This window comes from Levilactobacillus tongjiangensis (assembly GCF_003946345.1).
In the GTDB taxonomy this organism is placed as follows: Bacteria; Bacillota; Bacilli; order Lactobacillales; family Lactobacillaceae; genus Levilactobacillus; species Levilactobacillus tongjiangensis.
Genome location: NZ_RHNY01000005.1, coordinates 115344 through 168496 on the forward strand (window position 1 = coordinate 115344; position 53153 = coordinate 168496).

The 53153-nt window shown below is 47.7% G+C and carries 57 protein-coding genes, 8 tRNA genes and 1 riboswitch (1 of these 66 only partly in view); of the genes, 7 read left to right on the forward strand and 58 right to left on the reverse strand.

The genetic code is table 11. The annotated features are described in order from the left end of the window. From secY to rpsL, 26 genes are all read right to left on the reverse strand, one after another. Positions 1 to 693: the 5' portion of a preprotein translocase subunit SecY gene (gene secY / locus EKM75_RS04100; RefSeq protein WP_125682792.1), read on the reverse strand. Its footprint begins 618 nt before the window's first position; 693 of the gene's 1311 nt are visible here — the first part of the coding sequence; the start codon lies at positions 691 to 693; its stop codon lies beyond the left edge, outside the window. After that, positions 693 to 1127, reverse strand: coding sequence for a 50S ribosomal protein L15 (gene rplO, locus EKM75_RS04105; protein WP_125692371.1), 435 nt, complete (start codon positions 1125 to 1127; stop codon positions 693 to 695). The genes secY and rplO overlap by 1 nt, the downstream gene beginning before the upstream one ends. Before the next feature lie 35 nt (positions 1128 to 1162). Beyond that, a complete protein-coding gene (gene rpmD, locus EKM75_RS04110; protein WP_125682796.1) occupies positions 1163 to 1345 on the reverse strand; it encodes a 50S ribosomal protein L30 in 183 nt (60 codons plus the stop codon). A gap of 14 nt (positions 1346 to 1359) precedes the next feature. Next, positions 1360 to 1863, reverse strand: a complete 504-nt coding sequence (rpsE, locus tag EKM75_RS04115) for a 30S ribosomal protein S5 (RefSeq protein ID WP_125682798.1) — start codon at positions 1861 to 1863, stop codon at positions 1360 to 1362. A 22-nt stretch (positions 1864 to 1885) separates the two neighbouring features. Further along, positions 1886 to 2251 (reverse strand): 50S ribosomal protein L18, encoded by a 366-nt coding sequence (gene rplR / locus EKM75_RS04120; RefSeq protein ID WP_318530966.1) that lies wholly within the window; start codon positions 2249 to 2251, stop codon positions 1886 to 1888. Between the two features lie 32 nt (positions 2252 to 2283). Then, positions 2284 to 2820, reverse strand: a complete 537-nt coding sequence (rplF, locus tag EKM75_RS04125; RefSeq protein ID WP_125692373.1) for a 50S ribosomal protein L6 — start codon at positions 2818 to 2820, stop codon at positions 2284 to 2286. A gap of 30 nt (positions 2821 to 2850) precedes the next feature. Further along, positions 2851 to 3249, reverse strand: a complete 399-nt coding sequence (rpsH, locus tag EKM75_RS04130; protein ID WP_011668485.1) for a 30S ribosomal protein S8 — start codon at positions 3247 to 3249, stop codon at positions 2851 to 2853. A 34-nt stretch (positions 3250 to 3283) separates the two neighbouring features. Further along, positions 3284 to 3469, reverse strand: coding sequence for a type Z 30S ribosomal protein S14 (locus EKM75_RS04135; RefSeq protein ID WP_082153261.1), 186 nt, complete (start codon positions 3467 to 3469; stop codon positions 3284 to 3286). A 20-nt stretch (positions 3470 to 3489) separates the two neighbouring features. Further along, positions 3490 to 4032, reverse strand: coding sequence for a 50S ribosomal protein L5 (gene rplE / locus EKM75_RS04140; RefSeq protein ID WP_125682804.1), 543 nt, complete (start codon positions 4030 to 4032; stop codon positions 3490 to 3492). Positions 4033 to 4057: 25 nt separating this feature from the next. Next, a complete protein-coding gene (gene rplX, locus EKM75_RS04145; RefSeq protein WP_057734519.1) occupies positions 4058 to 4369 on the reverse strand; it encodes a 50S ribosomal protein L24 in 312 nt (103 codons plus the stop codon). 36 nt (positions 4370 to 4405) lie between these two features. After that, positions 4406 to 4774, reverse strand: coding sequence for a 50S ribosomal protein L14 (gene rplN, locus EKM75_RS04150; RefSeq protein ID WP_125682806.1), 369 nt, complete (start codon positions 4772 to 4774; stop codon positions 4406 to 4408). A gap of 50 nt (positions 4775 to 4824) precedes the next feature. Further along, entirely contained in the window at positions 4825 to 5091 is a 267-nt protein-coding gene (rpsQ, locus tag EKM75_RS04155) for a 30S ribosomal protein S17 (RefSeq protein ID WP_048735510.1), read from the reverse strand. A 28-nt stretch (positions 5092 to 5119) separates the two neighbouring features. Continuing rightward, the gene (gene rpmC / locus EKM75_RS04160) at positions 5120 to 5314 is read right to left on the reverse strand and encodes a 50S ribosomal protein L29 (RefSeq protein ID WP_020090139.1); all 195 of its coding nucleotides are present in this window, start codon (positions 5312 to 5314) and stop codon (positions 5120 to 5122) included. Beyond that, positions 5304 to 5738, reverse strand: a complete 435-nt coding sequence (gene rplP, locus EKM75_RS04165; protein WP_125682808.1) for a 50S ribosomal protein L16 — start codon at positions 5736 to 5738, stop codon at positions 5304 to 5306. Before rplP ends, rpmC begins: the two co-directional genes overlap by 11 nt. A gap of 2 nt (positions 5739 to 5740) precedes the next feature. Continuing rightward, complete coding sequence (gene rpsC / locus EKM75_RS04170; RefSeq protein ID WP_125682810.1) at positions 5741 to 6400, reverse strand: 30S ribosomal protein S3; 660 nt, start codon at positions 6398 to 6400, stop codon at positions 5741 to 5743. 3 nt (positions 6401 to 6403) lie between these two features. Beyond that, positions 6404 to 6760, reverse strand: coding sequence for a 50S ribosomal protein L22 (gene rplV, locus EKM75_RS04175; RefSeq protein WP_125682812.1), 357 nt, complete (start codon positions 6758 to 6760; stop codon positions 6404 to 6406). A gap of 16 nt (positions 6761 to 6776) precedes the next feature. Next, complete coding sequence (rpsS, locus tag EKM75_RS04180) at positions 6777 to 7052, reverse strand: 30S ribosomal protein S19 (protein WP_125692375.1); 276 nt, start codon at positions 7050 to 7052, stop codon at positions 6777 to 6779. A gap of 78 nt (positions 7053 to 7130) precedes the next feature. Next, the gene (gene rplB / locus EKM75_RS04185) at positions 7131 to 7979 is read right to left on the reverse strand and encodes a 50S ribosomal protein L2 (protein ID WP_125692377.1); all 849 of its coding nucleotides are present in this window, start codon (positions 7977 to 7979) and stop codon (positions 7131 to 7133) included. A gap of 26 nt (positions 7980 to 8005) precedes the next feature. Then, the gene (rplW, locus tag EKM75_RS04190; protein WP_125682818.1) at positions 8006 to 8293 is read right to left on the reverse strand and encodes a 50S ribosomal protein L23; all 288 of its coding nucleotides are present in this window, start codon (positions 8291 to 8293) and stop codon (positions 8006 to 8008) included. Continuing rightward, the gene (rplD, locus tag EKM75_RS04195) at positions 8293 to 8916 is read right to left on the reverse strand and encodes a 50S ribosomal protein L4 (protein ID WP_125682821.1); all 624 of its coding nucleotides are present in this window, start codon (positions 8914 to 8916) and stop codon (positions 8293 to 8295) included. The genes rplW and rplD overlap by 1 nt, the downstream gene beginning before the upstream one ends. A 21-nt stretch (positions 8917 to 8937) precedes the next feature. Beyond that, positions 8938 to 9588, reverse strand: coding sequence for a 50S ribosomal protein L3 (gene rplC, locus EKM75_RS04200; protein WP_125682823.1), 651 nt, complete (start codon positions 9586 to 9588; stop codon positions 8938 to 8940). 44 nt (positions 9589 to 9632) lie between these two features. Continuing rightward, positions 9633 to 9941, reverse strand: a complete 309-nt coding sequence (rpsJ, locus tag EKM75_RS04205; RefSeq protein WP_057879268.1) for a 30S ribosomal protein S10 — start codon at positions 9939 to 9941, stop codon at positions 9633 to 9635. A gap of 526 nt (positions 9942 to 10467) precedes the next feature. Then, positions 10468 to 11799 carry an MATE family efflux transporter gene (locus EKM75_RS04210; RefSeq protein ID WP_125692380.1) on the reverse strand — a complete coding sequence of 444 codons (1332 nt, stop codon included), beginning with the start codon at positions 11797 to 11799 and terminating at the stop codon, positions 10468 to 10470. A gap of 156 nt (positions 11800 to 11955) precedes the next feature. After that, the gene (fusA, locus tag EKM75_RS04215) at positions 11956 to 14055 is read right to left on the reverse strand and encodes an elongation factor G (protein WP_125692382.1); all 2100 of its coding nucleotides are present in this window, start codon (positions 14053 to 14055) and stop codon (positions 11956 to 11958) included. 189 nt (positions 14056 to 14244) lie between these two features. After that, positions 14245 to 14715: a 30S ribosomal protein S7 gene (gene rpsG, locus EKM75_RS04220; RefSeq protein ID WP_125682830.1), complete on the reverse strand. Its 471-nt coding sequence runs from the start codon at positions 14713 to 14715 to the stop codon at positions 14245 to 14247. A 78-nt stretch (positions 14716 to 14793) separates the two neighbouring features. After that, positions 14794 to 15207, reverse strand: coding sequence for a 30S ribosomal protein S12 (gene rpsL, locus EKM75_RS04225; protein ID WP_125682831.1), 414 nt, complete (start codon positions 15205 to 15207; stop codon positions 14794 to 14796). A 278-nt stretch (positions 15208 to 15485) separates the two neighbouring features. Between rpsL and EKM75_RS04230 the strand changes: the two genes are divergently transcribed. Next, on the forward strand, positions 15486 to 16130 hold the full coding sequence (locus EKM75_RS04230) for a prepilin peptidase (protein WP_125692384.1): 645 nt from the start codon (positions 15486 to 15488) through the stop codon (positions 16128 to 16130). A gap of 76 nt (positions 16131 to 16206) precedes the next feature. Here EKM75_RS04230 and rpoC read toward each other — a convergent pair whose 3' ends face one another. The 17 genes from rpoC to EKM75_RS04315 all read right to left on the reverse strand — a co-directional run bounded on the left by rpoC (position 16207) and on the right by EKM75_RS04315 (position 34625). Further along, a complete protein-coding gene (gene rpoC, locus EKM75_RS04235; protein ID WP_125692386.1) occupies positions 16207 to 19854 on the reverse strand; it encodes a DNA-directed RNA polymerase subunit beta' in 3648 nt (1215 codons plus the stop codon). A gap of 21 nt (positions 19855 to 19875) precedes the next feature. Further along, on the reverse strand, positions 19876 to 23490 hold the full coding sequence (gene rpoB / locus EKM75_RS04240) for a DNA-directed RNA polymerase subunit beta (RefSeq protein ID WP_125692388.1): 3615 nt from the start codon (positions 23488 to 23490) through the stop codon (positions 19876 to 19878). Positions 23491 to 23728: 238 nt separating this feature from the next. Beyond that, the gene (locus EKM75_RS04245) at positions 23729 to 24334 is read right to left on the reverse strand and encodes a TetR/AcrR family transcriptional regulator (RefSeq protein WP_125692390.1); all 606 of its coding nucleotides are present in this window, start codon (positions 24332 to 24334) and stop codon (positions 23729 to 23731) included. 407 nt (positions 24335 to 24741) lie between these two features. Further along, entirely contained in the window at positions 24742 to 27240 is a 2499-nt protein-coding gene (locus EKM75_RS04250) for an ATP-dependent Clp protease ATP-binding subunit (protein WP_125692392.1), read from the reverse strand. A gap of 17 nt (positions 27241 to 27257) precedes the next feature. Further along, on the reverse strand, positions 27258 to 27725 hold the full coding sequence (locus tag EKM75_RS04255) for a CtsR family transcriptional regulator (protein WP_125682842.1): 468 nt from the start codon (positions 27723 to 27725) through the stop codon (positions 27258 to 27260). 201 nt (positions 27726 to 27926) lie between these two features. Next, positions 27927 to 28000, reverse strand: a tRNA-Pro gene (locus EKM75_RS04260). Positions 28001 to 28029: 29 nt separating this feature from the next. Then, positions 28030 to 28103, reverse strand: a tRNA-Pro gene (locus tag EKM75_RS04265). A 37-nt stretch (positions 28104 to 28140) separates the two neighbouring features. Then, positions 28141 to 28214 (reverse strand) — tRNA-Arg (locus tag EKM75_RS04270). A 20-nt stretch (positions 28215 to 28234) separates the two neighbouring features. Next, positions 28235 to 28320, reverse strand: a tRNA-Leu gene (locus EKM75_RS04275). A gap of 11 nt (positions 28321 to 28331) precedes the next feature. Then, positions 28332 to 28403: transfer RNA gene (locus EKM75_RS04280), tRNA-Gly, on the reverse strand. Positions 28404 to 28428: 25 nt separating this feature from the next. Further along, a tRNA-Thr gene (locus tag EKM75_RS04285) sits at positions 28429 to 28501 on the reverse strand. A 37-nt stretch (positions 28502 to 28538) separates the two neighbouring features. Continuing rightward, positions 28539 to 28620, reverse strand: a tRNA-Leu gene (locus EKM75_RS04290). A 39-nt stretch (positions 28621 to 28659) separates the two neighbouring features. Next, positions 28660 to 28732 (reverse strand) — tRNA-Val (locus EKM75_RS04295). A 1064-nt stretch (positions 28733 to 29796) separates the two neighbouring features. Continuing rightward, positions 29797 to 31068, reverse strand: a complete 1272-nt coding sequence (serS, locus tag EKM75_RS04300) for a serine--tRNA ligase (protein WP_125692394.1) — start codon at positions 31066 to 31068, stop codon at positions 29797 to 29799. A gap of 285 nt (positions 31069 to 31353) precedes the next feature. Further along, positions 31354 to 31986, reverse strand: a complete 633-nt coding sequence (locus EKM75_RS04305; protein WP_125692397.1) for a deoxynucleoside kinase — start codon at positions 31984 to 31986, stop codon at positions 31354 to 31356. Positions 31987 to 32218: 232 nt separating this feature from the next. After that, positions 32219 to 33730, reverse strand: coding sequence for an amino acid permease (locus tag EKM75_RS04310; protein ID WP_191988790.1), 1512 nt, complete (start codon positions 33728 to 33730; stop codon positions 32219 to 32221). Positions 33731 to 33849: 119 nt separating this feature from the next. Next, positions 33850 to 34031: riboswitch (Lysine riboswitch) on the reverse strand. Between the two features lie 60 nt (positions 34032 to 34091). Beyond that, entirely contained in the window at positions 34092 to 34625 is a 534-nt protein-coding gene (locus tag EKM75_RS04315) for a GNAT family N-acetyltransferase (protein ID WP_125692399.1), read from the reverse strand. A gap of 113 nt (positions 34626 to 34738) precedes the next feature. Here EKM75_RS04315 and EKM75_RS04320 point away from each other — a divergent pair, with 113 nt between their 5' ends. After that, positions 34739 to 35533, forward strand: coding sequence for an alpha/beta hydrolase (locus EKM75_RS04320; protein ID WP_125692401.1), 795 nt, complete (start codon positions 34739 to 34741; stop codon positions 35531 to 35533). A 637-nt stretch (positions 35534 to 36170) separates the two neighbouring features. On the opposite strand, the gene EKM75_RS04325 is transcribed toward EKM75_RS04320, so the two are convergent. The 5 genes from EKM75_RS04325 to EKM75_RS04345 all read right to left on the reverse strand — a co-directional run bounded on the left by EKM75_RS04325 (position 36171) and on the right by EKM75_RS04345 (position 40761). Next, the gene (locus EKM75_RS04325; protein ID WP_125692403.1) at positions 36171 to 36839 is read right to left on the reverse strand and encodes a phosphatase PAP2 family protein; all 669 of its coding nucleotides are present in this window, start codon (positions 36837 to 36839) and stop codon (positions 36171 to 36173) included. A gap of 177 nt (positions 36840 to 37016) precedes the next feature. Continuing rightward, positions 37017 to 37664 carry a metal-dependent transcriptional regulator gene (locus EKM75_RS04330; RefSeq protein ID WP_125682853.1) on the reverse strand — a complete coding sequence of 216 codons (648 nt, stop codon included), beginning with the start codon at positions 37662 to 37664 and terminating at the stop codon, positions 37017 to 37019. Positions 37665 to 37731: 67 nt separating this feature from the next. Then, positions 37732 to 38631 carry a cation diffusion facilitator family transporter gene (locus EKM75_RS04335; protein ID WP_125692405.1) on the reverse strand — a complete coding sequence of 300 codons (900 nt, stop codon included), beginning with the start codon at positions 38629 to 38631 and terminating at the stop codon, positions 37732 to 37734. A gap of 538 nt (positions 38632 to 39169) precedes the next feature. Further along, on the reverse strand, positions 39170 to 39733 hold the full coding sequence (locus EKM75_RS04340) for a GNAT family N-acetyltransferase (protein WP_125692407.1): 564 nt from the start codon (positions 39731 to 39733) through the stop codon (positions 39170 to 39172). Between the two features lie 587 nt (positions 39734 to 40320). Further along, positions 40321 to 40761 carry a MerR family transcriptional regulator gene (locus EKM75_RS04345; protein WP_125692410.1) on the reverse strand — a complete coding sequence of 147 codons (441 nt, stop codon included), beginning with the start codon at positions 40759 to 40761 and terminating at the stop codon, positions 40321 to 40323. A 223-nt stretch (positions 40762 to 40984) separates the two neighbouring features. Here EKM75_RS04345 and EKM75_RS04350 point away from each other — a divergent pair, with 223 nt between their 5' ends. Together EKM75_RS04350 and EKM75_RS04355 are read left to right on the forward strand one after the other, a co-directional pair. Next, positions 40985 to 42496, forward strand: coding sequence for an MDR family MFS transporter (locus EKM75_RS04350; protein ID WP_125692412.1), 1512 nt, complete (start codon positions 40985 to 40987; stop codon positions 42494 to 42496). Beyond that, entirely contained in the window at positions 42496 to 43218 is a 723-nt protein-coding gene (locus EKM75_RS04355; RefSeq protein WP_125692414.1) for a DUF4811 domain-containing protein, read from the forward strand. Before EKM75_RS04350 ends, EKM75_RS04355 begins: the two co-directional genes overlap by 1 nt. Before the next feature lie 137 nt (positions 43219 to 43355). Here the strand turns inward: EKM75_RS04355 and EKM75_RS04360 are convergent, their stop codons facing one another. Continuing rightward, on the reverse strand, positions 43356 to 43595 hold the full coding sequence (locus tag EKM75_RS04360) for a MerR family transcriptional regulator (protein WP_125682865.1): 240 nt from the start codon (positions 43593 to 43595) through the stop codon (positions 43356 to 43358). Positions 43596 to 43782: 187 nt separating this feature from the next. Between EKM75_RS04360 and EKM75_RS04365 the strand changes: the two genes are divergently transcribed. Together EKM75_RS04365 and EKM75_RS04370 are read left to right on the forward strand one after the other, a co-directional pair. Next, a complete protein-coding gene (locus EKM75_RS04365; protein ID WP_125692416.1) occupies positions 43783 to 44487 on the forward strand; it encodes an AzlC family ABC transporter permease in 705 nt (234 codons plus the stop codon). Continuing rightward, positions 44478 to 44813 (forward strand): AzlD domain-containing protein, encoded by a 336-nt coding sequence (locus EKM75_RS04370; protein ID WP_125692418.1) that lies wholly within the window; start codon positions 44478 to 44480, stop codon positions 44811 to 44813. The genes EKM75_RS04365 and EKM75_RS04370 overlap by 10 nt, the downstream gene beginning before the upstream one ends. A 673-nt stretch (positions 44814 to 45486) precedes the next feature. On the opposite strand, the gene EKM75_RS04375 is transcribed toward EKM75_RS04370, so the two are convergent. The 9 genes from EKM75_RS04375 to EKM75_RS04415 form a co-directional block, all read right to left on the reverse strand. Next, positions 45487 to 46764 (reverse strand): uracil-xanthine permease family protein, encoded by a 1278-nt coding sequence (locus tag EKM75_RS04375; protein ID WP_125692420.1) that lies wholly within the window; start codon positions 46762 to 46764, stop codon positions 45487 to 45489. Positions 46765 to 46968: 204 nt separating this feature from the next. Continuing rightward, the gene (locus EKM75_RS04380) at positions 46969 to 48165 is read right to left on the reverse strand and encodes an MFS transporter (protein ID WP_125692422.1); all 1197 of its coding nucleotides are present in this window, start codon (positions 48163 to 48165) and stop codon (positions 46969 to 46971) included. Positions 48166 to 48196: 31 nt separating this feature from the next. Next, positions 48197 to 48604, reverse strand: coding sequence for a hypothetical protein (locus EKM75_RS04385; protein ID WP_125692424.1), 408 nt, complete (start codon positions 48602 to 48604; stop codon positions 48197 to 48199). Positions 48605 to 48688: 84 nt separating this feature from the next. Next, positions 48689 to 49252, reverse strand: a complete 564-nt coding sequence (locus EKM75_RS04390; protein ID WP_225426655.1) for a GNAT family N-acetyltransferase — start codon at positions 49250 to 49252, stop codon at positions 48689 to 48691. Further along, entirely contained in the window at positions 49221 to 49673 is a 453-nt protein-coding gene (locus EKM75_RS04395) for a MarR family winged helix-turn-helix transcriptional regulator (RefSeq protein ID WP_125692428.1), read from the reverse strand. Before EKM75_RS04395 ends, EKM75_RS04390 begins: the two co-directional genes overlap by 32 nt. A 113-nt stretch (positions 49674 to 49786) precedes the next feature. After that, entirely contained in the window at positions 49787 to 50323 is a 537-nt protein-coding gene (locus EKM75_RS04400; RefSeq protein ID WP_164508727.1) for a GNAT family N-acetyltransferase, read from the reverse strand. Between the two features lie 196 nt (positions 50324 to 50519). Then, positions 50520 to 51290, reverse strand: coding sequence for a DUF1003 domain-containing protein (locus EKM75_RS04405; RefSeq protein ID WP_125692432.1), 771 nt, complete (start codon positions 51288 to 51290; stop codon positions 50520 to 50522). Between the two features lie 5 nt (positions 51291 to 51295). Beyond that, positions 51296 to 52183, reverse strand: coding sequence for an RluA family pseudouridine synthase (locus EKM75_RS04410; protein WP_125692434.1), 888 nt, complete (start codon positions 52181 to 52183; stop codon positions 51296 to 51298). 15 nt (positions 52184 to 52198) lie between these two features. Next, positions 52199 to 52516, reverse strand: coding sequence for a glycine cleavage system H protein (lipoate-binding) (locus EKM75_RS04415; protein ID WP_125692436.1), 318 nt, complete (start codon positions 52514 to 52516; stop codon positions 52199 to 52201). Positions 52517 to 52673: 157 nt separating this feature from the next. Here EKM75_RS04415 and EKM75_RS04420 point away from each other — a divergent pair, with 157 nt between their 5' ends. Then, positions 52674 to 52889, forward strand: a complete 216-nt coding sequence (locus tag EKM75_RS04420; RefSeq protein WP_225426656.1) for a hypothetical protein — start codon at positions 52674 to 52676, stop codon at positions 52887 to 52889. The last annotated feature ends 264 nt before the right edge of the window (positions 52890 to 53153 follow it).

The following is a 53153-nucleotide window of genomic DNA, read 5'->3' on the forward strand; positions in this document are numbered from 1 at the left end:
AAAGGTCACAATAATCAGAACTAAGACGATCAACCCAATAATGAACAAGACACTCTTCCATAAGGTCCCTTTGTCAGCGTCAATGAAGTAAGTTTGGAAAAGTTGATAGACGGAATTAGGTGTCCGAGCAATGATACCCGCAAAGATAATCATTGAGATCCCGTTACCCAAACCACGATCGGTAATCATATCACCCATCCAAGTCGTCAACATCGTCCCACCAGTCAGGATCAACCCGATGGCAAGATAAGTCGTGACGCTAGGATTTTCAACCAATTTCAATGAACTTAAGGCACTGAAACCAGCGGTGATACCGATAGACTGAACGAATGCCAAGGCAATCGCTAAGTACCGAGTCGCTTGGTTTAACTTCCGACGACCAACGTCCCCTTGCTTGCTCCATTCAACGAAGCGCGGAACGATGTCCATTTGTAGCAATTGAATAACGATTTGTGCAGTGATGTAAGGTGAAACCCCCATCGCGAAGATGGAATAGTTTTGTAACCCACCACCACTGAAGGTATCTAAAATACTAACCAATCCAGAAGACGCAACGCTTTGAAGTGCCTTTGCGTTAATGCCGGGGACGGTAATATAAGTACCCAACCGAAAGACAATCAAAACCAATAGAGTAAAGAATATCTTTTTACGAATGTCTTTAATCTTAAAGGCGTTTTTCAAGCTTGATAGCATTAAATCACCTCAGTTTTACCACCAGCAGCTTCGATAGCTTCGGCAGCTGACTTAGAGAACTTAGCGGCTTTAACCGTCAACTTCTTTGACAACTCGCCGTTACCCAAAACTTTGACACCGGCTTTTTCGTTTTTAACGATGCCAGCTTCAACCAAGGCAGCTGGAGTAACTTCAGCACCATCGTCGAAGACGTTCAAAGCAGCTAAGTTTACGACAGCAAATTCCTTGCGGTTAATGTTGGTAAACCCACGCTTTGGGATTCGACGGTACAATGGCATTTGGCCACCTTCAAAACCCAAACGAGTCTTGCTACGAGCCTTTTGACCTTTTTGGCCACGACCGGCAGTCTTACCATTACCAGATGAATCACCACGGCCAACCCGGTTACGAACCTTCCGTGAGCCTTCAGCAGGTTTTAATTCATTCAACTTCATGCTATTGCGCACCTCCTTATTTAATGATATGAAAACTACTTAACTTCTTCAACCTTAATTAAATGTGCGATTTGGAAAAGCGCACCACGAGTAGCTTCGTTATCTGGTTGGATAACGGTGCTGTTTACTCGGTGTAAGCCCATAGCTTCCACAATCTTACGCTGTTTAGGGAGGCGGTGAGCAACACTATGAATTAAAGTAACTTTTAATTGAGCCATTTTAATACCCCTCCTTATTCAGCTAAGTGTTGAAGAGAGACACCACGGAGAGCGGCAACTTCTTCAGCACGCTTCAACTGAGCCAAGCCATCAAACGTGGCCCGAACTGCGTTGACTGGCGTGTTAGAACCTAAACGCTTTGAAGTAACGTCAGCAACACCAGCTAATTCCATGACGGAACGAACTGAGCCACCAGCGGTAACCCCAGAACCTTCAGCAGCGGGCTTGAGCATGATCTTACCCCCACCAAATGAACCAAGGACTTCGTGAGGAATGGTAGTTCCCACGATAGGTACTTCGATCAAGTTCTTACGAGCAGCTTCAACGGCCTTACGGATAGCTTCTGGAACTTCTTGAGCTTTACCAGTACCGAAGCCAACGTGACCCTTCTTGTCGCCGACAATTACAAGTGCAGCGAACCGAAGACGACGGCCACCTTTAACAACTTTGGTGATCCGGTTGATAGCAACAACGTTATCTTCAAGTTCTAACTTGTCGGGATCAATAAATTTTGCCATGTGTGGTTATTCCTCCTTACTGTTAAAATTTAAGCCCGTTTTCGCGAGCAGCTTCTGCCAATGCTTGAACACGGCCGTGGTATAAGTAACCGCCACGATCAAACACAACATTGCTAATCTTCTTTTCGACAGCGCGCTTAGCAACTAATTCACCAACAGCCTTAGCTTGGTCGGTCTTGTTGTCGCCATTTGCATCACTATCTAACGTCGAGGCACTAACAAGCGTGACACCCGCTACGTCATCAATGACTTGAGCGTAGATGTTTTTGTTAGAGCGGAAAACGTTTAAGCGTGGGCGTTCTGCAGTTCCAGAAATTTTGTTGCGGACACGCATATGACGCTTTTGACGTGTCTTGTTCTTATCTGGTTTCGTAATCAAAATAGTCACCTCTTTGTAGAATTATCAGCGTTTAAGCTGCTTTACTTACCAGTCTTACCTTCACGAATCCGAACGTATTCGTTTTCGTAACGGATACCCTTACCTTTGTAAGGTTCTGGTGAACGAACGGCACGAACTTCAGCAGCGAAGTCACCGACTTCTTGCTTGCTAATGCCGGCGATGTTGATGGTGGTGTTATCTGGAACCTTGACATCCAAGGATTCAGGAATAGCCATCTCAACAGGGTTGGAGTAACCAACGCTCAATACTAAAGTCTTACCCTTAGCTTGAACACGGTAACCAACACCGACCAACTTCAAAGTCTTAGCGAAACCACTAACAACACCTTCAACCATGTTGTTTAAGTTAGCACGCTGAGTACCGTGAAGGGCACGCGTCTTGTTGTTATCATCTGGACGGTCGAAATCAACCGCACCGTCACTAATTTTCATGGTGATGATGTCTGAGAAAGTCCGAGTTAATTCACCCTTTGGACCCTTGACAGTCACTTGATCACCATCGCGTTTTACTTCAACGCCGGCTGGGACGTTGACAGTTTTATAACCAATACGACTCACTGAAAGGCACCTCCTATCTTTTTAAAAGTTTTACCAAACGTAGGCGAGAACTTCGCCACCGATTTTCTTAGCACGCGCTTCTTTATCTGTAACGACCCCTTCAGAGGTGGAGATAATAGCGATACCTAAACCGTTTAATACCTTTGGCACAGCGTCAGCTTTAACGTATGAACGTAAACCTGGCTTGGAAATACGCTTTAAACCACTGATGACACGTTGGTTGTCTTTGCCGTACTTGAGGAATACGCGGATGATGCCTTGCTTGTCATCATCGATGTATTCAACATTGCGGATGAAACCTTCGCGCTTCAGGATTTCAGCGATGTCGCGTTTAATTTTAGATGCAGGTACTTCGAGTGATTCGTGACGAACCATGTTGGCGTTACGAATACGCGTCAAGAAGTCTGCAATAGGATCAGTCATGGACATTAACGTTTACCCTCCCTTTGTTTAAAATTCCGTTTTACCAACTAGCCTTCTTCATGCCAGGAATTTGACCCTTGTGAGCCAATTCCCGCATGCAAATACGGCAAAGATGGAACTTTTGATAAACAGAGTGTGGACGTCCACAACGTTCGCAACGAGTATAATTCTGAGTAGAGAACTTCGCAGGACGCTTGTTCTTAGCAATTTGAGATTTCTTAGCCAATTTGTGTGAACCTCCTTTTATTAGTGTGCAAACGGCATGCCGAATTGAGTCAGTAATTCACGTGACTCTTCATCAGTATTTGCCGTCGTAACGATAACGATGTCCAAACCACGAACACGGTTAACGTTATCAAAGTTAATTTCTGGGAAAATCAATTGTTCCTTAACACCCAGAGTGTAGTTCCCACGACCATCAAAGGCACGGGAGCTAACACCATGGAAGTCACGAACACGTGGCAATGACACGTTGATCAATTTGTCCAGGAATTCGTACATCCGGTCACCGCGGAGGGTAACCTTTGCACCGATTGACATGCCTTCACGAAGACGGAAGGTGGCGATTGACTTCTTGGCCTTAGTAACCAATGGCTTTTGACCAGAAATCAAACCCAATTCTTCAACGGCTTCGTCCAGGTTCTTGGCGTTGGAAACAGCATCACCAACACCCATGTTCAAAACGATCTTGTCGATCTTCGGCGTTTGCATAACAGAACTGTAGCTGAACTTTTCCACCAATGATGGGGTAATTTCATTTACGTACTTTTCTTTTAAACGAGCTGACATGAAATTATGTTCCTCCTTTCAGTGATTATTTGTCGATGGTTTCGCCGGACTTCTTAGCGAACCGGACTTTGTGACCATCTTCTACTCGAACGCCAAGCCGGGTTGGTTCGTTGTTCGAAGGATCGATGAGCATTACGTTGGATGCGTGAATTGGTGCTTCAATATCAATAATTCCGCCTTGGGGATTAGTTTGAGAAGCTTTTTGGTGCTTCTTAATCATATTGACGCCTTTGACGATCACGCGGTTCTTGGCGTTCAGGACTTTAGAAACAGTTCCTTCTTTGCCTTTGTCTTTGCCAGCGATCACGCGGACCTTGTCACCAGTTTTAATAAGCATTCCTGTGGGCACCTCCTTGTTTAACACAATTCTTAATTACAGTACTTCAGGTGCTAATGAGACAATCTTCATGAAGTCGTTGTCACGCAATTCACGTGCAACTGGTCCGAAGATACGAGTCCCTTGTGGGCTCTTGTCGTCTTTGATCAGCACTGCGGCATTTTCATCAAAGCTGATGTATGAACCGTCGTTACGACGTACACGAGACTTCGTACGTACGACAACAGCCTTAACGACATCACCCTTTTTGACAACGCCACCTGGTGTTGCTTGTTTGATAGTAGCGACAATAACATCACCAATTCCGGCGTAGCGACGCTTGGAGCCACCCAGAACCTTAATGGTCAGAATTTCCCGGGCGCCAGAGTTGTCGGCAACCTTTAAACGGCTTTCTTGTTGGATCACAGCTAGTGTCCTCCCTTCAGTTCTAGTTCAGAATACGATAAAAACGACACCTAAATGATTACTGCTTTTTCAACAATGTCGACTAAGCGGAACCGCTTGGTAGCAGACAATGGACGAGTTTCCATGATTTCGACGATGTCGCCTGTGTGGGCTTCATTGTTTTCATCATGTGCCTTGTACTTCTTGGAGTACTTGACGCGCTTGCCATATCTTGCATCCGTCTTTGTCGTTTCAACAACGACAGTGATCGTCTTTTCCATTTTGTCGGAAACGACACGACCACGGTAAACCTTGCGGTTATTACGTGCATCACTCATGTATTAGTGACCTCCTTCTTATCGTATTCTACTTGTTCAGTTCTTGTTGGCGAAGAGCGGTTTTAATCCGCGCAATGTTCTTACGAACCTGCTTCAATCGTGCGGTGTTTTCCAATTGACCAGTAGCTAATTGGAAACGCAAGTTGAATAATTCGTCCTTGTAGCTCTTTTCTTTATCGAGCATTTCAGCAGTGGTTAATTCGTTGATTTCTTTAGTCTTCATTAGATTCGCCACCTACTTCCTCTCGTGATAAAACCTTGGTACGAACGGGAAGCTTCATGGCAGCCAAACGTAAGGCTTCGCGAGCGACTTCTTCAGAGACGCCACCCACTTCAAACAATACCTTACCGCGCTTAACTGGGGCTACCCAGCCATCAGGCGTACCTTTACCATTACCCATCCGGACCCCAACACCTTTAGCGGTGTAGGATTTGTGAGGGAAAATCTTGATCCAAACTTTCCCACCACGCTTCATGTAACGTGTAATTGCAACACGTGCAGCTTCGATTTGACGGTTGGAGATCCACTTGGAATCCAACGATTGCAAACCGTAGTCACCAAAAGCAACGCTCTTGCCACCCTTGGCTTCGCCACGAAGCTTACCACGGTGGACACGACGGAACTTTACTCGCTTAGGTACCAGCATGTTTATTTCCCTCCTTGTCCGTTAGTTTGCTTTTTTTCTGGCAAAATCTCACCACGGTAGATCCAGGTCTTAACACCTAAAGAACCGTAAGTTGTGTGAGCTTCAACCCATGCATAATCAATGTCTGCACGTAACGTGTGCAGAGGAACCGTACCTTCAGCATAGCTTTCGACACGGGACATATCAGCACCGTTTAAACGACCAGCGACTTGCGTCTTAACACCCTTGGCGCCAGAACGCATAGTCCGTTGCATCGTACCACGCATAGCCCGACGGAAAGCAACACGGCCTTCCAATTGACGGGCGATGTTTTCGCCGACCAACTTGGCGTCCAAATCTGGCTTTTTGATTTCCACGATGTTGATGTGAACACGTTTGCCAGTTAAGTCGTTCAATTCCTTACGGAGATTTTCGACTTCGGAACCACCCTTACCAATAACCATACCTGGCTTGGCAGTGTGAATTGAGATGTTGACGCGGTTTGCAGCCCGTTCAATCTCAACAGTTGATACAGATGCATCTACAAGACGCTTTTCAATAAACTTACGGATTTGAAGGTCTTCCTTCAGGTAAGCAGCGAAATCCTTTTCAGCATACCACTTTGCTTCCCAGTCGCGAATGATACCGACCCGTAATCCAGTTGGATTTACTTTTTGACCCACGCGTTATCCCTCCTTTTTTTCAGATACAACAACCGTAATGTGACTCGTACGCTTGTTAATTGGTGAAGCAGAACCTTTGGCACGAGGACGGAACCGCTTAAGGGTTGGTCCTTCATTCACAAAGGCTTCGCTAACGATTAGATCTTGACGATCTAAGTCAAAATTGTTTTCTGCGTTAGCAATTGCTGAGTTTAAAACTTTTTCCACAACGGGTGATGCTCCACGCGGTGTGAACTTTAAAATAGCGATTGCTTCAGCGACGCTCTTGCCGCGGATAAGATCGATGACAAGGCGGACTTTGCGAGCAGCAATCCGAACCGTCTTAGCAGTCGCTTGCGCTGATGTAACTTGTTCAGCCATTAGTTAATCCTCCTTATCAACGAGTTTTCTTGTCGTCGCCACCATGACCACGGAATGTCCGGGTTGGTACGAATTCGCCAAGTTTGTGGCCTACCATGTCTTCTTGAACGTAAACTGGTACGTGCTTCCGTCCATCATAAACAGCGATAGTGTAACCTACAAAGCTTGGGAAAATAGTAGACCGACGGGACCAGGTCTTGATGACGGCCTTCTTTTCTGAATCCTTTTGCGCATCAATCTTCTTTAATAAGTGCGCATCGGCGAAAGGTCCTTTTTTCAAACTACGACCCATTATGAAACCTCCTCTACTTGTGGCGCATCGGTTAAGCCGATGACAACCAGGTCTCTTGACATCCGGTAAACCGGATTATTACATCTTAGAACCTTTACGATGACGAACAATGAACTTCTCAGTCTTGTTCTTCTTCGAACGCGTCTTCTTACCAACGGTCTTCTTACCCCATGGAGAAAGAGGAGATGGTAAACCAACAGGAGCCTTACCTTCACCACCACCATGTGGGTGATCGTTAGGGTTCATAACTGAACCACGAACGTGAGGACGTTGACCAGCCCAACGGTTACGGCCGGCTTTACCAACGTTGATCAGTTCATGTTCTTCGTTACCTACGGCACCGATAGTTGCACGGTTAACGTTCAAAATCATCCGAACTTCACCAGATGAAAGACGAACTAACACGTACTTGTCGTCGTTAGCTTTACCTAACAATTGAGCTGAAGTACCTGCAGAACGGACCAATTGGCCACCCTTACCAGGCTTCAATTCGATGTTGTGAATAACAGTCCCGAAAGGAATGTTCTTCAATGGTAATGCGTTACCGACTTTGATATCAGCATCTGGACCAGATTGTACTTGCATACCAACCTTTAAGCCCTTAGGTGCAATGATGTATGACTTAACACCATCAGCGTAAACTAACAATGCAATGTTAGCGGTACGGTTAGGGTCATATTCAATAGCCTTAACAGTAGCAGTAACATCATCCTTAATCCGCTTGAAGTCGATGATCCGGTATTGGCGTTTGTTACCACCGCCACGATGACGGACAGTCATTTTACCAGCGTTGTTACGGCCAGCAGAATGACTTTGTGAATCAAGCAATGACTTTTCAGGAGTCGTCTTAGTGATGACGTCTTTGTAAACCAAGCTCGTCATGTTACGACGACCATTGCTTGTTGGTTTGTATTTCTTAATCGCCACGTTATTTCCCTCCTATATTTGAAATTTTATTCTTCGTTGAATAATTTAATTTCTTTTGAGTCGGCAGATAAGCTGACAATAGCCTTACGACGCTTCTTAGTGTAGCCTTCGTAACGACCTTGACGCTTTAACTTACCTTTTAAGTTCATGATGTTGACCTTAACAACCTTAACGTCAAAAATGTCTTCAATAGCATGCTTGACTTGTGTCTTGGTTGCTCGTACGTCAACGTCAAAGGTGTAACGCTTGTCGTCCATAGTTGCCATCGTTGCTTCGGTAACAACTGGGCGTAAAATAATGTCACGTGATTCCATTATGCGAGCACCTCCTCTACTTGAGAAAGAGCTGGTTGGGTAATCACTAACTTGTCCGCACCGGCAATATCGAGGACATTCAAGCTCTTGGCTGGAATTACCTTAACATTGGATAAGTTGCGGGCTGCTAAAGCAGCAGTAACGTTGTCGTCTTCAAGGACAACCAACGTCTTAGTCGTGACGTTCAAACCAGCCAGCACTGCGGCGAATTCTTTCGTCTTAGGTGCGTCGAATGCTAATGCGTCAAGAACGTATAAGCTTTCGTCAAGAACCTTTTGTGAAAGAACTGACTTAAGTGCTAAACGGCCAACCTTCTTAGGAAGGCGGTAACTGTATGAGCGTGGGGTTGGTCCAAAGACCACACCACCACCGACCCATTGTGGTGAACGGATGGAACCTTGACGGGCACGACCAGTACCCTTTTGACGCCATGGCTTCTTACCACCACCACGAACGGCACTCCGGTTTTTAACGGCGTGGGTTCCTTGGCGTAAGGAAGCTCGTTGCATCAGGATTGTGTCAAATACGACGTTTTCGTTAGGTTCGATACCGAAGATATCAGCGTTCAAATCAACGTTGCCGTTTTGGCTACCATCTTGCTTGTATAATGCTACGCTTGTCATTTAATTATCCTCCCTTCCTATTTATTTTTCAGATTGCTTAGGACGTGGTGGGCGAACAGCACTCTTAACGGAAACGAGTGACTTGTTAGCACCAGGCACGTTACCCTTGATCAACAGAACGTTGTTATCAACGTCAGCCTTAACGATCACGAGGTTTTGGATAGTAACAGTCTTGTTACCCATCCGGCCTGGAAGCTTCATACCAGGGAATACCCGGTTAATGATAGCACCCAGAGAACCTGGACGACGGTGGTAACGAGAACCATGGGCCATAGGGCCACGGCTTTGACCATCTTTATGAATGTTACCTTGGTATCCATGACCTTTAGTGACACCTGTGACATCCACGATGTCTCCTGCTTGGAAGGTATCAACTTTAACTTCGTCTGCTACCTTGTAATCTCCCAGCTCAACATCTCTGAATTCACGAATGAAGCGCTTAGGAGTCGTGTTTGCTTTTGCTACATGACCTTGTTCGGGCTTGTTGCTGAGTACTTCACGCTTGTCTTGGTAACCAAGTTGAATGGCTTCGTAACCGTCGTTTTCCATCGTCTTAACTTGTAGCACAACGTTTGGCGTTGCTTCGACAACAGTAACGGGGATTAATTCACCAGCATCAGTGAAGACTTGCGTCATCCCGACCTTTTTCCCTAAGATTCCTTTAGTGGTCATGAGTACACCTCCGATTATATTGTATTAGTTTAGTACCTTGAAAATTATAACTTGATTTCGATGTCAACACCGCTAGGCAGATCAAGCTTCATTAATGAGTCGACCGTCTTTGGCGTTGGGTTAACGATATCAATCAAACGCTTATGCGTCCGCATTTCGAATTGTTCACGTGAGTCCTTAAACTTATGTGGTGAACGTAATACGGTGTAGATTGTCCGTTCAGTTGGCAATGGGATTGGACCTGAGATGCCGGCACCAGTTCTCTTTGCTGTTTCAACAATCTTTTCCGCTGATTGGTCGAGGATGCGATGTTCGTATGCCTTCAACCGAATCCGAATTTTTTGTTTTGCCATTGTGTTCCCTCCTTCGTCTATTTTAAAAATAAGACTAACTCCGTGGAAATTCCCGCCACACCCTCATGGCAAAGCGGCCGGGTGTGTCGCAATCTCCCACATCATCGCTTAAGCTTTTGAACCGCTACCCCCAGGGCACAAAAATGTCCCGGGGAAATACAGCACTTGACTATCATACTAAATAAAACGCCGTCTGGCAAGGGTTTTCGCTGAATTTCTCAAATCTTTTTGTGAAATCGCTGACCGAATTGACCTCGATCAAGGTACGAAAATCAGTGAAAATTATTTTAAATTGTCTGATAATGCTAAGCTAATCCCGTATTTAGATTAAAGTGGAAGTGTTCTGCCCTACTGGACAACTATTCCCAAATTAACCACCCATGACGATTAGCTCTCGCAAGCCGTTGTCTATATTAGCACGTCTGGCCGCCAGATACAAAAGAAAATAGAGAGAATCGCCAGTATAATGGTAGATTCTCTCTATTTTTTCACGCTTTCAATCTCTTTAATCCCTATCGTATCAGGCTTAACGGGCCGATTTAGTCTGTTTAAAAATTCCTCGAGCTAGTAGCCACCCTAAGCCACAGGTCAAGACGTCTGCAGCGGGTTGCGCCCAGATAATTCCGTGATACCCCAAAAATGCCGCACCAACGACAATCATTACGTAAAAAACCACGCCTTGCCGCGCAATCGACATGATCAAAGCGCCCCCTGCCTTCCCTGTACTCTGGAAGACTGTTGTATATACCAGCACGGCTCCCACAAACGGTGTGGTCGCTAGGAAAGCTCGTAGCATATACGTACCTGCAGAGATAACCGCGGCATCATGAAGAAAGAACCCAATGATTTGCGGGGCAAAGATTATCAACACTGCTGCCAGGATCAGTGCGTATCCCACCTCTACTAGTAGGTCAAACCGTAGAATCTTCCTAAACCGTTTCATCTTCTTCGCACCAAACGTATACCCAATCAAGGGTTGTGCGCCAAAGGCAAAGCCAACCATGACTAACATAACAATCATGTACACCTTCAGTACGATGCCCATCGCGGCAACCCGAGTCGGTCCATAACTGACCAGATAACGGTTCAGCACTGCTGTCCCAAAGGCCTGCGTCAAATTCGTAATCGATCCAGGTATACCAATAAACAATACCTGCTTAACCAAATCATGATTGATGCGACTGAGGCGTACATCTACTGAGATAACCTGACAGTAACGCTTTGTCAGGAAAACGAGTAATCCAGCTGATAGGCTATATCCAATCACGGTAGCTAATGCTGCACCGGCAGCCCCCATACCCATTGGAAAGATTAAAATGGGATCTAAGATAATGGTGATCACTGTCCCCACCATGGTTCCCACCATTGACTGTGTCGCAAACCCTTCAGTTCGAATCAAATTTCCCGGGACAATCGAGACGATGATGGGCATTGCGCCAAGTGCCATAATCTGATAGAACTGTTTCGCATACGCGTACGTCGCTGGTGTCGCACCTAGCAAATTTAAAACTGGACGGGTTGTTGCCAATAATACGACTGTTGTGACCAATCCCACCACAACAGCTCCGTACAGACAGAAACTGCTAACGCGACTGCCGACTTGATACGCTTTCTCCCCCAGTAACCGGGAAATCAGAGAGCTCCCACCTAAACCAAAAATATCACCGATGGCAATCAAGAACGAAAATAACGGGGTACACAGTGCCACCCCAGCGACCAGGCTCGTATTCTGGGTTTGCGACACAAAATAGGTGTCTGCCAGATTATAGATCATGCTGGCCACCATGCTCAAGACGACTGGCAGCGCCAGTTTGAAATAGGCACGGGGGATTGAGGACCGTTCAAATAACTCTTCCATCACTTATCATCCAACTTTCAACTCATAAAAATAACTGCATGAACTATTATACGCGTCTCCGCCGGGCCTAGTCAGGAGAAGTTCGCCTAAAATAATCAAAAAAACGCCCCACTACCAAAGTAGTGAGACGTTTCATTTTTTAAAGAATGACAAACTCTAGTCTTCGACTGGAGTACCGCCGTTCTTCTTGATAATGTCAGCTTGAACACTCTTAGGCGTTGGTTCGTAGTGATCAAACGTCATGGTGAAGGTACCACGACCTTGTGATGCGGAACGTAACGTCGTAGCGTAACCGAACATTTCGGATAACGGAACGTAAGAGTGAATCATTTGTGCGTTACCACGTGCTTCCATACCATCGACCTTACCACGACGTGCGGTAACTTGGCCCATGATATCACCCATGTATTCTTCAGGAACCAAGATATCAACCTTCATGATTGGTTCAAGAATAACGGGACCAGCAGATTGGACAGCCTTACGCAAAGCCAATGATGCGGCAACCTTGAAGGCTGCTTCACTAGAATCGACTTCATGGTAGCTACCATCGTACAACTTGGCCTTAACATCAACCAATGGGTAACCGGCTAACACACCGTTTGCCATGGCTTCTTGCAGACCTTGGTCAACTGAAGGGATAAATTCACGAGGAACAACCCCACCAACGATAGCATCTTCGAATTCGTAACCCTTACCACGTTCGTTAGGAGTGAATTCAATCCAAACGTCACCATATTGACCTTTACCACCAGATTGACGAACAAACTTACCTTGGACCTTAGTTGGCTTCGTGAAGGCTTCACGGTAGGCAACTTGAGGAGCACCAATGTTTGCTTCAACCTTGAATTCACGCTTCATCCGGTCAATGATGATGTCCAAGTGAAGTTCACCCATTCCGGCAATCAGAGTTTCACCAGTTTCAGGGTTAGTTTCAGCCTTGAAAGTTGGGTCTTCTTCAGAAAGCTTTTGTAAGGCGTTGTTCATCTTATCTTGGTCAGCCTTCGTCTTTGGTTCAACGGCAACCTGGATAACTGGATCTGGGAAGTTCATTGATTCCAAATGTAATGGGTGATCAGGATCAGTCAAAGAGTCACCGGTAGTGGTGTTCTTCAGACCAATGGCCCCAGCAATATCACCGGAGAAGATTTCTGGAATTTCTTGACGGTGATTTGAATGCATTTGCAGCAAACGACCAACACGTTCACGCTTGTCCTTCGTAGCGTTAAGTACGTAAGAACCAGATTCCAGAGTACCGGAGTAAACCCGGATGTAAGTTAAACGACCAACGAATGGGTCGGTAGCAACCTTGAAAGCCAAGGCAGCAAAAGGATCGTCATCGTTAGCACGTAAAGTAACGGCTTCATCCGTGTCAGGAACGGTGGCGTTGTATGGCTTAACATCCAATGGAGATGGTAAGTAATCAACAACGGCGTCCATCAACATTTGAACACCCTTATCTTTGAAGGCAGAACCTGCAAAGACAGGGAACATGTCCAAACGTAAAGTGGCACGACGGATAGCAGCCTTCAGTTCCTCTTTGGAGATTTCTTCTCCTTCAAGGTACTTTTCCATGATTTCATCATCAACGTCAGCAACGCTTTCGATGATGCCTTCATGACGCTTCTTGGCTTCTTCCAGCATGTCTGCAGGAATATCAACAGTGTCCCATGAGGAACCCAGTTCATCCTTGTCGTAGACGTATGCCTTCATTTCGATTAAGTCAACAACACCGGCGAAGTCGTCTTCGGCACCAATAGCCATTTGCAATGCAACGGCGTTAGCTTGGAGACGTTCGTGGATGGAGTTTACTGAGAAGTCGAAGTCGGCACCCAGCTTATCCATCTTGTTAACGAAAACGATACGGGGAACATCGAAGTCTGACGCTTGACGCCAAACAGTTTCGGTTTGAGGTTCAACACCAGCTTGACCGTCTAAGACAGTAACGGCACCATCAAGCACACGCAAGGAACGTTCAACTTCAACAGTGAAGTCCACGTGTCCTGGGGTGTCGATGATGTTGATCCGGTGTTTCTTCCATTCGGCCGTGGTAGCGGCAGAAGTGATTGTAATACCCCGTTCTTGTTCTTGTTCCATCCAGTCCATTTGTGAAGCCCCATCATGGGTTTCACCAATCTTATGGATTTTACCAGTATAATACAGGATACGCTCAGTAGTCGTCGTTTTACCGGCATCGATGTGGGCCATGATACCGATGTTACGCGTCTTTTCAAGCGGAAATTCACGAGTATTAGCCATGATTAATGTGTAACTCCTCTCAACTTGATCGTAGATTGTGCCAAAAGGTGGCCACTAACATCAAAAATTGATTTTAGTCGCCACCTCTCAATTAAAGGATTACTCCCTTAAGTCAGAGACGGGAGCATCCAAAGACACTCTGCTCTAACATTGTATCACGCTGCTGGCAATGCAGCGTGATAACTGCTTTTACCAGCGGTAATGAGCGAAGGCACGGTTAGCATCAGCCATCCGGTGCGTATCTTCACGCTTCTTAACAGCAGCACCTGTGTTGTTGGCAGCATCCATGATTTCGCGGGCAAGCCGGTCAACCATAGTGTGTTCGCCACGAAGGCGAGAGTACTGCACGATCCAACGCAGACCTAAAGTAGTCCGACGGTCAGGACGAACTTCGATTGGAACTTGGTAGTTTGACCCACCAACACGCCGAGCCTTAACTTCCAAGACTGGCATGACGTTCTTCATTGCTTCTTCGAAGACTTCCACTGGATCGTTACCAGTTTCGTTCTTAATGATGTCAAATGCACCATAAATGATTTTAGTTGAAGTACCACGTTTCCCATCCATCATCGTGTGGTTGATCAGACGAGTGACCAACTTTGAATTGTAAATTGGATCAGGAAGGACTTCACGCTTTTGTACGTTTCCTTTTCTAGGCATTGTTAATATCCTCCTTGAAATGCTGTTACGGGGTGTTTGACGGAATCCGTGCAAACGCCCCTACTTTTTAGTCTCGGTCTAGCCCTTAGGCTTCTTAGTCCCGTACTTGGAACGACCTTGACGACGGTCAGTAACCCCGGCAGTATCGAGCGCACCACGGATAACATGGTAACGAACCCCAGGTAAATCCTTAACCCGGCCGCCCCGGATAAGCACAACACTATGTTCTTGAAGGTTGTGGCCAATACCAGGGATGTAAGCAGTCACTTCAATTAAGTTTGACAACCGCACACGTGCATATTTCCGTAAAGCTGAGTTAGGCTTCTTTGGTGTCATGGTACCGACACGAGTAGCAACCCCACGCTTTTGTGGAGCTGGATTCTTAACTTGAGCTTTTTTGAAACTGTTATACCCGTAGTTTAAAGCTGGGGCATCTGATTTAGAACTTTTAGATTTACGACCTTTACGCACCAATTGGTTGATAGTAGGCATCTAAATAGTCCTCCTTTCCTATAGTCATCTAGAGTTTAAGTCCACACATCCAGGTGGTTCATTTTTCTTGAAAGAAAAAAGCCACCCAGACGGGGGTTCAATTGAAGTGTCCTCCCCGCCGTCAGTCAGCATGTCTGGTAGTGAATACCCGAGACCTGTCTGCGAAAAGCACCTTTAATAGAATACCATGCCACAAATAGCATGTCAACAAGCCCAGCAGCAATTTCCCACAAACATTCCGAGTTTCTTGACGTAGTTAGTCTATGAGGTGATTGAAAATGACGCTTATCCTATTTGTTTACGGTGCCTGTTTGGGGTCTTTTCTCGTGGCCATGGCCGACCGGTACGTGACTGGCGAATCCCCATTCTTCCCACCATCACATTGTGCAACCTGTTCTACCCGCTTAGTCCCCTGGCAAATGGTGCCTATCTTGAGTTACCTGGTTTTACGTGGTCGTTGTGCTTACTGCCAGGCGAACATCATGCCAACCACCCTTTTTGTAGAAGGGGTCACGGCGATTTTACTAACGACCTGGACACCTACATTCACCCTGCCCCTCCTGTGGCTGAGTCTTTGGACATTCGCTGCTCTTTGTGATACGCAAACTCAGACTTTCCCCGGGTGGTTGAGTTGGGCAGCTCTTGGTATCAGTTTAATCAGTCAGCCCTGGTCGATCATCTTACTTGCCACCAGCCTATTCGGTCTGATTCGTTGGTTATGGCCTCACTGGATCCACCCCTGGATCGGTGATGGTGACTTAGAAATGATGCTCGGTTACTGGTTACTCTTCGGGAGCTTGTCGTTGGTTCATTGGGTGTTACTAGCATGCGGGCTGGCTCTACTAACCGTTCGTGCACATGTAAAATTCGCCTTCTTACCCTATCTTATGGCGAGTGCCCTTGCCTGGTGGTTATGGCCTTAGCTGCCTCTAAACTAAACAACAAAAAAAGGATCCACCATCTCTGGTAGATCCCGTAACTCAGGCAACCTAGCTGTCACTAAGCTTGTGAGTCTTCTTGCATTTGTTTTTCTAAGTCGCTGATAGAGTAAACGCCTTCGGTTGACGTACCGCCAACTTCTTTGGGCTTGATCTGACGGTAATCTGGCATCCCAGTCCCGGCAGGAATAATCTTCCCAATAATAACGTTTTCCTTCAAACCAACCAGTGGATCGTTCTTGCCCCGAATAGCAGCATCGGTCAAGACACGTGTTGTTTCCTGGAAGGATGCGGCTGACAAGAAACTGTTCGTTTCCAAGGCAGCCTTGGTAATCCCCAAGATAACTGGACGTGCGGTAGCAGCAATGCCACCATCGATCAGAGTCTGGTAGTTAGCACGACGGAAGTCTTGAATATCCATCAAGGTACCAGGCAGAACGTCGGTATCACCCGGATCCATGATCCGAACTTTACGTAACATCTGACGAACCATGATTTCAACGTGCTTATCACTAATGGCAACACCTTGCATCCGGTAAACACGTTGTACTTCACCTAAGATGTAAGTTTCAGTTGATAAGACATCACGAACACGGAGCATTTCCTTAGGATCAACAGACCCATAGTTCAATGCAGAACCACGGTGGATGAAGTCACCTTCACTAACCCGCATGCGAGCAGTGATTGGTAGCGTGTAAGTCCGCGTATCGGCCTCACCCTTAATCGTGATTTCCTTCGTCCGTTCAGCTGGGTTTTCTTCGATTGATTCAACCGACCCAGTAACTTCAGTAATTTCAGCTTTACCTTTAGGGTTCCGAGATTCAAATAATTCTTGAACACGAGGAAGCCCTTGGGTAATATCTTCGTTCCCGGCAACACCACCGGTATGGAAGTTACGCATGGTCAGCTGAGTACCAGGTTCACCGATTGATTGTGCGGCAACAGTCCCGACAGCTTCACCAACTTCAACTTCGTCACCAGTAGCCATGTTACGGCCGTAACAATGCTCACAAACACCATGTTCAGTGTTGCAAGTAAAGGCGGAACGAATAGTAACTTCTTCAACACCAGCATCAACGATCTTTTGAGCGGTGTCTTCAACGATCATTTGGTTCTTAGGAACGATTACGTCACCAGTTTCTGGATCAGTAACGGTCTTTTGGGTATAACGCCCTAAGATCCGGTCATACAATGGTTCGATCATTTCGTTACCATCAGTGATGGCACGAATCTTCAAGCCACGGTCAGTCCCACAATCCTTTTCCCGAATGATAACGTCTTGCGCAACATCGACCAACCGCCGGGTCAGGTAACCTGAGTTGGCAGTCTTCAAGGCCGTATCGGTCATCCCTTTACGAGCCCCATGGGTCGAAATGAACATTTCCATCACTGACAAACCTTCACGGAAGTTAGACGTGATAGGCAACTCCATGATGTCACCACTAGGAGCGGCCATCAGTCCACGCATACCGGCAAGTTGCGTAAAGTTAGAAATGTTCCCCCGGGCACCAGAATCACTCATCATAAAGATAGGGTTCTGTTGCTCGAAACTGTGAATCAAGGCGTTTTGAATGTCGTCCTTGGCATCGTTCCAGATACCAATAACCCGTTCGTAACGTTCATGGTCGGTAATCAAACCCCGACGGAATTGCTTCGTTACCGTTGCAACCTGTTTGTGGGCTGCATCGATAATTTCAGGCTTTTCCTTCAAGTCGGTAACGTCGACCATCCCAACCGTTAACCCAGACTTCGTGGATTCGTCATAACCCAAATCCTTGATCCGGTCCAACAACTTAGAGGTTTCAGTAACCTTGTATTGTTGGTAAACGGCCGCGATAATGTCGGACAAGAAGCCCTTCTTGAATGGACCAACTAATTCAGCATTTTGCAAGTAATCATGAATGTCCTCACCTGGTTCCAAGAAGTACTTGTCTGGAACGTAACCGTTCAAGTTCGTACTAGTAGGTTCGTTCAGGTATGGGAATGACTTAGGCAGGATGTTGTTGAAAATCAACTTCCCAACGGTCGTCATCATGATTTTGCTGCGTTGTTCATCAGTAAATGGCTTGTCGGTCATGCCGGAGACTTGAACCCCGACCCGAGTGTGCCAGTGAACCAAACCATTCCGGTAGGCCAGAACTGCTTCGTTTAAGTCGGTAAAGATCATGCCTTCACCTTCACGAGCAGCTTCTTCCATCGTCAGGTAGTAGTTCCCGATAACCATATCTTGAGAAGGCGCAACAACTGGCTTACCACTGGCAGGTGCCAAAATATGGTGAGCAGCCAGCATCAGCAAACGTGCTTCAGCTTGTGCTTCGTCAGATAACGGAACGTGGATGGCCATTTGGTCCCCATCAAAATCGGCGTTGTAAGCTTCACAGGCCAATGGGTGAAGACGCATAGCTTTACCACTAACCAGAACAGGTTCAAACGCTTGAATACCCAAACGGTGAAGCGTGGGGGCCCGGTTCAACAGAACAGGGTGTTCCTTGATGACGTCTTCCAAAACGTTAAAGACATCGTCATCTTCACGATCAATTTGGCGCTTGGCGTTCTTAATGTTAGAAGCCAAACCGCGCGCAACCAGTTCCTTCATGATGAATGGCCGGAATAATTCCAAAGCCATTGGGACTGGTAAGCCCATTTGGTTGAACTTGAGGGAAGGACCAACGTCAATAACGGAACGACCTGAGTAGTCAACCCGCTTCCCTAACAAGTTTTGACGGAACCGCCCTTGCTTCCCTTTCAACATGTGTGAAAGAGACTTCAGTGGACGGTTACCAGGACCAGCAACTGGACGGCCACGACGACCGTTATCGATCAAGGCGTCAACGGCTTCTTGGAGCATCCGCTTTTCGTTTTGAACGATAATACCAGGCGCATTCAGGTCCAATAAACGCTTCAACCGGCTGTTCCGGTTGATAACCCGCCGGTACAAGTCGTTCAAGTCAGACGTTGCAAAACGTCCACCTTCGAGTTGTACCATTGGCCGTAAATCAGGTGGGATTACCGGAATAGCATCCATTACCATCCATTCAGGACGGTTACCAGATGTCACGAAGGCTTCCAAGATGTCCAAACGACGAACGGCACGCGTCCGCTTTTGGCCAGTAGCTTCCTTCAATTCTTCCTTTAATTCCTTAACTTCTTTATCTAGGTCTACTGCCATCAACAATTTCTTGATGGCTTCGGCACCCATTTCAGCCTTGAAGGCGCCACTACCGTATTCAATCAGCTTGTCACGGTAGTCACGTTCGGAAAGTAATTGCTTCTTTTCGAGCGCAGTGTCACCTGGGTCTAAAACAACGTAGGAAGCAAAGTAGATAATTTCTTCCAACGCACGGGGACTCATGTCGAGGACTAAGCCCATCCGACTTGGGATACCCTTGAAGTACCAGATGTGAGTTACTGGAGCAGCCAATTCGATATGGCCCATCCGTTCCCGACGTACCTTAGAACGGGTAACTTCAACCCCACAACGGTCACAAACGACACCCTTGTAGCGAATCCGTTTGTATTTCCCACAGGCACATTCCCAGTCCTTAGTAGGACCGAAAATCCGCTCGTCGAACAGCCCGTCTTTTTCAGGCTTTAACGTCCGGTAGTTGATGGTTTCAGGCTTTTTAACTTCCCCGTAAGACCAGCTACGGATCTTATCAGGTGAAGCCAGCCCGATCTGCATGCTTTCGAACTTATTGACATCGACCAAAGAAGCGACCTCCCTTATTAATTAGTCTTGTGTGTTCGGTTGACTTTCATTTTTTGGTGCGGCTGGCGTAGCTTTGGCGTCATCAGTCTGAGCAGCGGCTTTGCGTTGTTCTTCCTGTTGTTGCGCGTACTTGCTTAAGGCATCAACGTTCACAACATCATCGTCATCGTCATCCATATCACGGAGTTCGATTTCTTCGTTGTTCCCGTTTAAGACCTTCATATCCAGACCTAAGGATTGTAATTCCTTAACTAAAACCCGGAAGGATTCAGGCACACCTGGCTTTGGAATTGGATCACCCTTAACAATGGCTTCGTAGGTCTTAACCCGTCCAACCACGTCATCAGACTTGTACGTTAAGATTTCTTGTAACGTATAAGCGGCACCGTAAGCTTCCAAAGCCCAGACTTCCATTTCACCGAACCGTTGGCCACCAAATTGTGCTTTACCACCAAGTGGTTGTTGCGTAACCAGTGAGTAAGGTCCGATAGAACGGGCGTGCATCTTGTCATCGACCATGTGGGCCAACTTCAGGTAGTTCATGACACCGACGGCAACCCGCTTATCAAACGGTTCACCAGTCCGACCATCATATAAGACAGTCTTAGCATCGGCAGCCATACCAGCTTCCTTAACAACGTCCGCGATATCAGTATCTTGGGCACCATCAAAGACAGGCGTAGCAACGTGAATACCTAATTTACGAGCGGCCATCCCTAAATGCAATTCGAGCACTTGCCCGATGTTCATCCGGGAAGGCACACCCATTGGACTCAACATGATGTCAATTGGGGTACCATCTGGCATGTATGGCATGTCTTCTTCAGGGATAACAACGGATACAGTCCCTTTGTTACCGTGACGACCGGACATCTTGTCACCAACTTGGATCTTCCGCTTTTGCGCGATGTAGACCCGAACCATCATGTTCACACCTGGAGAAAGTTCATCACCGTTTTCACGAGTGAAGATCTTAACATCCTGGATGATCCCGCCACCACCATGTGGAACCTTAAGAGAAGTATCCCGTACTTCACGGGCCTTTTCACCAAAGATAGCATGGAGTAAACGTTCTTCAGCTGATAATTCAGTAACACCCTTAGGCGTCACCTTACCAACTAAGATGTCACCGTCTTGAACTTCAGCACCAATCCGGATAATTCCGTCTTCGTCCAAGTTCTTCAGGGCATCTTCCCCAACGTTAGGGATTTCACGAGTCATTTCCTCAGGCCCAAGCTTCGTGTCACGTGCTTCTGATTCGTATTCTTCAATATGAATCGACGTGTAAACGTCATCGCGAACCAACCGCTCGTTGATCCCGATGGCATCTTCGAAGTTGTACCCTTGCCAAGTCATGAAGGCAACTAATGGGTTTTGCCCTAAGGCTAATTCACCATTTTCCATTGAAGGACCATCAGCCAAGACTTCGTCATTGTCGACGTGGTCGCCAACCTTAACGATTGGACGTTGGTTGTAGTTCTTACCACCGTTAGACCGGCGGAACTTCATTAACTTGTAAGTGTCAAGCGCATCGTCGGCACGACGAACACGGATTTCACGTGCATCAACGTATTCAACAGTTCCTTCGTGTTGACTAATTAAAGCAACCCCGGAGTCATGCGCAGCTTTGTATTCAATACCAGTCCCAACCAGTGGTGCATGAGGGTCCAGCAATGGCACAGCTTGCCGTTGCATGTTGGCACCCATCAAGGCACGGTTGGAGTCATCGTTTTCCAAGAAAGGAATACATGCAGTGGCCACGGCAACAACTTGCTTAGGCGAAACGTCCATGTAATCAATCTTGTCAGCAGAAGTTTCGATGTTGTTATCTTCGTCACGGGCCATGATAGTATCCGTAGCAAATGAACCGTCATCGTTTAACGGCGTGTTAGCTTGCGCCACAACGTAGTTATCTTCTTCATCGGCAGTCAGGTAATCGATCTTGTCGGTAACCTTATGTGTATCCCATGAAACACGACGATATGGCGTTTCGATGAACCCATATCTGTTAACCCGAGCATAACTGGAAAGACTGTTGATCAAACCAATGTTAGGACCTTCAGGCGTTTCGATTGGGCACATCCGACCGTAGTGGGTGTAGTGAACATCCCGGACTTCATATCCGGCACGATCACGCGTCAAACCACCAGGTCCAAGGGCAGACAGACGACGCTTATGGGTTAATTCACCCAATGGGTTAGTCTGGTCCATGAATTGAGAAAGTTGTGAAGAACCGAAGAATTCTTTAATGGAAGCAACCACTGGCCGAATGTTGATCAGTTGTTGTGGCGTTACCGTCGCAGCATCCTGAATTGACATCCGTTCACGCACAACCCGTTCCATCCGAGATAACCCGATTCGGAATTGGTTTTGCAGGAGTTCACCCACGGAACGAATCCGCCGGTTACCCAAGTGGTCAATATCATCGGTGTTCCCAATCCCAATTTGCAGGTCAAAGAAGTAGTTCATGGAAGCAATGATGTCAGCTGGACGAATGTGCTTCAGCTTAATATCAATGTTGCCATTCCCAATAACGGGAACTTCTTGTTCTGGGTCATCTGGTGATTCCACCTTGATGATTTGTAATTTAAGTGGTTCAGTGACAACGGCTTCGTCTGAAGGTTGGAAAGTAACCATCTTGAAATCGTCTTGATCCAAGTATGGTGCCAGGGTCTTCATTACGTCCTTGTCAACGACCGTTCCCTTCTGCGCGATGATTTCACCGGTATCAGGGTCAGCCAACGTTTCAGCTAAAGTCAGGCCCAGTAAACGAGTCTTTAAGCTCAGCTTCTTGTTGGTCTTGTAACGACCCACGGGAGCCATGTCATAACGCTTAGGATCAAAGAACCGCGCAGTCAGTAAACTCCGTGAAGAGTCAGCCGTCTTAGGTTCACCTGGACGTAGACGTTCGTAGATGTCCTTTAAGGACTCTTCAACACGGGAATCGTCGGTGTTCTTGTGAATATCCTTTTCCAACGTCTGCATTAAGCTTTCGTTGTCACCTAAGATATCCAAGATTTCATCGTCGGAACCGAAACCTAATGCCCGAACTAATTCGGTCATTGGAATCTTCCGCGTCCGGTCGATCCGAACGTAAGAAACGTTTTTAGCGTCGGTTTCGAATTCGAGCCAAGCACCCCGGTTAGGGATTACCGTAGCACCGAAGACGGTCCGACCGTTTTTATCAGTATCTTCATTGAAGTAAACTCCTGGTGAGCGGACTAATTGGGAAACAATAACCCGTTCTGCCCCGTTGATAATGAAGGTCCCTTGGGCCGTCATCAGAGGGAAGTCACCAAAGAAGACATCCTGCGACTTAATTTCACCCGTTTCGTGGTTGGTTAAGCGTAAAGTAACGTGTAATGGTGCCGAAAAGTTGGCATCGTGTTCCCGCGCTTCATCCACGGTATATTTGGGTTCCAGTAATTGATAATCAACAAACTCTAACGAAAGGTTTCCTTGAAAATCTTCGATTGGCATGATGTCGTCGAACATATCGCGTAAACCTTCGTCGAGGAACCAGTTGTAGGAATTGGTTTGAATTTCAATCAAGTTAGGTAAATCAAGAACTTCCTTGATTCGCGAATAGCTACGGCGCGTACGGTGTTTCCCGTATTTCACTAAGTGTCCTGCCAAGTTGTTCACCTCTCCTATTTATTCTGTAAACTGGCCAATCCAGAATATTACATTTTGATTACAAATGCGTTTTTCTCTGGTTTTTTGGCAAAAAAAATCCAAAAACAAACCCAAAGTTTGCTTTTGGCTTCTTATAACGGACGCTGCCGGACAATATATCGGCGCATCCAATTTCAGTTCACAGTTGCATACAAATGATATAGTACTAAATTTACTGACCAATGTCAATATGGACGACTCACTTTTTGACGGCAACGCCAAATAAGATCAGTCGAATCAAAGCAACCGTCTGTTCATGCTGCGAAGCATCGGCTGACCCTACGTGATGGAACGAATTAAATAAGGGACTCAGACTAGTTAAATAGAACGATGCCGCGTCTTTGGCCGACAGATGGGGCTGCAAACTAACGATTCCTAAACTAAAGAACCGTTCTAGTGGTGCTAAATAGTCCTGCATGAAAACCATACCTAACTGACGCTGATTCTCCGGCTTCAAATACCGGAAGCTACTGTGGATCACGGTAAAGACATCCCGTGGATGGACCTCCGTAAGGACCTCCGTAATGGTCGCTAACGCCCCAACCGGGTCAGGAGACGTTTCCGCAGCTAATTGATCGTTTGCCTGGTTAAGACCCGTTTGAACTTCCTGCCCCACACTTTTAATGACCTCAAGAAAAATAACTTCCTTATCACTGAAATGATGGTAAAGTGCTGGTTGCGTAATGCCAACCTCATGGGCGATGTCCCGTGTTGAAGTGGCCGAGTATCCTTGAGATAAGAATTGTCCGCGCGCAGCTTTTAAAATGGCTGCATGCGTGTGTGTGAGTTGCTCCTCTCTCTTCATGACCCCCATCCTTTCCTGTTTTGTTATGTTGTCAGTGTACCACAATTCGCTTATCACCAGCTAGGCCAAGTATCAGTCACTTGTACGAAATTGCCGCCGATCTTTAGGCCGTCCGAGGCCCCAACTGTTATTCTCCCCATCAGTCTTGCTAAGTATAGCTAACACTCGAATCAGCTATATCGTATATCTTACGCCGTCGTGCAGCAGATCAGCGGCTACTCCCCAGTGGAAAGATATCCAATCGTTTCATTACAATAGACATCCCCGATTCAACTGGGTATCGATTAATCGTCTAAGCAGTCAGATTATGACACAATTGTCTTTTAAAAGTATTATCGCTTTATGAATTTTACCCCACAAAAAATGGACGATACCCTTAGGCATCCCCCATTCTTGTCTAACTTTAATTAGTGATTTGCTACGGCATCGGGCTTAGCCTTTTCCGTCGCTGCCTTTACGTTAATGGTGATTTCACCACGGGTTGCCCCGATAGTGACTTGGTCGCCAGTCTTAACTTCACCGTTCAGCAGAGATTCACTCAATTTATCTTCGACCTGTGTCTGCAGTGCCCGCCGAATTGGCCGTGCCCCGTATTCAGGGTCGAAACCAGCCTTGGCAACCACGTCAATGGCTGCTGGAGTGATCTTCAGCTTGATGTTTTGTTCAGCAACCCGGTCAACAATGTGCTTGGCCATGAGCTTCACAATTTCGTGTAATTCTGGCCGTTGTAATGAGTGGAAGATGACTGTTTCATCGATCCGGTTTAAGAACTCTGGCCGGAAGGATTGCTTCAGTGTTTCCCTAATGGTTGAAGCCATCGCACTGTAGTTGTTGGCCATGTCCTCTTTACCAAATCCAACGGTCTTTTCATCACGTAACTTAGTAGCTCCTAAGTTAGACGTCATGATAAGAATCGTGTTCCGGAAGTCGACCTTACGACCCTTGGAGTCGGTCAGGTAACCATCATCCAACACCTGCAATAGAATGTTGAAGACATCTGGATGAGCTTTTTCCACTTCATCAAATAGGACGACGGAGTATGGCTTTTGCCGAACTTTTTCGGTCAATTGGCCACCTTCATCGTAGCCGACGTAACCTGGAGCTGACCCAATCAAACGACTAGTTGAGTACTTCTCCATGTATTCACTCATGTCGACCCGAATCATGTTGTTTTCGGAGCCAAACATAGCTTCAGCCAACGCCTTAGCCAATTCGGTCTTCCCAACACCAGTTGGTCCCAGGAACATGAATGACCCAATTGGCCGGTTCGGATCTTTTAACCCGGAACGAGCACGCCGAATCGCTCGAGAAACCGCAGAAACGGCTTCCTTTTGACCAATAACCCGTTGGTGCAGAATCTTTTCCAAGTTGACTAAGCGATCAGCATCAGTTTGCTTCAGCTGCGTCACAGGAACACCAGTCCATTCAGCAACCACGTCAGCGATATCTTCACCAGTCACGTTCAACGTGTAATGACGGTCGTCATCCTTCTTAGAAGCAGCTTCCTTGGCTTCACGGGCTTGAATTTTCTCACGTAACTTCATTTCTTCCGTCCGTAAGTTAGCTGCTCGCTCGAAGTCTTGGCTTTCGATCGCCTTTTCCTTTTCGTCAGCTAAATCCTTAATTTCTTGGTTCTGCTTTGAAGCAGCAGTTGGCTTGTCCATCTGGTCGATACGGACCTTAGCAGAAGCCTCATCCATCAAATCAATGGCCTTATCAGGTAAGAACCGGTCGCTGATGTAACGGCTGGACAACTTAACGGCTTGTTCTACCGCTTCATCAGTGATGTTAACGTGATGGTGATCTTCATAACGCGACCGTAAGCCCTTCAAAATCTGCAAGGCTTCTGGTTCAGTTGGTTCATTGACTTGAACCGTCGCAAACCGACGTTCCAGTGCGGCATCGGATTCAATGTACTTTTGGTACTCATCCAACGTCGTCGCCCCAATGGTTTGGAGTTCGCCTCGAGCTAATGCTGGCTTCAAGATGTTGGAGGCATCAATTGCCCCTTCAGCACCACCGGCACCAATCAGCGTGTGTAATTCATCAATGAAGAGGATGACTTGGCCATCATTATAGATTTCTTCGATAACCTTCTTCAACCGGTCTTCAAATTCACCACGATACTTGGTTCCAGCAACTAATGATCCCATGTCGAGCATCATCAACCGCTTGTTCTGCATATCTTCTGGCACATCACCAGCGACGATGCGTTGGGCTAAGCCTTCAGCAATCGCCGTTTTACCAACACCAGGTTCCCCAATTAAAACGGGGTTGTTCTTGGTCCGGCGGCTAAGAATCTGAATGACCCGCTTGACTTCCTTGTCACGGCCCACAGTAGGGTCCATCCGGCCTTCTTTAGCTGAGTCGGTTAAGTTACGTGCCAAGGAGTCCAACGTTGGCGTACCGCCTTGTGGTGCCCCTCTACGAGCACGGGCTTCACTCCGCCGCTTTGGCGTATCAGAAATACCCAACTTACGTAAAACAACCTTCCGGGCATCGGCAAGTTCTACATTTAAGTTCTTTAAAATTCGGGATGATAAGATTGTTTCATCGCTCAAGAGTGCCAATAGGAGATGTTCCGTCCCAATCTTGGTCGCACCCAAACGTTTGGCCTCATCACCAGCCAGGGCAAGCATTGCTTTGGCCTTTGGTGAATAAGGCAAGTAACTATCCTTATCCATGTTGGCCAGCGTGCCATAACCTGTGAATCGTTCAATTTCTTCTCTGACATCGTCGTCAGTCACTGAAAATTGTTGCAAGACTTTGTTTGCGATGCCGTTCTTCTCAATCGTGAGGGCAAGCAGTAAATGTTCCGTCCCCACCGCTTGGTGCTTGAAATACTTGGCTTGTTCCTGTGCTAAGACTAAAACGCTTTTAGCACTCGGTGTAAATAGGTTGTCCATTGCAACTCCTCACTTTCTTAGCTCTCATAGCGCAAATGATTCAAAATCGAAATCAGAATCTGGGCCCGCACACGTTGATCCAACTCGCGGTCTCCGGTACTGACGGCATCCTTATCGATGGCTGCCAGAATAATATTCGTTTCCCGCCGGTTGATTGCGCCGGCCTCAAACAGGCTACGAACGACCGCTAACCCATCGTGCCGGGTGATGTGGTCGCCAACTGCGGACACCAACGAATCAATGAAGTCTAAATTATCTAGTAATTTAACCTTTTCGATTCGAATATAGCCCCCGCCACCACGCTTACTCTGAACGACATAACCGTCCTGAATCGTGAAGCGAGTCTTAATCACGTAGTTGATCTGTGACGGAACAACGTTGAACTGGTCAGCAATTTCTGCTCTGCGGATCTCTACCTGCTGGGACTCAGCCAATATCTGCTTAAGGTAAGACTCAATAATATCTGAAATATTTTGATTCTCCATTATCGTCCCCCCTTCAATGCAGTCGTCTTGACTAATGTTGACTAATATTATACGAACTTTCAGACAAAATGCAACGGATTAGACCGTCCTTTCTGAATAAGTCCTGGTAAACTATCATACCAAAAAGACAGCCGACTTCCAAACGATTCGTAAGGAAGGCGACTGCCGACGGTTTAATTTAAGTTAATCGGGATAAAAAAATCGGGAAGACAAGATTTGAACTTGCGACCCCCACGTCCCGAACGTGGTGCTCTACCAAACTGAGCTACTTCCCGAAATAGCCCGCTGACCATGAGTCAGTAAATCGGGAAGACAGGATTCGAACCTGCGACCCCCTGGTCCCAAACCAGGTGCTCTACCAAGCTGAGCTACTTCCCGAAAAAATGCTTATGGGGTTATTCATAAGCGACAAAAATGCACCCAGTAGGAGTCGAACCTACAACCTTCTGATTCGTAGTCAGACACTCTATCCAGTTGCGCTATGGGTGCATAATTATTATTAAATTAAATGCCGAGGACCGGGATCGAACCGGTACGGTCATCACTGACCGCAGGATTTTAAGTCCTGTGCGTCTGCCAATTCCGCCACCCCGGCAAAAGGGCAAAAGCGGAAGACGGGATTCGAACCCGCGACCCCCACCATGGCAAGGTGATGTTCTACCACTGAACTACTTCCGCAAATTGGCTATTAAATTTGGTGCCATGCCGACTAGAGGATTCGAACCTCCGACCTCCTCATTACTAGTGAGATGCTCTGCCAACTGAGCTAAGTCGGCAAAATATATGTTGAATATATTTTGCAATATTCGGTTATGCAGGTGAAGGGACTCGAACCCCCACGTCATAAGACACTAGAACCTAAATCTAGCGCGTCTGCCAGTTCCGCCACACCTGCAATGGTTGACGAACTAACGCCAGGGACGATGGGTCCCAATGGAGGATACAGGGCTCGAACCTGTGACCCTCTGCTTGTAAGGCAGACGCTCTCCCAACTGAGCTAATCCTCCATAATGTCTTAAGCGAACGTTGATGCGCTCGTTCGAAACAACTATTATAATTTACCATGCCAGCGATAAGTTGTCAACCAAATTTTTGAAATATTTTGAATAAATATTCGCGAACTGAATAACTACTCTCGTAACAACAAATAATATTGTATCCTACCCACGAAAAAAAAGCTACCCCCTTTTTACATTTTTTTGCAAAAAGTTTGCTCAGGTCAAAGAAATCCCCAGTAATAGGCGATTTTTAGCCGTGAAAATTCTGCCTACATGGCTGGCTGACCGCCATTGTCATCATCCCTCCCTAACTTAAAGCCCGATTCTTTCAGAATCGCCCTAACCAGCCAACTTACCTTTTGAACCTCGCGCCATCTCTCATCAAAGAATGAATCTTTCCAACGCAACTGCATAGTTATCAATAATTCGTTACCTGAGTTCAATGTCAGCCCACGATTCATTTTCACGGTTGATCATTGAAGACCGCGAGATTAGCTTTGCTTATTCCGCCAATCAGGCTTACCCCCCGCCTATGCTGATGATACCAATGTTAATGCCTTTTTATAAGCAGTATCTAGTCTATCTTCAAAATAAGGATTACAAATCTTGGGCAAATTTCGTTAGTAAGAGTATCCCGGCACACTGTCAGCCTAAATATTGTCTACTAATGACTGGCAACTGCGTACCCACCCGCCGAAATACATGGGTCACACCACTTCCAGCCCAAGTGATCAGGCACGAAGCCCGTGAAAGACCTGTTGGTCCGAGCGGTATTCTCGGGCATACAGGTCTAGGCCGACCTTTAAGACTTGTGATTTTCAAGGCTTAAAGGCGAGGACCAAGACCGCTTTTCGGCTTGGTCCGGGCCTCACAGGCGCAGTGTCTGAACTCTTGGGCGGCACACTTGGGCGGCACATCACATCGATAAATAGTCGGCCTTAACTGCCCGTATAAGCCCATGCACACGAAAACGGGGCCAATGACCCACCAAGTGGTCATCAGCCCCGTCATTGGACGTCTATTTGGTTAAATTAGCCCCGTCATTGGACGTCTATTTGGTTAAATTGACTTAATTACTTCGTGATCTTAGTAACGCCGCCCATGTAAGGAACCAATACTTCTGGAACCGTTACGGAGCCATCAGCATTTTGGTAGTTTTCCAGGATAGCAGCGACCGTCCGCCCAACGGCTAATCCGGAACCGTTCAAGGCGTGAACGTATTGTAGCTTGCCGTTGTCATCACGGTATTGGATGTGAGCTCGTCGTGCTTGGAAGTCCGTTGTGTTAGAACAGCTAGAAATTTCCCGGTACGTGTTTTGTTCTGGGAACCAAACTTCCAGGTCGTTGGTCTTAGCGGCCGTGAAACTCATGTCGCTGGTGGTCAACGTAATCACGTGGTAGGCCAAGCCTAACTTCTGTAGCAGGTCCTCAGCGTGCTTCGTCAGGTGTTCCAGTTCATCCCAAGAATTTTCTGGTTTACAGAACTTCACCATTTCAACCTTGTTGAATTGGTGTAACCGAATCAATCCTCGAGTATCACGACCAGCACTCCCAGCTTCAGAACGGAAGGCAGGTGTTAAGGCAGTAAACCAGACTGGTAAATCCTCTTCCGGAATAACTTCGTCTCGGTAGTAGTTGACCAATGGCACTTCAGCCGTTGGAATCAGCGTCATTTCCTCGTCACGTAACTGATAAACATCTTCCTTGAACTTAGGGAATTGACCAGTCCCGTACATGGAGTCATCGTTCACGATGTATGGTGGCAAGACTTCTTTGAAGCCAGCTTCCGTGTTCTGATCCAAGAAGAAGTTATAGACTGCCCGTTCCAACCGAGCACCTAGGCCCAAGTAGTACAGGTACCGGCTACCAGAAACCTTAGCGCCAGCTTCAAAGTCCAAAATACCGAGGTCTTCCCCGATTTCATAATGGGCCTTAGCAGTGAAATCCATGTTAGGCTTTTCGCCCCACCGACGGAGTTCAACACTGCCGTCTTCCGTCAAGCCAACGGGAACGCTATCGTCTGGAATGTTGGGCAAATGAGCGGCTGCATCGTGAACTTGCGTCTTTAAGTCATCCAAGTCATTGTCGATTTCCTTGATGTCAGCACTAACCTGGCGCATTTCAGTAATCTTGTCATCAGCGTCTTGCTTGTTACGCTTCAATTGAGAAATCTCATCAGAAACTGTGTTCCGTTGGGCCTTCATGGTTTCACTCTTAACAATGAGCGAACGCCGCTTTTCGTCTAAGGCCAGTAAATCGTCGATTTCAGCAGGATCGACGCCACGGGTGGCTAACTTTTCCTTGATAAAATCTGGTTCCGTACGAATCAACTTTAAATCTAACATTTGATTAGCTCCTCTCAATTTCGCGGATAGTACACAAAAAAGGCCTCCGTCACATGGGACGAAGACCTTCGCGGTACCACCCAAGTTCATGGCTGGTCTCCCAGTCATACCCTTGAACATGATAACGGTCTGCACCGTGCGGAATTACCCGCCCACTTTAGTTAGTGCTGGAATTTTCGACGTTGCGGTTTGCAGCTTTCCCCGCTTCTCTGGCCGTCTACTTGAAAGGCACCACGTGTTTTTGATTAATCACATCATAACGTATTTTAATCTCAGAAGCAATGATTAAAGCGACGCAATCTTTTCGTCGATCAACCGCAGAACCTCTTTACGAGCCGCTGCGTCTTCAACGAAGTCCAGCTGATCACCGTCAATTTGCATCTTTGGTGACTTGTCGTAACTGTTGTACCAGTTCACGTAACGTTGATCAAGTTGTTGATAGTATTCGTACAAACTAGGATCATTAGCAACTTGTTCATAAGAACGACCGCGCTTCTCAATCCGTTCCAACATCGTTTCAAACGAAATGTTGATATGGATCAAGAGGTCCGGGTTCTTCTTGTGCGTTGCGTCTGGCAATTCTTGCATCATGTTGGCCAGTAAGGAGTCATAAATATCAACTTCCGTCGTGGTGGCCCGACCTAAATCGGCGTTCAAATGAAAGAGTAAGGAATCTTCAAAGATTGAGCGGTCTAAGACACTCTCATCATCGGCGTTGGCAGCCTTAATGCTATCCAATCGCTTGTTTAAAAAGTAGATTTGCAATAAGAATGCATACTTTTGGGGGTTCTGGTAGAACAACGGCAAGATCTTGTTGTCATCCACTGATTCATAAAATGCTGGTTTGTTTAAATGTTCGGCTAGCAACGTGGTCAAACTCGTTTTGCCGGCTCCGATAGTTCCCGATAGTACAAGCATGCAATTCTCTCCTTTAATAACTGGCGCACCGGGCTTTTCCCCGGCCAAAATTTCAACACCACATATTGTACCAACCTCAAGTATAAAAGACAATATGTCGTGGTAAATTTACCCGTGTCGATTTCACTAAAGTGGCTAATTTACCGACAAGAAACGGCGACTAGTTAGGTTTTGCCCGGACTAGTCGCCGTTTCATTATTTATTTAATTTCAATTGCCCACACAATCTCAAATTAATCGTTGGCTGCAGCTTCAGTCTTAACTTCCTTCAAAGTTCCGTCCTTGTGAACTGGAGAAACGTCAACTTCACTCAATGGAATCAACTTCGTGTGCTTCTTGATCTTGTACCCAATGTAGAGCACTAAGACTAATGGCACACTGATGTAAGTAACCAGAACTTGTTCCCAGTTACCAGAGAAGAAGGATTGTGGATCTTGACCCACGATAACGGCGACACAGAGTACCAACGCTAAGATAGGACCCACTGGGAACCACTTTGCATGGTAGCCCAATTCCTTCAGTTGATGACCTTGCTTGATGAAGGCCCGACGGAACCGGTAATGTGACAAAGCAATCCCAAACCAAGCGATGAACCCGGTCAACCCACTAGCAGCAACTAACCACATGTAGATCTGAGGACCGGCAATACTACTGATAAACGTCAATGCAGCGATAAACGTCGTTGCAAACAGTGCAGGGTAAGGAATCCCGTTGTGACCCGTCCGTTCGAAGAAACTTGGGGCATAACCTTCCTTAGACAGAGAGTACAACATCCGGGTGGAAGCGTACATCCCTGAGTTAGCAGCAGAGATAACGGCGGTCAAGATAACCGCGTTCATGACACTGGCAGCTGCGGCTAAACCAGCCCGCTTGAAGACCAACGTGAATGGACTGATAGCAATATCCGTTGCAGAAGAACCTAACAAATCATGACTCGTGTATGGTAAGACGGCGGCGATAACAAAGATAGCTAGAATATAGAATAAAATGATCCGCCAGAAAACAGAATTGATTGCCTTAGGAACACTGTGCGCAGGGTCTTCAGATTCACCGGCCGTGATACCAACTAATTCAGTACCTTGGAATGAGAATCCGGCAACCACGAACACACTCAGAATTGCTGGGAAGCCGCCAACGAATGGGGCCTTCTTGTAGGTGAAGTTTTCCAAGCCAGTGGCATGACCACCCATGATACCAAAAATGGTTAAAATCCCAACGGCTAAGAAGATGAAGATGGTGATAACCTTGATCAATGACATCCAGAATTCCGTTTCACCAAAGGCTTGAACGGAAAAGGCGTTGATCGTGAAGACCAGAACTAACGCAATTGCACTCCAGATCCAACCCGGTACACCTGGTAACCAGAACTTCATAACCAGAGCAGCAGTCGAAATATCAACGGCAACGGTGATGGCCCAGTTGAACCAATAGTTCCACCCCATGGCAAACCCTAAAGCTGGATCAACATACTTAGCGGAGTAAGCGGCGAATGAACCTGAAATTGGCATGTTCGTAGCCATTTCCCCTAAACTAGTCATCAAGAAGTACACCATCAATCCCATGGCAACGTACGCAACTAACGCACCACCAGGCCCGGCAGTCGAAATTGCCGACCCACTTGCGACGAATAATCCTGTACCAATACAACCACCTAACGCAATCATTGAAACGTGACGCGTCTTGAGTCCCCGCTTAACCTGATCTGAGGCCTCACTCGTTGTTGCGTTTGTCATGCTTTGTTCCATAAATGTTTCCTCCTTCTTTTTATAGAAGGACTTCCTCGAAACGACCTAGTGAACGAAAAAATCCCTTCCGCAGAAAAGCTTAGCGAAAGAGATTGGAAAGTTCATTATTCCAAGTCAATATCGTTGAAAGCGCCCCGCAACCCATATTTGGCTGCGACAGTCCCTGATCTGTTAAACCAGGACCCAACCTGCAAGCTATGTCCTCACTTACAAGTTTCGGCGACCGCCCCTTTAACTTTCCCTCTGCGATGTGACCCATCTCAGGAAAGCGACTCTTGTTGGTCGCGCCTCTTCTATTCGATACTTTGTAGTATACTCATCCGTCCGAAACATTGCAAGATTAAATTGCGATTAGAGTCAATTAATTTGTCGGTTTCGTGGTTACCAACCGGTATAAAGCTTGTGGTACCGGCGTTAGGCTCATCCCGGAAATTGCCATAAAATGTTCGTCCAAAGTTTGGAAACCTAATTTTTCTAATACTCGGCGGGACCGTTGATTCTCCACCAGACTGGTTGCCCAAATCTGAATGCCGACTGGCAAACCTGCTAATAGTGCCTGTAGCGCCTCAGTCATTAACCCACTTCCCCAGTAAGCTGGGTCCAGTAAATAGCCGAGGTCAACTGCCAAGGGGTCTGGTTGCCCTTCCGCGGTAACCCGATCATAGAACACGATCACACCGATCAACTGGTTACTTTGCTTATCCACAATGGCTCGTGAATAGGGGTTGCGCCGGTCGGCCTGTAACCACTGAGCTACCTCCATCTTGCTGGGATGAGCCGCTGCCCCAGCGAGCTTGGCAATTTCTGGTTGGGTGACCAGCCGTTGATACGCTGTCAGGTCGCTTTCAACTAACGGCCGAAGAATCAATCTTGTTGTTCTAAACACTACTGTCATGACAGACCACTTCCTTCAATGGACTTCTTAATTGCGGTACAATATCCCTATAGTTTCATCAGTACGAGTGCTATTACCTGACTCGCACGATTTTATTTTGGGAGGGTTCACATTTGAAAATCATTACCCAGTCACTTGCTAGCGATTCCGCCGTTTACCTGCAGGGCTACTTGCGGCAACCCGAAGATACCACATTAACTTACCCCGCCGTCGTCATCGTCCCTGGTGGCTCGTACACGCACATTCCGGAGCAACAGGCGGAAGACCTAGCCATGGCGTGGTTTGCCCGCGGTTACCAAGCCTTCTTCCTCCGCTACTCATTCGTCGGTGAAAAACAGCCCCTGTTGCCGACACCCGTGGTTGAGTTAGCCCAGAGTTTAGCACTGATTCGGCAAAATTCAACCGCTTGGCAAATCCAAGCGGACAATCTGATTATAGCCGGCTTTTCAGTTGGTGGCCATATCACGGCGTTATTTAATAATTTATGGCACGACGCGGCTTTCAACCAGTTGGCTGGAACCACACCAGCACAAATCAAGCCACGGGCCGTTATCTTGGGCTATCCGGTAATCACACCGGCCGCTGGCTTCCCAAACGATGACGCAACTTTAGCTAGCTGGACAGACGATCCCCAAAGCATTGCTGCCGACCAACAGGTAACCGCCAGCAATGTTCCGACCTTTATCTGGGTGACAGCTGCCGACCCGCTGGTCCCCGTTCAAAACGCCCTCGCCTATGCTCAGGCAACCATCGCCGCGGGGGTGGACACTGAATTACACGTCTTCCATCAAGGCCCCCACGGTTTGGCTTTGGCTAATTCAGTCACGGCTTGGAAACCAGGAACGGACCTGCCACATGTGGCCCATTGGTTGGATCTAGCCAATGAATGGCTGACTGAACTTCCTTAATCTCCGGCCCTGGTTGGCTCGGGTGCCATAGACTTAAAATTCGTCTCACCAGCCACCTGCGGCGGTCAGAGATTCCGCCCGCTGTGGGGGAACGCCTCCGGCCTGAAAATCGGTCCTGCGGCTCGGTTTGAAGCCTGAAAAACCATCAGTCTCCAAACACGTCCCACGCTGTAATCCGAGAATCGGCTAACACCGTCGACACAGCTGGCTCCACCACTGACCCCCTCCGGTTAAACAGGTTCTTGGAAACTAAACTAGTTTAAACGCCTGAATGACAGTACTTACGCAATATTATTGGTGCGCCACTAGGTAGCCGAGAGTGAGCCAAATTTGGACTCAGCCGTGGGATTTTCAAGTGTTTTTCTTGAAAATGGCGACTTGAAGACGTGCTTTGCGGCTTCAAGCGAGGGGCAAGACCGCCCTTGGGCTTGCCCCGTCCTGCCCACAGCGTTCCAGTCCAAATTTGGCGCACGGTAAGGCGATAACTTCCCACTATATCTGACTAAACTCCAATACTTAATCCTTGTTGTATCAGGCACAGTGAATGTGTCAGTGCTTTCAACCTTTAGTTAAACTACAAAAAACGTCGGTACTACTCCTCAACGGAGTCGGTACCGACGTTTTAATTTTGCCTAATTTAAATTTCAGAACGTTTCAAGAACGGCCATTTCTGCATGACCGGCGCGAAACGGATGTACAAGCCTTCTGCACACTGCAACCATAGGTAGCCCAGTAACAAAGCACCAAACGTATCAGTTGGGAAATGGGCATTGAGGTAGACCCGTGAAATCATCACCAGTGCCATCCAGATAATCAGGATGATGCGCACCAACCAGGCCTTCCAAACCGTCATAATCATTGGAATTAAGATGATCCAAATCATAGCGACGATTAGGAACGTCCCAAAGACGTGACCACTGGGAAAGCTAAACCCATCGTCAATGGCTAGATGGGCGCTTGGACGAGCACGTTTGACAACGTCCTTGACGATGGTCGCCAGAACATCCCCACCCGCTAAGGTGGCTAAACACCACAACGCCGGCACCTTGAACTTAAAGCCCCACAGGAAGAAGGCCAAGACCAAGACCCAGATAATGGCTAACTTAGGTTCCGCCAAGCTGGTCACCCCACGGTACAATAACGTCTTCCAGCCCGGCTGATTTTTTTGGATAATGTCAACGATTGACGAATCCAAGAAATCAACGTAAGCGTTTTGCATTTTTATGTAGAAAGCAATAATCAGGAACAGTAGCGTGGCAAGCGTAAACTTCCATGGTCGGTCCCGATCACGATTAAATAGCATCATGATAATAGTTTCCTTTCGTCATACCCGATTCTGGGAAAATCCCCTAGAAATGAGTATACCACCCCACCAATAAATTTCTAGGAAATCTCAAGACATTAAGGTTTTCCTAAAAGGTCGGCGGCACAATAAAAGCGAACCACTCCGCGGATAGCGCCCGGAAATGATTCGCCAGATCAATTACTTAACAAAGATATAGTGTGAGGCCTTGTAACTCACAATTAGTTGGGCATCATCCGTTAAATTCTGAACGGTCACTGGCCCTTCAAACGGATCGTGCTTCAAAATACGTAGTTGGTCGCCGATATCAAGCTTCAAGTCACCTAAGTACGTTAACAGATCATGGTTGTCAATAAACCGATCGACCGTCACCACAGACCCATCTTCGGCGTCGTTCAACACCGTGTGGCTATCCTCGTGATAGTGGCCAAAACGGTCAGGAATCACGCCACCATGGGGACAGTGAGTCGGATGGCCGAGCATATCATCCAGTGCATTGACCAATTTGGGACTCGTCACATGCTCCAAAACTTCGGCCTCATCGTGTACATCGGGTAGTTCGTAATCTAGTTTTTCAACTAAAAAGTCTTCCCAAATCCGGTGCTTGCGAACCAAGTCTTCAGCCAACCGAATTCCTCGATTAGTCAGAGAAATACCGGCATACGGCGTGTGTTCTGCCAGCCCCTCAGCGGCCATCTTATTAACCATTTCGGTTACTGAGCCCGCTGCAATATTTAAGCTGATTGCAATCTGCTTATTGGAAACCTTTTTCTGTTTCCCACCCAGCTCAAAAATAATTTTTAAATAATCCTCCTTCATAGGAGTCATTTATTGTTCACCTCATCTAGAATTGTGATTCCTTTATACCGCGAAACTCAGCAAAGTGCAAGCTTAATTAATCATGCCGCCAATCATTTTGCTGATAAAACAGCGACTCGTTCTCACCCCGGTGGCATTCAGCTTGAATCGTCACGTGGTTCACCCCATATTTCCGACACAGAATGGCTTCAATCTGCCGGTAAATCGGTTCGACCTGACTCAATGGTAAGTCGTCCATGTTCACGTGCACGGAGACCACCACGTTATTCTCGTCGATCTGCCAAGCGTGCAAATGGTGCACGCCCTCAACCTCAGGCAACGCCGTGAGATCTTGTGAAATCCCCTCGTAGTCCAGCGCCGGTGACGCCTCCATCAGAATATCAAATGTCTGCTTAATGATGGGCCACGACTCATAGCTGATATAGCCAGCCACCAGGATCGTAATCACTGGGTCGACCCAGTAAATCTGCCAAACGGTAATCAGCACGGCTCCGATGATCACGCCGACGGACGCCAACGCATCACTGAGCAAGTGTAGGTAGGTCGCCCGAATATTTAGATTGTGCTTGGCCCCGTGGTTCAATAAGACCGTCGAAAGCAAGTTGGCTAAGAAACTAACGACCGCTACCACCAACATGATGTCACCTTTGACTGGTTCGGGGTGCATCAACCGTCGGACCGCTTCAATCGCCAACACGACCGAAATCACGATGAGGATGCCAGCGTTCAATAAGGCCGCCAAAATTTCGGCTCGCCGATACCCAAACGTGTTGCTACGTGTCTGTTGCCGACCGCCAATCCGGTGGGCAATGTAACTCAAGACCACCGACAGAGCGTCTCCAAGATTATGAAACGCGTCAGACAACAGTGAGAGACTGCCCGACAGGATTCCCCCTAATAGCTCGAACACGGTGATCACAACGTTCAAAATTGTTACCAACAGAAACCGGCTCCCCGTGAGCCCACTCTTCTCCAACGTAAACGCCCCCCATTAGCTTAACTAGCCTCCATTATCGCAGAGTTTGGCATGAATGAAAAGCCGGTTAGGGGCATCCAGAAAAAATGTTGTGGGGATTTCTGCATAGAAATTGCAAAAGATCAATTGGTAACTGGTAAAACGTTCAGTTATCTATCAGTAATCCATCCCACATTTCTATCTGTGATTCACATTATCTGCGACTGGTCAGAGATACGACCACCTTCCCCACATTACAAGTGACATGCTGCCTCCCCATTGTCTTTAACGGCAAATCCAGCCCAAGTGGTCGGACAACGGAGCCCGTGAAAGTCTAGTTAGTCCGAGCGACCTATTCGGACTTACTAGACTGGGACGCCTTCAAGACTTGTGGGTTTCAAGGCTTGAAGACGAGGGCCAAGACCGCCCTATGGCTTGGTCCGGTCCCCACAGGCGTAGTTGTCTGACCGCTTGGGCGCCAACTCACCATTAACCACCGACCAAAAAAGGGCCGGTTCGCATGAAAGCGAAACCAACCCTTATATATAGTAGATTTAAATTATTTAGTAGCCTTGATTTCAACCAAATGAGCTGGGTTGATGTGGGCAGTTACCCGTTCGTAGGCGTAATCCTTCACACCGTCAAGATCCTGGTTGATCAGGTCGATCATGCCAGTTTCGGTGAAACCATTCTTCTTGATCACGTGTTGCATCCCCTTGTTGTCTGGGTGCGTGTCAATCCGAATGCTTTCAATATTTTCAGCCTTGTCGATTTGTGCGAAGATCCGTTGGAACAGTTCGCCAGCCAAACCGCGACCACGATGGTGGCTTGATACTGCTACGCGGTGGATCGCTAAGTAAGGCGCTTGGTCAGTCAACCATTGCCCATCGATCCGTTCATAGTTAGCATCTTCCCCCGGAATGACGGCAGCAGTCCCCAAAATTTCGTTGTCTTCCTCTAAGACGACGGTCCACCCTTGGTGAATGTCGTCGACGATGATCGAAGTACTTGGGTACGTCCCTTGCCATTGGTCTACGGATTGGGCAGCGAGTAACTCTCGCCCATCACGGATAATAGATTCAATTTGTGGTAAGTCGGCCATAGTAGCTTGTCGTAACAGCATGTATAACACCATCCTTTTAATTTTCGTGTTTTTTGTTTTTGACGATTTTGTAATCTTAACACGCTGACGCAAGAATACAACCAAAGACTACCAAATTTGCTAACATTTTTTCTTAATTGTCATGAAAACAAGTAATATCAAGGATTGTGCACCTTTTAACTTCTAATGAATTATTCATTTTCCGAACGTTTTCATGTCAGTTTTCACGAAAATTAAGATATTTATTGCCCAGTCACCTGAAAATTTTGGACCAAAAAAGCACCCACCAAGAACTTTCTAAACTTGGTAGGTGCCACGGGAGCGGTGCCGGGCGAGAGAAAAATCAAAAAGTGTTCAATTTTCCAAAAAAACACGTCGTTTTAGTTTCACGATTGCTTACGCTAGCATGTGCCAACGTAGTCCATGCGCAAGATAAACGCGCTATTACTAATGGTTATTCGCCTGGTTTCACAACACGTCAACAACATGATTGACCACCAATCCAGCCAGAAGATCGATTGGTATCGAAAGTTTTTTCTGCCGGGCACGAAAAGTCCTCCCGCTACTTCAGACTACCATTGTTAAGCGGGATAAACAATGGAAGCGGCCTATTTCGTGTGATCTATCAGCGTAAATTGCCATTTATTTTCCACCCGCCGGGCAACGAGGTCCTTACCAGGTTCCGGATCAAAGGCGCCCAAGTTGATTTCAGTGCGTTCATCCGTGACCGCCATCCCCTCAAACCGGGATTCAAAGAATGACCGTAACGTGTCGAAATAATCTGCACGTGTTTGCATCTGCTTGGCGGCACCGGCCAGCGTAAACCCATCATCTAAAGACGTTTTGATCTGTTGCACGTTGATCAGCGTCTTATAGGTAAACTTACGATTCTTACTGCCATTGATGACTTCACTTTGGATGTAGCCCTTGCTCTCCCAATACCGAAGCTGGCTCTGAGAGACGCCAGTCGCTGCCGCCACGTCACCAATGCCAAAGCTTAATTTTTCAACGGTCACTTTTTTCAACAAATTTTTTGAATCTTCCATCATCTTAAAATTTCCCACCCTTCCTCACGGATTTTAATTTGGGAGCAATTCCCGTTTAATCACCATGAAAGCGCTTGTGAATTTTATAAATACTTCTCAGTCAGTTGTATCATTTTCTCTAATCAGTATAGATATTCTCGAAACTTTGTCAAGCTAGTTGACAAAGTCGTTTAATCTGCGTATAGTTATTCCAGAATTAATTTTATGGATAAAGAAGGAATATAAATTGGGAACTGCTGTTGATACCAACGGGAAGGCCTATAACCGGACCTTGCTCGTTGTTCTCCTATTAGTGGGGACGTTCTGTACGGTACTGAACCAAACGATTTTAAGTACCGCCTACCCTACCTTGATGAAGGCCTTTGATGTTTCGACCTCCACCGTACAATGGTTGACTACTGGATTCTTACTGGTTAGCGGGATCATGATCCCAATCAGCGCTTGGTTACTGACGACCATCAGTACGAAGTGGCTGTACATCAGTGCGATGTCGACTTTCTTAATCGGAACCATTCTCTGTTGGTCCGCCGTTAACTTTCCAATGCTATTAGCTGGACGGTTGATTCAGGCCTTAGGTGTGGGTGTTTCCATGCCTTTAATGCAAACCATGATGCTGACCATCTTCCCTGCTAACAAACGAGGGACTGCCATGGGACTAGCCGGGATTGTTATCGGCCTGGCACCAGCGATTGGGCCGACTCTGTCTGGGTGGGTCATTGACAACTGGACTTGGCGGGACCTCTTCGGGATGATCATTCCCGTTGTTGCTATCGTCATTCTGGCTAGTTTCTGGGTGATGCACAGTGTGCTGGAAACCCACAAGGAACCTTTGGACCTGTTGTCCGTGGTTCTTTCGACGATTGGTTTCGGCAGCATGCTTTACGGATTCTCCTCCGTTGGTGACGACGGCTGGGGTAGCACGATTGTCCTCTCTACATTAGCGATTGGATTTATCTTCGTGGGTCTGTTCATCTGGCGTCAATTGACCATGAAAGATCCATTCTTGAACTTCCGGGTTTACAAATCACGCGAGTTCACCGTCGCTGCTATCCTAAGTTCCGTGGTCAATATGGCCATGGTTGGGGTGGAAATGGTTATTCCGCTTTACCTACAAATGGTCAAGGGCATGTCCGCCTTCCATTCTGGATTAACACTGTTAGCCGGTGCCCTGATGATGGGGATCATGAGTCCAATTACCGGTCGTGCGTTTGACCGGTTCGGTGCCAAGCGTCTGGCTACGATGGGGATGTTCTTACTGACCATCGGGACCTTACCATTCGTCTGGATCACTAAGGACACTGCGACCATCTACATTGTTTTGCTCTACGCTATCCGGATGTTTGGGATTGCCATGGTCATGATGCCAGCCACCACTGCCGGAATGAACGCTTTACCATTGAACATGATCTCTCACGGGACTGCCGTCAACAACACCCAACGGCAAGTTGCCAGTTCAGTGGGGACTGCTATTTTGATCAGTGTCTTGACTAACGTGACCAAGGGCCAAATGCCTGCTAAGCACGTCTTAAAGAGTAACCCACTGAGCTACGCTGATGGTGCCATCAATGCCACTCTGTCTGGGTATCACGCTGCCTTCTGGATTGCCGTTGGTTTCTGTGTGGTTGCCCTGGTCATCGCCTTCTTCTTGAAGGGTCGTAACCGCTCAACACACATGGCTGACGTTGATTCACCAGTGGCTAAGGAAAATAAAGTTGCTGCTGAAGGAGGTGCCGCCTAATGATTATCATTTCTATCATTATTACCGCCATTTTGTCCTTTGCTTTCTACGTTTACGTTCACAACCGTGTGCTCAGCAACACGTTAACCGCCGTTGCTGTAATTGCCCTGTTGACGAGTATTTTCTTCATGGTTAAAAACGACCACGACCACTTTGGCATGCAGAAGGTCACGGAAACTTCTACGCAGAAGATCTACTCCGCCTCCCCTTCCAAGCAAATGCCCATGATGATCTATCAATCAGTGGGGACCGCCGACAAGCACCGGGTCTACGTTTACAAGACCAGTGCGAACGCTAAGAAGACCAGTCATACTAAGGCTAAGATTACCACGAACAATGTGGTTAAACGCACGGCTGGTGCCAACCGCATCGTGACCAAGAAGGTTTACTGGGAATACAAGAGTACTGCCGCTAAATTCTGGTTTGGTCTGTCCGGTAACGGCCACACTTACTTGAAGGAAACCAACACCATCTACCTCAACAAGAGCTGGACCGTGTTGAGTACCACTCAAGCCAAGCAGTTACAGAAGATGGCCAGTTCCAAGAGCTTCAAGGCCCAGCAAAAGACTGCCGCAACGGCCTACGTTAAGAAGCAGGTCATGGCTGCGATGATGAAGAATCCAACCATGTCCGCTGCCCAACAAAAACAAGTGACCAAGCAAGCCTTGGCTGCCTACCAAGCCCAAGCAATGAAACAATTGATTGCCCAGGTTAAAAAATAATCGACTAATTTAAGACCCATAACACACCCAGTGAGATGTGTTATGGGTCTTTTTGCGCGCATGATGGACAAAAAAGCAGCTAGCGAGGATTCTCGCTGAGCTGCTCGATGGTGCATTTTACCATTTCGTTACCTAAACTAATTCACCTGGGTTAACGCTGTTTGCCCTTTACGGCAACGTGGCAGTAATCCGGATAAGTCGTCTAAAGACGTTCCGTTGTCCTGAAAACATTGAATCATGTCGATCCAGTACAAATCCGAATCGTCGAATTCCGTAGTTGAATGATTCTCGCCTAACAACCCGTTCTTCGCATATTCTTCAATGCGGCTTGCGTCAACACCAGCTGATGCAGCCAGTTCAGTTAAGTTCATCTTCATCGCCATACCCTCGCTTTCTTCGTTATCAATGAGAGTATCATACAACCGTCTTTACCTAATTGCAACCTTTTCTGCCCAGAATTTTCATTTACCAAAATTACAAACAAATTACTAGTTTACGTCAAGCTACGACAGCGCTAAACTGGTAGTTAAAAATAATTTTATCAACCAGAAAGGAAGTCCGTCCGTGAATCCTTCACTTACCTTTAAATCCGGCGTTCGGGACGTCCTCCCCACCGTCTTCGGGTACATTGGCGTTGGTCTGGCCTTCGGCATCGTTGCCCATACCAGTCATTTAAGCCTCTTAGTCGTTGCGGGGATGTCGTTCATTGTTTACGCGGGTTCAGCGCAATTTATTATTACCAGCATGCTCCTGCTCCACGACCCCCTTTCTGGAATCTTCATTTCCACCTTCCTGGTCAACTCACGCATGATTCTGATGAGCACCAGTCTGGCCCAGTATTTCCGTCATGAGTCTCTGTTCAAGAACCTCTTGATTGGGTCACTGGTCACCGATGAAACGTTCGCTCTCGCCATGAACAAGCAAAATAAAACCAAGGGCAAACTCAGCTTCGCCTGGCAATCCGGCGCCAACCTCGTCGCTTACCTGGTCTGGGGCTTTGCAACCGTTATCGGGGCAATGTTGGGTGGTCTGATTGCCGACCCAACTCGTTTCGGATTCGACTTTGCCCTCACTGCCATGTTCATTGGCCTGGTCTACCTCCAGCTGATCAGTGACCGGCATCTGGGAATCTCGTTGCAGCTCTACGTCATGGCATTCGTCGCCTTGGTCTACTACCTGGCGATTGGCGTCATGAGTCAAAACTTTGCGCTACTGGCCGCCACTGTGGCCGGCTGTCTATTTGGAATGGGGATGAAAAAATGGCGATAAGTCTAACTGAACTTTGGGTTATTTTAGGGTGTGGCGCGATTACCGTGCTCTCCCGAGCGCTCCCCTTCGTCTTCGTCAAACAAATGACGATGCCATCCTGGCTCATCAATTTTCTCACCTTCGTCCCCATCACGATTATGACCGCCTTGTGCTGCCAAAGCCTCTTCGTCGCCAATCCAGGACACTTGGCCACGCTCAATGTTGCCAACTGCCTAGCGGCCATTCCAGCGACCTTAGCTGGCGTGCTGACTAAGAGCCTACTCATGGTGGTGGTCATCGGTATCATGGCTATGGCCGTGCTTCGCTACTTCTCTATTGGGGGTTAGGTTTTACATTTGGCCGCCTGCGGCCGCCAGGAGCTGCGCTGTGGGGCAACCCTGAAGCCTCGACAACCCCGAGTCTTCAGGGCGGTTGAGAACCTTGCCCAACCCGCAAGTTTCTCAACACGTCCCATGTTCTAAGCGGTAAACCGCTAAGAACATCGACACTGCGCAGCTCCTGGCCTCCGCCGGCTATGATTGATAATTCAATCACGCTCACTAATAGATAAGCTGACTACTATAGTACATAACCTATTAGTAAACGATGCATTGGTAATAACCTGGCGTATGACTACCACGTAGCTAAGCTGTAAATCTAACATCGGCTAATGTCAGATTACTAGACGTTGCAATACAGTTTGGCCAGCTCAAATCAATGACTTTTTTAACCAATCAAATTTCATGTCAATTCACCAACGTAGCCGCAGGTAGCTAGGGATGGTACCGGCTGTGTCGACGCAGTTAATTGGCGTTTTATGTCGGCTTACTGCGTGGGACGAGCTTGGCCGCCTCGGTGACTTACCGAGGTAGACTGTGGACCGCTTCTCAGGCCGCAGTCGGTCCCCACAGCAGGCGCCATCCCCTGGCTACCGGAGGCGGATATTACCAGAATAAATAAAACAGAGCTTCAGCGGAAAAAACATACATCGCTGAAGCTCTATTAATTTGCACAAAATCATTACACCTTATCATCGCGCGGTAGAATCAGGTTCAACACGATACCCAGCACCGCCGCAACTGCCAACCCAGAAAACTCGTACTGCCCCACTTTGAGGTACGCGTTCCCAATACCAATTACTAGAATGGCCGAGGCAATCATCAGGTTGCGTTTCTGATTGAAATCAACGTGCTTCTCAATTAGGATACGCATCCCGCTGGACGCAATCACCCCAAACAACAGAAAGCTGATACCACCAATGACAGGGTTCGGAATACTCTCGATCAAGGCACTTAGTTTGCCCACAAAGCTGAAGATAATGGCAAAGACGGCCGCGCCAATCAGGACGTAGACACTGTGGACCCGCGTAATGGCCAGAACCCCCACATTTTCCCCGTAGGACGTGACGGGTGGCCCACCGACGAAGCTCGCAATAATGGAAGCCAGACCATCACCGGCTAACGTATGATGCAAGCCTGGGTCCTCAAAGAAGTTTCGGTGCGTCAACTCGTTCAATACGGTGATGTGGCCAATGTGTTCAGTCATCGTCACGAAGGCAATTGGCGCCAGGCTGACCACCGCACCCCAGTAGAAGTGCAACGGATAACTCAGAATCGGCACCTCAAAGTTGGGGAGCTGGAACCAAGCGGCCTGCATGACTGGCTTAAAGTTGACCAACCCCGTCATGGTCGCAATCAAATAGCCACTTACGATTCCCAACAGAATGGGAATCAGCGACAGGAAGCCCCGTAGATAGAGGTTAAACCCAACCGTTAGTAGCAACGTCGCCATTGCCACCGCAAAGAACTGCCAGTGATAGGTTCCGGCATTATCCACCGTCGCCTTCTGAGCGGCACTGCCAGCCAGTGACAGTCCAATGACCATCACCATTGGCCCCACCACGATGGGGGGCAAGGCCTTGTTGATCCAATCCGACCCTACCAGCGCCACAATCAAGGCCACGATGAGGTAGACCACTCCCACCGCTAATGTCCCCTGCGCGATTCCCGGGTATCCAGTCGTCCTCATCAAAGCAACCATGGGCACGATAAACGAAAAACTTGAACCCATGTAGGCGGGAATTTTGCCGCGAGTAATCAAAATGTACATCAACGTCCCAACTCCGGAACTAAACAGCGCAATTCCAGGATTTAACCCCACCAGAATAGGCACCAAAACCGTGGATCCAAACATCGAAAATAAGTGCTGAAGCGATAATCCAAACCATTGACCCCAACTAGGTCGCTCCCAGATGTCAATCAAAGCATCTGGATTACGGTAACGTGCTGGTTCTTTCATGTAGCAGGCCTCCACTTCTGAAATAGAAAAAAACGCGCCAGTCCCCGTAAGGAACCGTGCGCGTCCACCCTTAGCCCAGACTAGTCTGATTCCCTAGTCCAGAAGCGTTGCACCCTTAGTTGCCTCACGGGACAACTTTAAAGGAACATATTTTTAATCATTATACGAAGTCCGTCGCACCAGTGTCAACTCTTATTTCCTTAATCAGTCCTGCCGGATAAGCCGTTGATACCACTGATTGATAATCCCTAAACCTAACAGCAAGCAGCCACCAATAATGACCAGTGTTAGATTGGCCAGCCAGTCCGTGACAAAGCCGAAGACAAAGCTGCCGACCGGCTGAAACGCGTCGATAGCCAGGAACAGGATACCAAACATCCGACCCAAAAAATCTGGTTCCGTTAGATTCTGGGTGATGGTAATTGCCCGAATCTCAAAACACGAATAACAAAAACCAAAGATACCGCTAACCACCAGTAGGACCCAGTAGTTGGCCCAGAACCCAGCCACCAGAATGGCTACAGCCGCCAAAATCAAATCATGATAGTTCTGGCGACGATGCGGTTCATTTCGATTTAGTGTCAGCCGCAGCCCACCTAAGATCCCGCCGACCGCCAGAATCACTAGCAGATAACTGTACCGCGAAGAATCTCCGCCGTACAGGTGATTAACGTTATATGGTAGGACCAAACGCATGGCCGCAAACAACACATTGATCAGGCCACCCAATACGATGGTCTCGACCAGCCCGGGCCGTTGCCACACGTAGCGCCACCCCGTGACCAGACTGTCTTTGACGCCCAGTTGTGAGGCTTCCCCCGCCGGCTTATGATAATGAATACTTAAGTACAGTCCAAACGACAGCAGGAACGACGTCGCGTTTAACAGCAGAAAGCCCCGCAAGTCTAACCAGTGGAGGGCTAACAGGAGCCCGCCCAATAGTGGCGAGCAAATATCCGCCAGGTCGATCAGGGTGTTGCTGACCGCGTTGAACCGTTGCCGGCCTTCCAAAGTTATCAGCTCCGGAATCATGGCCTTCGCTGCTGGGAGACTGAATGCCAACCCAATGTCCAATAAAATGGTCAGCGTAATCAGGGGCGCCGCCGTGATATGTTGGGGATCCAGCCACCACGCACAAAACAGGCAGCCTAGGACACTCAACAGTTCCGCGCTGACCACAACGTGCTTACGGTTAAAGTTATCCACGACGACCCCACACAGGAGATCCCCAAAGAACAGGACCACCCCACCGGTGGCTTGAATGATTCCTAATAGTGAAGCGTTGCCCGTGGCCTTGACCACGAACCAATTTAGCCCAAATAAGTACAGGGCATCACCCAAACGGGAAATGAAGGGTGCCAGCAGCAGTGGCAGATTAAAGGCTTTTGTCGGTCGTTGCATCCGACCACCTCCATCCCTTCGTCATTGTCTGTTAGTCGACCATTCGCCAGCTGCCTTCATCAGCTTTAGAAATGTCATTCAAGAATTTTAAGACGCGCTTGGCCCGGTTAGGTTGTTGTTCGTTCAACACGTTCAATCCAGCACCCGTCACCAGGGGTTGGCTCAACCGGAAATTACCGTCATCGGTCTCACCGGTTGCGAATGCCATGACGGTCTCGCCTGATTCAATCTGCGTGGTCAGGAAGAACATGGTGAAGTCGTCATCTTCCTGCATGTACGCAGGCATGGCCCAGATGTTAGGTGCAATCTCCTGCATTTCACCTGTCTCGGTGCCATCCAGAAACTTGTAATCCTTGTGGTTCGCCTGAGTAACAGGTTGTTTGAGGACCAACATCATCTTCGCAAATTCATCGTCGCCCATTTGTAAATTATCTTTCATCGGTTAAACGCCTCCTTGAATTGTTTGAATCATTCGATGTGTCTCTGATCGGCTTGGACTCGGACACAATCAGCATGAGTAATATTATACCAGCGTTTTCCGCAGAATTAAATCACGTTGCGGATCGGATCCCAATTGAAAGCGATGATCGCCGATCTGTTCAAAGCCCATCTGCTGATAAAATTTCTGAGCTGCCGGGTTATGTTCCCACACACCCAGCCAAACAGCCTGCTTCCTTAACTTTTGAGCGGTCGCAATGGCGTGTTGATAGAACTGTTGGCCTAGGCCCTGGCGTTTGAAAGCTGGCAAGATATAGATTCGCTCGATTTCTAACAGGTCATCCCCGTAATGCTCGGATTGGGTTGGCCCCCAGTTGAGCTTCAGATACCCGGCCAACACGTTCCCGACGTAGATGAAGTCGAATTGGGTGGTCGGTTGCTGCAGTTCGCTTAACAACTGGTCATCGTTGTAAGATTCTTCCAGATATTCTTGGAGGTCGGCCGGCGTATTCGCGGCGCCATACGTATCCGTAAACGTCGTCCGACTAATGCTTTGTAGCTGCTTCAAGTCGGCACTGGTACACTGTTTGATTTTTCCTGTCATCTGCTCATTCTCCTTAATATTGCCGTTGTTTACCACTTTTGACATCGTGCCAATCCTGTGCCACGTTACCGTCGACTCTTGCCAACAAGTCGGCCAACTGATTGGCCTCGCCAGGCGTGAATCCCCGTAACGCTTGAGCGTTGGAATAATCATTCTCCCGTTTGACTAACGGGTAAATATCGCTGCCACGAGCCGTCACGTACAGCCTTCTAATTTTTTTATTCTGTTGATCTGCCCGTTTCTCTAACAGCCCTAGCTTGGTCAATCTGGCAATCGCCCGTGCGGCGGTAGTCCGGTCAACTTTCAACATTTCCGCCACCCGTTCCTGAATGATGCCGGGATGCTCGGCCACCCGGGCCAGGTACAGGTATTGCCCCTTAGTGAGAGCGACTTGCTGAAACTCGCGATTAGCAATTGAATCTAATGCGCGGGCAATGCTCCCTACCGTTCTTAAAATTTCTGGCACTGACCTCGCCCCTTTCAATAGCCATTATTTTAACGTATTTTTGTTGTATTTACAACATAAAAATACATACAAAAAAAGCCGGCCCACTTGACGGGTCGGCTCCTCAATCGTCTTTAATTTGCGATGCTGATTGGTTTCCCAATCTCAAGTTGCATGTGGTAGTAGTCATGATCACCGATCATCTGGGTTCCGGTCACTTCATACCCCATTCGCTCATACAATTTCATGGCGCCAGGATTCTCAAAGTCAACGTTCAACCCGATGACGGATTGGCGATCGCGTTGGGCGTAGATTGGTAAGGCCCACAATAACTTGCGACCGATACCCATACCCTGGTGATCAGGAGAAACAGCCAGTGAATCCAGGTACCATTCACCTGGTGCCGTCTCGGAGTCCGCTTCCAGCGGGCCGTCGAACGCGGCACTGTCAGCCGTCAACTGCGTAATCACATCTTCCACGATGTCTTCATTTTCGCCAGGGTAGCCAAAAGCTACCCCAACGACATGGCCATTGGCCTCGGCCACCACCGTGGTTGCCGCGCCGGACAGGTAAGTCCGCGTGCGGTAAGCCGCCGTGATGACCTTCAATAAGTCGGGGCCAGGTACGTCCTCGAGGTCGGTCAGTTCCATCTCGTCGTAAATCAAGTTCATCAACGGTGCTATTTGAGGCGCATCCGTCGGTCGAGCTTCACGAATTATCAAAAAAAATCCTCCATTTCTAGTTCATTCACTAGACTACCGGAGGATTGCACTTTTGTCAAAGGATTTGCTAACTGACCTATTTAATTAATGGGTCACGCGTCCTGCTACCCGTTGGCCAAAGACTAGTCCAACAATAAACAGAGCACTAGCGGTTATCCACGTTCTCATGGTGAGACTCCCTTCGTTCTGTCGAAGCGGCGGCCTTCGCCTCCCGCAATTCGGCTAATTCTTGACGAATTTCACCTAAAATTTCTAACTGAAACCGTTCGATCTCCATGGTATGGGGAACCTGGTTCTGCGCTAAGTGATCGACCTTAGCGTGAAGCAACCGCAGTTCGTGTTCGGACTTCAAGTTAACATGATAGTCGTTTTCGGCCATCATCCGGTCCCGGTCGGCGGAACGGTTCTGGCTCATCATAATGATGGGGGCCTGAATCGCCGCGACACAGCTCAGCACTAAATTTAACAGAATAAAGGGGTAGTTGTCAAAGTTGACCCCAAATAAGTGCAGCCCATTGACGATCATCCACCCGATCAGAACGAACATGAAGACGAAGATGAACCCCCACGACCCACCAAAACGGGCCACGTCATCCGACACCTTTTGGCCAAAGGTCAGGCTCTCTTTCAAGGAATCGTTGACGTCAATGATGTCGTAGTCATCGCTCTGTAGGGCTTTAGTCAGTTTATGATTGATTTTTTTAGTTTGTTTTAAATCGGCGTTGATCATGGCATCAACGTGTTCCAACCGATACTTCAGCAGGTGGTGCCCACAGATATAATCCGTGACCTTCCCCTGCGGATAGTCCCGCTTGATGCGGTTGCGTAATCCCACTTCGAGCTCGCTAAGTTGCAGACTCGTTTCCAGTGAGACGGGCGCACCGTCCACCAAACATTTAATTTGATTCTCGGCCATATCCCTCACTCCTTGGTTAACGATTGCATCAATTGTTGCCAATCGGCTGGTGGTTCACTCACAAACGACCGCTGTTCGTGCGTAAACGGATCTGTAAAAGCCAGTGACTGCGCGTGTAAGGCCTGTCTGGTCATCTGACCTAACTGGGGCCCACCGTACAACTCATCCCCCACTAGCGGGTGGCCTAAGTGGGTAAAATGCGCCCGAATCTGGTGAGTCCGCCCCGTGTGGAGTTGGACCTTGACCAAAGTGGCATTGGTGAAGCGCTCCTGCACCCAATATTCCGTCTGGGCGGGCTTACCATCGGGTGAAACCATTTGGTTGTAACCGGCGGGATCCGAAGCTAATGGGGCATCGATCAGGCCATGATCATCAGCTAGCTGACCAGTGACAACAGCCAGGTAGCGTTTATCTACCTGATGGGCCGCCTGCAACTGACTGGCTAAACTATTGGCTAGCCGGTGCCGCGCGACCCACACGAGACCGCTGGTAAAACGGTCTAACCGCGTCACAATGTGGGGCACCTGGTTCTCCGCACGTTCATCCAACCAGTACCCCTTGATTCGATTGACCAAAGTATCTGTTCGATTGGCGGGTCCGGGAACAACGTTGAGGCCAGCCGGTTTGTCCACAACTAGCCAATCGCGATTTTCAAACACCACGTTGATGGCCTCATGGCTCGTCGCCACGGCATCGTCAGCCGTTTCTGCGGGCAAACTAACTGCCACAGCATCCCCAACGTTTAGCGTCACGGCTGGCGTTACCCCTTGGCCGTTGACCCGAATCGTGCCAGATTGTTTGAGGTCACTAAAGACCCGGTGGCTCACACCCTGGTCATTTAAAAATCGTTTCAAGCTTGTCACTGGTTGTGTGACCTGCCACGTCAATTCCATGCGGACTCTCCCTCTCTAATCATCAGCTAAATCAAGCATCCAGTCTAAATCATCATTGCGGTTGTTCAGCCGCTCCGGATGATCGACTAATTCCGAATTGACCCGTAGAATCTTGCCGGCAAAAGGCGACCGTAACGTTAGCTCTTCCGTCTCACCGGTCACCACCATGAACGGTGTCCCCAGCTTAAGGGGGCCAGTCGTTGCTAACCAGGAGACCTTCGTCACAGGCCCTAACATTTCACGGCCATCGTCCGCAAAGCCCAACCGTAAGACGCCCTCTTCTTGTGGTGTCACCCACAAAGCATCCGCACTTGCTTCAATCCGATCAATCATCTCTGTCACCCCTTCTGGCAGTCTAGTCGTGCCTACAACGTCTGGCACACTTTCTTACAATTACCTTATATTTTACCATAGGCCCTAAAAACACGGGAGCCATTTCACCCTTTCTTGAGAAAAGTCGGTATAATGAAACCTATAAAGGGGGAGATGCATGATGATGGGTGGCAGTTTATTAACCGGTACACTAATTTTTATTAGTGGCCTGGCACTGTTGATTTTTATTGTGGCAAAATTAGTTCCAAGAATGGGGCATGACAAGGATACAGTATTCCTACTGGGTATCTTTGCACTGGTCGCCGTTGGCCTACTGGGGATGGGCGGCTGGCTGGGAGTTGCTAACTGGGGTGCGATGGGCTGCTTGCTTTAGCCTTAGCCCTTAATGGATGAGCCGCCTTACCGGCCACAGTGGATGGGCGTTTATCCAAAGCTGGCATCGTGACTAGCAACTTGCGACTACACACAGTCAGTTGAAATTGATTTAGCTATATCATGAGTATTGGATTGTTAATAATCCTAAAAATTCAAAAAGTCTGGTAATCACGTCACTGCGATGTTGTACTAGTCCCTGTCAAGTTGTCATACGAAATAATATAATTTTATGTTGTCTCTAAGCGGCCTCATTCCGGTATTC

What these genes read in the sequence shown, in the direction of transcription:
- EKM75_RS04245 (WP_125692390.1), bottom strand. Translation starts at nt 24,334, where the DNA reads ATGAAGAGAGAGGAGCAACTCACACACACGCATGCAGCCATTTTAAAA.
- EKM75_RS04340 (WP_125692407.1), bottom strand. Translation starts at nt 39,733, where the DNA reads ATGCTGTTACGACAAGCTACTATGGCCGACTTACCACAAATTGAATCT.
- EKM75_RS04315 (WP_125692399.1), bottom strand. Translation starts at nt 34,625, where the DNA reads ATGACAGTAGTGTTTAGAACAACAAGATTGATTCTTCGGCCGTTAGTT.
- EKM75_RS04250 (WP_125692392.1), bottom strand. Translation starts at nt 27,240, where the DNA reads ATGGACAACCTATTTACACCGAGTGCTAAAAGCGTTTTAGTCTTAGCA.
- EKM75_RS04230 (WP_125692384.1), top strand. Translation starts at nt 15,486, where the DNA reads ATGACGCTTATCCTATTTGTTTACGGTGCCTGTTTGGGGTCTTTTCTC.
- rpsG (WP_125682830.1), bottom strand. Translation starts at nt 14,715, where the DNA reads ATGCCTAGAAAAGGAAACGTACAAAAGCGTGAAGTCCTTCCTGATCCA.
- EKM75_RS04390 (WP_225426655.1), bottom strand. Translation starts at nt 49,252, where the DNA reads ATGTCAAAAGTGGTAAACAACGGCAATATTAAGGAGAATGAGCAGATG.
- rpmC (WP_020090139.1), bottom strand. Translation starts at nt 5,314, where the DNA reads ATGAAGACTAAAGAAATCAACGAATTAACCACTGCTGAAATGCTCGAT.
- fusA (WP_125692382.1), bottom strand. Translation starts at nt 14,055, where the DNA reads ATGGCTAATACTCGTGAATTTCCGCTTGAAAAGACGCGTAACATCGGT.
- EKM75_RS04420 (WP_225426656.1), top strand. Translation starts at nt 52,674, where the DNA reads ATGATGATGGGTGGCAGTTTATTAACCGGTACACTAATTTTTATTAGT.
- rpsQ (WP_048735510.1), bottom strand. Translation starts at nt 5,091, where the DNA reads ATGAGTGATGCACGTAATAACCGCAAGGTTTACCGTGGTCGTGTCGTT.
- EKM75_RS04325 (WP_125692403.1), bottom strand. Translation starts at nt 36,839, where the DNA reads ATGATGCTATTTAATCGTGATCGGGACCGACCATGGAAGTTTACGCTT.
- EKM75_RS04360 (WP_125682865.1), bottom strand. Translation starts at nt 43,595, where the DNA reads ATGAAGATGAACTTAACTGAACTGGCTGCATCAGCTGGTGTTGACGCA.
- EKM75_RS04310 (WP_191988790.1), bottom strand. Translation starts at nt 33,730, where the DNA reads ATGGAACAAAGCATGACAAACGCAACAACGAGTGAGGCCTCAGATCAG.
- EKM75_RS04255 (WP_125682842.1), bottom strand. Translation starts at nt 27,725, where the DNA reads ATGGAGAATCAAAATATTTCAGATATTATTGAGTCTTACCTTAAGCAG.
- rplP (WP_125682808.1), bottom strand. Translation starts at nt 5,738, where the DNA reads ATGCTGGTACCTAAGCGAGTAAAGTTCCGTCGTGTCCACCGTGGTAAG.
- rpsJ (WP_057879268.1), bottom strand. Translation starts at nt 9,941, where the DNA reads ATGGCAAAACAAAAAATTCGGATTCGGTTGAAGGCATACGAACATCGC.
- rplC (WP_125682823.1), bottom strand. Translation starts at nt 9,588, where the DNA reads ATGACCACTAAAGGAATCTTAGGGAAAAAGGTCGGGATGACGCAAGTC.
- EKM75_RS04210 (WP_125692380.1), bottom strand. Translation starts at nt 11,799, where the DNA reads ATGGAAGAGTTATTTGAACGGTCCTCAATCCCCCGTGCCTATTTCAAA.
- rplO (WP_125692371.1), bottom strand. Translation starts at nt 1,127, where the DNA reads ATGAAGTTGAATGAATTAAAACCTGCTGAAGGCTCACGGAAGGTTCGT.
- EKM75_RS04370 (WP_125692418.1), top strand. Translation starts at nt 44,478, where the DNA reads ATGGCGATAAGTCTAACTGAACTTTGGGTTATTTTAGGGTGTGGCGCG.
- serS (WP_125692394.1), bottom strand. Translation starts at nt 31,068, where the DNA reads ATGTTAGATTTAAAGTTGATTCGTACGGAACCAGATTTTATCAAGGAA.
- EKM75_RS04345 (WP_125692410.1), bottom strand. Translation starts at nt 40,761, where the DNA reads ATGATGGAAGATTCAAAAAATTTGTTGAAAAAAGTGACCGTTGAAAAA.
- rpsS (WP_125692375.1), bottom strand. Translation starts at nt 7,052, where the DNA reads ATGGGTCGTAGTTTGAAAAAAGGACCTTTCGCCGATGCGCACTTATTA.
- EKM75_RS04410 (WP_125692434.1), bottom strand. Translation starts at nt 52,183, where the DNA reads ATGGAATTGACGTGGCAGGTCACACAACCAGTGACAAGCTTGAAACGA.
- rpsL (WP_125682831.1), bottom strand. Translation starts at nt 15,207, where the DNA reads ATGCCTACTATCAACCAATTGGTGCGTAAAGGTCGTAAATCTAAAAGT.
- rplW (WP_125682818.1), bottom strand. Translation starts at nt 8,293, where the DNA reads ATGGAATCACGTGACATTATTTTACGCCCAGTTGTTACCGAAGCAACG.
- rpsE (WP_125682798.1), bottom strand. Translation starts at nt 1,863, where the DNA reads ATGGCAAAATTTATTGATCCCGACAAGTTAGAACTTGAAGATAACGTT.
- EKM75_RS04400 (WP_164508727.1), bottom strand. Translation starts at nt 50,323, where the DNA reads ATGAACTTGATTTACGACGAGATGGAACTGACCGACCTCGAGGACGTA.
- EKM75_RS04375 (WP_125692420.1), bottom strand. Translation starts at nt 46,764, where the DNA reads ATGAAAGAACCAGCACGTTACCGTAATCCAGATGCTTTGATTGACATC.
- rplD (WP_125682821.1), bottom strand. Translation starts at nt 8,916, where the DNA reads ATGACAAGCGTAGCATTATACAAGCAAGATGGTAGCCAAAACGGCAAC.
- rpmD (WP_125682796.1), bottom strand. Translation starts at nt 1,345, where the DNA reads ATGGCTCAATTAAAAGTTACTTTAATTCATAGTGTTGCTCACCGCCTC.
- EKM75_RS04405 (WP_125692432.1), bottom strand. Translation starts at nt 51,290, where the DNA reads ATGGCCGAGAATCAAATTAAATGTTTGGTGGACGGTGCGCCCGTCTCA.
- EKM75_RS04380 (WP_125692422.1), bottom strand. Translation starts at nt 48,165, where the DNA reads ATGCAACGACCGACAAAAGCCTTTAATCTGCCACTGCTGCTGGCACCC.
- EKM75_RS04305 (WP_125692397.1), bottom strand. Translation starts at nt 31,986, where the DNA reads ATGCTTGTACTATCGGGAACTATCGGAGCCGGCAAAACGAGTTTGACC.
- EKM75_RS04355 (WP_125692414.1), top strand. Translation starts at nt 42,496, where the DNA reads ATGATTATCATTTCTATCATTATTACCGCCATTTTGTCCTTTGCTTTC.
- rplV (WP_125682812.1), bottom strand. Translation starts at nt 6,760, where the DNA reads ATGGCTGAACAAGTTACATCAGCGCAAGCGACTGCTAAGACGGTTCGG.
- EKM75_RS04330 (WP_125682853.1), bottom strand. Translation starts at nt 37,664, where the DNA reads ATGACTCCTATGAAGGAGGATTATTTAAAAATTATTTTTGAGCTGGGT.
- EKM75_RS04385 (WP_125692424.1), bottom strand. Translation starts at nt 48,604, where the DNA reads ATGAAAGATAATTTACAAATGGGCGACGATGAATTTGCGAAGATGATG.
- rplX (WP_057734519.1), bottom strand. Translation starts at nt 4,369, where the DNA reads ATGCTTATTAAAACTGGTGACAAGGTCCGCGTGATCGCTGGCAAAGAC.
- rpsH (WP_011668485.1), bottom strand. Translation starts at nt 3,249, where the DNA reads ATGTCCATGACTGATCCTATTGCAGACTTCTTGACGCGTATTCGTAAC.
- EKM75_RS04415 (WP_125692436.1), bottom strand. Translation starts at nt 52,516, where the DNA reads ATGATTGATCGGATTGAAGCAAGTGCGGATGCTTTGTGGGTGACACCA.
- rplE (WP_125682804.1), bottom strand. Translation starts at nt 4,032, where the DNA reads ATGTCAGCTCGTTTAAAAGAAAAGTACGTAAATGAAATTACCCCATCA.